Source organism: Lysinibacillus sp. NPDC056959 (assembly GCF_042674095.1).
Lineage (GTDB): Bacteria > Bacillota > Bacilli > Bacillales_A > Planococcaceae > Lysinibacillus > Lysinibacillus zambalensis.
Genome location: NZ_JBHURE010000012.1, coordinates 57,672 through 115,342 on the forward strand (window position 1 = coordinate 57,672; position 57,671 = coordinate 115,342).

Genomic DNA, 57,671 nt, shown 5'->3' on the forward strand with positions numbered 1-57,671 from the left:
TGGTTTGGTAAATAGGTATGCGGATTTAAAGGCCCTATATCTAGCGGCCAGCCAACTGTTATCATTTTTCCTTCGCTAGAAGTTTTACTTCCATTACTTTCATTCGAGCTTGAACAGCCTGTTAAAATGGTTAACATCAGTATTAGAATGAAAGGTAATAATTTTTTAAAAAATATCATTATGATTGCTCCTGTCTATTCTTGGGTGTTAGAAATATATATGTCTCTCCACTATACTTCAAACTTGAAACTCAAAGTTATCGTCATTACTATGCTCTCGCTTTATTTGCACCTTACTTTGATATAAATTTCTAAGATTAGAAAATTGCATAAAAAAAATCCTTATTCCACTTGAATAAGGATAGAAAAACTCATTATTAAAAGCCTTCCATCCATCTCCCTATCTTTCGTAGATCTACAATGAATCTTACTACAAGCAGGCATTCTGGCTTATGAATCTTCATTTTGCTTCACCTTCCCAAGTACTTACTCAGTGGTATTTGAAACAAAACTCCTCATTTACAGTTGCGGGACAGCATGGGATTTACACCCATTTTCCTTTAAATTATGTGAAAAAGTTTTTTCACTCAAACTTGTAATGATACATATTAAATTAGTATTAAACATAACACGCTGCAAAGACACACGTCAATTTTATTTTCTGAATATAATAAAGTTTTAAGATTTTTAAACATAGTTATTTATATTTATTCCGCCAAAAAAGCCATCATAGTGAGATGGCTACATTTCTATCGTTGATGTTTTTTTAACAATGATTCTGTAAAAGCTCTAGATTGTCCCTTGGGAATACTAACTGTTTGCCACTCAGAGCCCTTTATTTGCTTAGCGATGTAAACGATTTGACCGACATGTTGTGAATAATGAGACATTTGTCTTTCAATCGCATCTATCACGGAATGCCGTTCTCCTCTTATCGTTACACCCCCTTGTAAATCAGCTTCCGTTAAACCATGTAACGCATCTAAAAATACTTGCCAGCCCTTTTCCCATACTGTCATAACCTCTTCTTTTGTCTGAAGGCTATCCGTAAATTCATCATCACGATTTCTCGTTGCTTTCTCACCATCTGTCGTTAAGAAGTCCGTCCATCTCGATATCATATTTCCACTAATATGTTTTACAATCACTGCGATACTGTTTGAATCTTCATTATACGCCCAGTGCAATTGGGTCTCTTCTAGTTGGTTGAGTGTTTTATCGCCTAGCTCTTTGACACTTCTAAATCTTGTTTTGACAACATTTAAATACATTCGCGCTACCGTCATTGTTGAACCCCCCCCGTCCCTTTTCAACTATTTTAATATAAACAGAATACAATGTGCTATTTTGGTAACTAGTTGTTGCCTAAAATAAACCGATACTCACTAGGGGTTCTTCATCACTACTGATTGCTAGCCTTCACCAATCGAGCTTTCCCAGGCAGTTTTTCTTCCACCTTACTTCTTTGCATTCGCTGAATGTATGTGCGGGATAAATTCCCTTGCAAGAGCAACCATTTTTTCTTGTGCTTCCTGTTGATCACCATTTAATTGATAGCCTATTTGATATACATAGCCATTATAATACGTAAAAAACTCATTGGCTCTTGTACTCATTTGATAAATGCGCTTGCCTGCCGCATCAAAATTATAGTATACATACGCGAAACCTTGATCTGGTGTCATCGCTCGAAAATATAAAGGATTCATGAAATTCAAACCTATATTCGTGATTTCCCCTGAAAAATCCTGACTATCCGTAACTTTATAGTATACTAAAGGATTATGATCCACATTTATTACCGTAAAATTAATATATTGACGATCCACTCCAGTGAGAGACTTTTGTTTAAAACTAAATTGAAATTGCTTTTGCAGACTACCATCTTGCATATCTGATGTTACCGCATAGACCTCTTGTATATTTGATTTAAATGGAAGAGTTTCTGGGTCTATTAGATGGACAGCATCCCCCATAGTAGCCGCTACTGTTTGCATAGCCTCGAAGCCCTGAAGCGGCGCATAAAATTTGATATTTTCACGGTGATGTAATTGATCTGCTATTGGAAAATACTGACTGAACGTTGTCTCTGTTCCTTCAACTTCTGTTTGAAATAAATCGGTGAATGATTGTTTTTCTTCTTCATGAAGTATTTCTGTCGTTAAATGGTCAATCGGTTTCGAAGCTTGCCATGCAATAAATAGTAAGATAGAGCATGTCATCATGATGGCCAGTGCACGATACGGCCAAAGTTGCTTTGATGGATACGGATCTTCCTGAATTTGTTGTTGAACCTTTTGAATGATTGCTTCTTTATGTGCTGAGACATCCTTCAACACATGCATTGTATGCTTATCCATGGAAAAGTACCTCCCATTCAATATCATGAAGATCAATTTTTAATAATTCCTTCCCTTTTTTCAAACGTGATTTAACTGTACCTTCAGGGATTTCGAGTAGCTTAGCAATTTCTTTTATCGTCATATCCTCTAAATAAAAATACACAATAGGTTCTCGTAGCTTTAACGGTAATTTCAAAATTGCTTCATCTAAAATCGTTTGTTCATCCTGTTGAATAAGCGTATCTTGTAGAACGGATTTTTGCTTAGAGAAAAGCTTATGTTGCACTGAAATTTTCCGAAATGCCCAGCTCTTTAAATAATCCTTACATTTATTAATGGTCATGCGTGCTAAGTACGCCCTCATCTCTCCTCTTTCTTCATAATACTTTTGATGATGATAAAATTTAATAAACACATCTTGAACGATATCCTCAGCTATTTGTAGATCTTTCGTATAGTAGTATGCGATACGAAATAAATGCTCTGTATGTAGTTCCATTAGTTGCTCTAAATATTCTGTATCAGACAAAAGCTTTCCCTCCTTCTACACTATAAACGAGGCTACAGGTATAAAAGATTAAATATAAACCAAAAAAACCGTCTCTTCATTAATTGAGACGGTTTCCTTCGAGCTATTATAAATTTTCATCAATATATGTTTCTATATCTGATGCAATCGTGTCAATAGGGACATCCTCTGGATTCTCTGCAAACCCCGAATACATTTTTACGATTACGCCATCTTTATCAACTAAGAAAAATTGATTCCCATGGACGACTTGGTCGCTGTTAGGATCATTTTTGACGATTATTTTTGTTGATTTTACAGCGAACTGCTCGATATACTTTTGTGAATAACCAGTAAGTAGATTCCATTTTGATTGATCTGGAACATTATATTTTTTCAAATAATCAGCTAATACTTCTGGTTTATCAACGTCAGGATCAACTGAAAACGCAACAATATTATAATCTTCCACACCTTTTTTCTTCAGCTTTTCTTGAACTTGCGTCATATTAAATGACATTGGTGGACAAATTGAAGTACAATTCGTGAAAATATACATACCAATCCACGGTTTTCCTTTTAAACTCTCTAAAGAAACTTTTTCTCCGCGTTGATTGACATGTTCAAAATCTGGTAATTCCAAACTATAATCTGCTTTAAACTTTGAATTTCCACACGCACTCAGCAAAGTTGCAAATGCAAAAAGTAAAACAAGCACAATTATTTTATTTCTCATCTTTAACACGCTCCCCACTTACACTATCCTCATCCTATCGTACGATGTAAATATTGACAAGGACACTCAAGTGACAGCTTTCGTACATCTTTGTGAAATCGATTTCACTTTAACGAAACAAGCGCATCATGAATGGCATCTAATTTCACTTCTACTCGGTGCAGTAAATAAAACGACACTAAAATAGGAAAACCGATATCCGATATCATGTTTAACCACTGTTCCATGTTGCTCCCTCCTTCACTGCTGATAATTAAAACTAATATTGCTGAAAATGGTCCTTGCAGTACATGCTGCAAAGACCATTTCTTAGTTATTCGATTTCTAAATCAAATTCTGTTACTTGACGATCAACGATGCGAGCCCCAGTCATTGTAACCAGAGTGCCAGCTTGTCCTTCAAAAACATTTTTAGCGATGATCGATTGCATTACCTTTTGAATTTCTTCCGCTGTTATCTTTGGCTTCGGTGCATCAATCGCAAATTTTGCTGTTTTCCCTGCTGCTGTTTCAAATTGCAGTTCTAAAACTTGTGTCATAGCTTTCCCTCCTTAGGAAAAATCTGTTGTTTCTTGTTTTACAATGCTATCTAGTGAATGTGAAGATAGACTTGCAATGGCTTTTGCAACAGCTACTAAATCTTCTGCCGAATGCGAGCTGTTCAAATTTCTGTACGTTTTTGTTGTGAACATAGGCTCGTTTTGGGCATCGTGTCCAGCGACATACTTTAAGCGCAGTGTAGCACCTACGAAATTGACTTTTGCCATGGAGTTCACCTCCTTTCTTACACAATATATACTGACTTATTGCTAAAAAAGGGACATTTAGGATGAATTTTTTTATGTAAGCTTTTATAATAGAGTGAGAGAAGGCAAAGAGGTGAACGATTTGTTAAGTGGTTGGTTTTTATGGTTTATCCTATTTTGGGTAGTTGTACTTATTTCATTTATGGCGATAGGCGGATTTTTCATGTTCCGCAAATTTTTAAAGGCATTACCGAAGCAGGACGGTAAATCTGATTTAGATTGGCAGGAGTATTATTTAGATAAAACCATTCATTTATGGGGACAACCTGAGAAAGAGCTTTTATATGAACTTGTAAGCCCTGTACCTGAGCTTTTTAGACAAGTAGCAAAGGAAAAAATTGCAGGGAAAATTGGAGAACTTGCAATAGAAGAAAAGGCATCTGCTATTAACCATGATTTAATTATACGTGGCTATATTCAAGCAACGCCTAAGCGCGACCATAAATTTTTACGTAAGAAATTAGATGAAATGCAGATTGACATTTCTCCATATGAACATCTATTTGATTGAAGGTACGCTGCACAGAATCGTTGTGCAGCGTTTTCAATTCCCTTGCTAAGTTTAATTCACATCTTTTCCAACCCCCCCTTTCTGAATCTATCCGTCACCTTGGCTCTTTTATCCGTCGCTTGAACGACTCTTTCCGTCACTTCGGCATTTCTTTCCGTCGCTCTGCTTTCTTCCTTCACTTTGGCTCTTCTTTCCGTCGCTAGTACTACTCTATCCATCAGCCAAAATGCATAAAAAAACTACACTAGATAAAATCTCTAGTGTAGTTCTAACATTAATAATTCTTCAGCGGAATTGTTTTCTTGATTTTTATAAACTGAATAAGCATTGCGATTCGCCAAGGCAGTAACATCGCGAACGCTAGAATCCAAAACATTCCTGCTAATTCACCAACGTCAATGGAGTTACTTAATATTACTTTTGCAACTATACGGAACACTAACAGTCCGATTAGTATAAAAACGAATGCCTTTGAACGTTTTAAATAAATATCTTGGCCTTTTACTTCAAATTTAGAAGTGGCAATTAAGATTGTCGAGAATACCATGCCGACTGCTGCCGCTTCAAGAATTTGCATGGGTGGCACTCGAAATTGTTCGAATAAAAACATTAACGCACCTGTAGACATCGCTATAGGTGGAATGATAATTTTCTTCTCATTTGTCGGTTTCTTAGACGCTCGCATACGTATAACCATGACAAAGGTACCCATAAAAATGGCCATTATGGTCGAACCTATTACATAATAGTGAGAAGGGATATTGCTAAACATAAAAAATCCTCCTCTAATGTCATTAACAATTTTGTCCAAGTAATTGATCGACTACAGCTTTTAATCTTTCTGGCTCGAAAGGCTTTGTCATAAAATCCTTTGCTCCACTTTCAATTGCTTCCACAATTAACTTTTGTTGCCCTAAAGCTGTAATCATAATTATTTTTGCATCTGGAAATTCAGGAATGATTTCTTTTACCGCTGCAATACCTGTCATAACGGGCATTGTTACATCCATCGTTACAAGATCTGGTTGTAACTCACGATACATAGCCACAGCTTCCTTACCATTTGCTGCCTTACCGACCACCTCATAACCCCATTCAGTAAACATATTACTTATTGCAACACGCATAAAGAGCGTATCATCCACTACTAAAACTGTAGGCACATGTTCATCTCCCTCCACGTTAAGGTATGGTATGCCACTTTAGTTTAGCAGATTAGAAGCCTGTAAATCCACCGAAAATAGGCTCTAAAATGCGTGTTATATACGTTAATCCATCAAAGAATAACACGACACCAACGGCAATCATAATATAGCCACCGATTTTCACAATTTTTTGGCTGTGTGTACGAATCCAAGTCATCCGCGCTATAAAGAAAGATAACAAGAAGAACGGAATTGCAAAGCCTAAGAAATAAGCTAACATATAGCTAAAACCTGAACTTGGATTTGCACCAGCTAATGCAATTATCGATGCTAAAATTGGGCCAGTACACGGCGTCCAACCAGCCGCAAAGGCTATTCCGATAAATACTGATCCCAAATAACCAGATGGGCGGTTTTTAAATTGGAATTTTCGATCCTTCATTAAAAAGTCAATTTGTAGTAATCCCACAATCATTAAACCAAATACTACGATTAAGATAGCACCAACCTGACGTAATAATGTTTGATAATTAAGGAAGAACTCCGCCGCTAACGATGTCCCTAGTCCAATCATAATAAAGATAATTGAAAATCCTAGTAAAAAGAAGAGGGTATGCAAAATAGCACGTTTTTGCATCATACCTCGTTCCGCTTTTAGCTCATCTAATGTCATCCCCGTTATGTATGATAAAAATGCGGGATATAACGGTAGAGTACATGGTGAAATAAAGCTTAAAAAACCTGCACCTAAAGCTAAAAATAAGTTAATATCAGTTTCCATATTTTCTCACTCGCTCCTTACAGTTACTGCCTCCATCGTACCAAAAAACACTGTAAATTGCGCCCTTCCTGTTTGTGAACGTTTCATGGCAAAAAGGTGTTGAAAAAGTGAAGTTATATGAAGTTCTATTATACTAGTATACAAATTTATTATTCAAACTTTATTACATCAACGTGATGTAGTTCATATACTTTTGCATTATGCGCTCCCCTTATATTATCTGTCAACAATATTTATCATTTTTCCGATATTCCAAGTTATAACATTTTACGCCTATTCAAAAGGCACTAGTACAGTGCTTTCATACAGGTGCACAGCTTTATTGTAGACTGTACAAAGTCGTTACTGTTAAATAGTGAGAAAATTTCTTTTCTTCATGTATAATAAAAACAATAGAGCCATTGATAGAAATAAATGAGGTGTAGTCCTTGGAATTAAGAAAAATTAAACCGAAAAAAATATATGAGGAAGTAACCGAAATCCTCTATGAAAAAATTAGAGTTGGCGAACTAAAGCCTGGTGACCGACTTGATTCAGTAGAACAACTTGCAGAACAATTACAAGTAAGTAGATCTGCCATCCGAGAAGCTCTTTCCGCTTTAAAAGCAATGGGGCTTATTGAAATTAAACAAGGCTCAGGTACTTTTGTTAAAAGTAATCAATCCAATCAGCTCGATTTCCCATTATCAACTGCCATTTTAACAAATAAGCAAGATATCTCACATTTGTTAGAAGTACGCAAAATTATTGAAGTAGGCACAGCGGCTAGCGCAGCCATTCATCGAACAGACGAAGACCTACAGTCAATGATGCAAATTTTAGATGAAATGAAACATGCACAAGGTAATGATGAGCTAGGTGAAAAAGCAGATTTTCAATTTCACGCGGCCATTTCTGCAGCATCCCAAAATCCCCTACTTGCAACTTTATTAGACCAAGTTTCAGGTTTAATGATTGAAGCGATGAAAGAGACACGACGAATTTGGTTGTACTCAAAAAAAATAACAAGTGAAAAGTTATATGATGAACATATGCAAATTTTCCTCGCAATAAAACAGCAAAATGAAGAACATGCAAAACATGCTATGGCTTCACATTTAAGTAATGTAGAAAAAGTTTTATTGCAATATTTCGAAACAACAGAAACTAAAAAATAACCGAAGCTGCCTAGTCTTTATAATAGGCAGCTCTTTATTTTTCCGAAAATTTAAAATAAACACCTTTCATTCATCTGAAAAGTTGTAGTATTATAAAAACAACACATTTACTCATTAAGTCATCAGATGACCTGTTGATTAGTAGTTCAAGGGGTAAGAGAGACAAAAAGGAGCGGTTATTATGAAAGTTACACTTTTTGCGACTTGTTTAGTTGATATGTTTCAAGGTGATGTAGGAAAAGCTGTTGTCGAAGTTCTTGAAAGGCTTGGCTGTGATCTAGACTTCCCTGAAAATCAAATTTGCTGTGGGCAGCCTGCCTATAATAGTGGCTATGTAAAAGAATCTAAAAATGCTATGAGGAAGATGATCACAACATTTGAACATGCCGAATACGTCGTCTCCCCTTCTGGTTCTTGTGCTTATATGTTTAAGGAATACCCAGAAGTATTTAAGGGAGATCCTGTTTGGGAGCCTAAAGCGCAAGCATTGGCAAATAAAACATATGAATTTACAGAGTTTATCGTAGATGTATTAAAGGTCGAGGATGTAGGCGCACATTTAGAGGGCAAGGCTACTTATCATACTTCCTGTCATATGACACGTTTGCTCGGTGTTACAGAAGCACCGATTAAATTATTAAATCAAGTCAAAGGTTTACAGTATGTCGATCTCCCAGGTAAAGATCGATGCTGTGGATTTGGCGGTACATTTTCAGTGAAAATGGGCAATATTTCAGGAGCAATGGTCAATGAGAAAGTCCAGAATGTTGAAGAAACAGAGGCAGACATTTTAATCGGAGCTGATGCTGGTTGTTTAATCAATATCGGTGGACGAATTAATCGACAAAGTAAGCCTATTAAAGTTATGCATATTGCGGAAGTATTAAATTGCCGCTAGGAGGGGGTAAAAAAAATGTCCATGAAAACAAGTGATGACCACTTTAATCATCGAGTATCGAAAGAATTAGAAAATACTTTTATGCGCGGAGCAGTGTCAAGCGCACAGGAACGCTTTCAAACACGTCGGCTAAAACAAGCTGATGAGCTCGGACATTGGGAGGAATGGCGTTCTCACGGAGAAGAAATTCGAAAGAATGTACTTGCGAATTTAGATTACTACTTGTATCAGCTAAGTGAAAATGTCTCTAAAAGAGGTGGACATGTTTACTTTGCGCAAACAGCAAAAGAAGCGACGGACTATATTCAAAGTATCGCTAAAAAGAACAAGGCTGCTAAGATTGTGAAATCAAAATCTATGGTGACGGAGGAAATTGATTTAAACGCTGCATTAGAAGAGCTCGGTTGTGAAGTCATTGAAACAGATCTTGGAGAATACATTTTGCAAGTAGATGATCACGAGCCCCCCTCTCACATCGTTGCCCCAGCTTTGCATAAAAATAAGGAACAGATTCGTGATATTTTCAAAGAAAAACAAGGCTATGCGAAAAGTGAAAAGCCTGAAGAAATAGCTTTATATGTACGTAAAAAATTAAGGAATGAATACTTAACAGCAGATATAGGCATTACAGGTTGTAACTTTGCTATTGCAGAAAGCGGATCGATTACACTCGTGACGAATGAAGGGAATGCAGATCTAGTGACAGCCTTGCCCAAAACGCAAATTACGGTAATGGGGATGGAGAGAATTGTTCCTACATTTGAAGAGATGGAAGTGCTAGTAAGCTTATTAACAAGAAGTGCAGTTGGGCAAAAGTTAACAAGCTATATTACAACATTAACAGGGATCAAAGATAAAGGTGATACAGATGGACCAGAGGAATTCCATTTAGTCATCGTTGATAATGGGCGTTCTAATATTTTAGGCAGTGAGTTCCAGCCTATTTTACAATGTATTCGATGTGCAGCCTGTGTGAATGCTTGTCCTGTTTATCGTCATGTTGGTGGGCATTCTTATGGTTCTATCTATTCTGGGCCAGTAGGTGTCGTTCTTTCGCCATTATTAGGTGGCTATGAAGATTTTAAAGAGTTACCATATGCATCTACATTATGTGGCGCCTGCACGGATGCTTGTCCTGTTAAAATACCGTTACATCAGCTTATTCATAGACATCGTCAAGTAATTGTTGAAAACGAAGGTAAAGCTCCTGTATCAGAAAAGCTATTAATGAAGGCCTTTGGTTTAGGTGCTTCCTCCCCTACCTTATATAAAATGGCGACAAAAATGGCTTCACCAGCAATGGCCCCTTTTACTAAAGATCAAAAAATCTCAAATGGTCCAGGCCCACTAAAAGCATGGACGGAAGCAAGAGATTTTCCAGCACCAAATAAAGATAATTTCCGTGACTGGTTTAAACACCGCCAAAAAGGAGGCGATGAATGATGGCAGGTACTATTGAAAATAGAGATGTATTTTTATCAAAAATTGCAAAACAGCTTGGGCGTGTGCCAAAAATAGAAATGGAGCGACCGACATGGCAATATCAACCTCAAGATCGTGTCCTAAAAGAAGCGACAAAGGATGAGTTAGTAGAGGTTTTAGTTGAACAATGCAAAAATATTCATACGGATATTGTCCTTACAAATACAGCAAATCTTCCAGTAGACTTACAAAAAGTAGTTGAAAATTATGGAGGTCAATCTGTTATAACATGGAAAGACACGCGTTTTAAGAGCTTTGGCCTATCATCACTAATGACCGCGCAATGGCCTCAGGCAAATATTCAGCTGTACGAATGGGATTCGGAGCAACCAAAAGAAAATATTCGACAGGCTGAAAAAGCTAATATCGGCATTACGATTAGTGAAATAACATTAGCAGAATCAGGGACTGCTGTACTTTTTAGTAGTAAGGATAAAGGTAGATCTGTCAGCTTTTTACCCGAGAACTCTATTATTTTAATTCCGAAAAGTACGATTGTTCCACGGATGACACAAGCAGCCCGCTTAATTAGTGAAAAAGTCAGAACTGGCGAGCAAATTGCCTCCTGTATCAACTTTATAACAGGTCCAAGTAATTCAGCAGATATCGAAATGATTCTTATTGTTGGTGTACATGGACCCATGAAAGCTACTTATATTGTGATTGAGGATCAGTAAATCTTGTTAAATGAAGAAAACCAGGCATACTTCACATTGTGAAGAGATGCCTGGTTTTCTTCTAATGATATATGCAAAGCGATACATTAATTTGTTACACTCTCAGTTATTACCTTTTGTTCATAAAACTCTGGATGTGCTTCTTTTAAGACAGATGTTCGTAGCATAACTAGTGCTATCGTTACGATAATTGCACTTGTGACAAGTAAAATAACCGTTGCCGGGAAAGTATCGTACAAGATACCGTAAACAACCATACCGATCGGCATCATTGACATTGCCATTGTTTCCATTAATCCTAATACACGTCCGCGGTATTCTTCCGAAATTAGCTTTTGCATATAAACCATAATCGGCATGTTAATTCCCATCTCAAAAATAGCGAAAATAAAGTAGATTACAATATAAAAGATAACCATCGTTAAGTACGATAAATTCGTTATTAATGGAACAATCGCCAACCCTAAACTGCTAGCCAACAGTATTAGGCTGAATTTAGAAAAACGTAGTGGGGCCTTTACCTCTGCCCGTGTTGCAAAATAGACGGAAGCAATAAGCATACCAACTGCGCCTGAAGCTTGTATAAAACCAAAATGAGTTGCTTTTACTTTTAATAATTCAATAATAATGTAAGTCCCCCCTACAACGATGGCAGAGAAAAATAAATTAATCCATAACGAAACCCACATAATGGTTTTTACAACTCTTTGTTGCTTTATATAACGAAAGCCACTAGAAAGCCCAGCCCACACCTTTTCCTTCTCTGCCATTTTTTCTCTTGTACTATAAAGAGTAAAATTCATTGTGGCTTCTAAGCAAAACGTAATTACATAGGCCACCATATGTACAAGTAAAAATGCTTCCATGGAGAAAAATCCATACATCATTCCACCGATTACTGGTCCTCCAATTGCTGCGATGGACACTGACATTTGATTAAATGACATTGCTTTTTGTAGACGTTCTGGATCTACTAGTGTTGCGATTGAAGAAGTAAATGTTACACCCGAAAAGGCAGAGCAAATTGTATTAAAAACTGTTGCAATATAAATAGCATACACCGACAAACCGACCATTTCTGTATAAAGTAGTAACCCAGCAACGGTCAAAATTGTACCTGCTTGCGCTACTAAAATTGTGCGTTTCTTTGAATAATTATCAGCTACATAACCAGCCAGAGGCGCGACCAATGCACGAGGTAAAATGGAACAGATCATCGTTGTCGCAAAACTCATCGCCGACCCTGTAAGTGCCAAAATATATAAACCTATCCCAAATGATAAAACATGAGACCCTAACTGCGAAATCATTTTGCTGGCTGTAAATGTCCATAAATGATGCGTTGCCTTTTTATACTTTTGCGCTTCATTCATCTAAAATCCCTCCGTATTTTTAATTAGGTTAAAAAGTTTAATTTTATTAAACGAAATATAACATAGCTAGTACTTTTCACGCAAGTAAAAGTTTAATATAATTAAACAAAATGATATTACTCACTTTTAATGAAAAAGGAGGCGCGGCAATGGACTCTTTAGGCACGCGAATTCGTAAATTAAGGAAGGAACAAAAATTAACATTAGAGGCACTTGTCGGTGATCGTCTAACAAAGGGCATGTTAAGCCAAATTGAAAATGATAAGGCCAAGCCTTCGATGGAAAGTCTTGATTATATAGCGGAACGTTTAGGCGTCAAAGCAAGTGAATTACTTGAACAAGTAACCCCCTCTTCCATACGTCAACTTTTAGAGCAGGTGGAAATTTTATTTGCTGAATTAAAACTTGGTAATACAGATAATGTACAGCAAATCGTAGAGATGATTAAGCCTTATATAGAAGATCTTTCGCTTAGTTATGAGGCAGGGCGTTTACTGTATATATATGCAGCAGCACAACATCATGCGAGATTAACGACATGGGCATCACCGCTTCAACAAGCACGCATTATGTTTAAAGAAATTAATTTACTAAGCCATTGGTTTGAAACCTATATATTAGAGTTGGGCATATTATCGGAAGAAAGAAACTACAAAATGGGTTATTCTTGTATTTTGCAGGCAAAAGAAGAGGCTGAGCAGGAAAATTACCAATTAGATTCGCGAGATACTGTGAAAATGGCGTATTATATTAGCGTTTTTCAGTTAGCAATTGGTGAATATGAAGAAGGAAAACAGCTCATTTATGAGACCATTACCGATGCACATAAAAATCAATTTTACTCTTATATAGATGATATGTATCGTATTGGGGCGTTTTGTGCCATGATTGACCATGATTTCGAGCAAGTAGAGCATATGTTGAAGAAGCTTGAACAGTATCGGATTTTTGCCGAACAAGTGAGTGTCGACGCTTTTATCTTTGGATTACGTGCACATTACTATAACAGTTACACTCACGATTATAAGCAGGCACTAGAGGAAATAGAACGTTTTGGAATACTTATGCATGAGGGCTCAATAAAACTAGATAAAAACTTTTACTATTCAGAAAAAGGGAAATCCTTGTATTTGCTGGGGCAATATGAAGAAGCTAAGGAAGCATTTGAACATTTCACAAATGTTCCCCCATTCATCTTACATCCATTTGACATATTAAGCTTAAATGAGTGCTTTTCTTATAAAGCGCTTTGCTATGCACATTTCGGAGAATTAACAACTGCCTACGAAATCGCCAAAATGGCTTATACGGATTCTCAAGATTTAATCGATCTACCTTATAAACAAAAAATTGAAGAAACTTATTTTTCAATTAAAGCACAAATAAATTCGGTTCAATAAATATTTAGGGATTACACTTTTATATATGTGCAATCCCTATTTTTTAGCTCAATTTATCATTTCTAATTTCCTTCTGTATTTTGCGAAGGGCTTTTTTCGAACCGCGCTCTATATCATGCTGAAGCTTTCGATCTTTATAGTCCACAAACAATGTCTCTACATCGTATCCTTCTGGGTATAATTCTGTTGCTGGTAGTTCTAATGCCAAGCGTTTAACATTTACTTTTATGAATTCTCCTTCATAGAACACGGCAACATTAAAGAAATTATCCATTTCTTCATAAACGATTCCAACGTCATCATGATCTAACAGCTTTACTCGATCTCCCTTTTTAAATTCATACTTTCCTGTTGTCCTCACATTTTCAATCTTTGGCTTCCGTATTTTACTGTCACTTACGCGTTTTAAATGATAATCCTTACTGTCAATATAGCCTTTAGCTCTTTGTAATACTGTTTCACGTATATTCATTTTCTTAGAAATCCATAGAGCATTACTCTCTCCAGATGTTCCGATCATTAATTTATACAACGGTTCCAATGTTTCACTATTAAAACGCATAGCCGCATTCATAAAATCACTATGCATTTCAGAGAAACGCTTAATTTCTCCATAATGAGTAGTTGCCACTGTAATACAGCCCATATGATAGAACTCCTCCAAGATGGAAATGGCCAGCGCTGCTCCTTCATTTGGTTCCGTACCGCTACCTATTTCATCAAACAGCAAAAGAGTATTATTATTGGATGCCCTCATAAAATCCGAAAGGTTTTTCATATGGGATGAAAACGTACTAAGTGCATTTTCAATACTTTGATTATCACCAATGTCTACAAAAATATGATCGAATATAGCTATTTCAGTCCCTTTATCCGCAACAATATGGAAGCCTGACATTGTAGCCAATGTTAATAAGCCAATGGTTTTTAGGACAACTGTTTTTCCGCCAGCATTCGGCCCTGTAATGATTAGGCTACGATAGTCTTTACCAATTTCGAAATGAAGTGGCACCGCCTCACCTGTTAACAGTGGATGCTTACAATTGACAAGCTTTATATAGCCAACATCGTTTAAGCTCGGCTCTACACCTCCAATATGCTTGCTAAACTTGGCTTTAGCAAACACCATATCATATTGGCTAATTAACTCCATGTTGATGTTGATTTCACGGATATGTTCCATCAGGAGCCCCGATAATGTCGCCAAAATCTGATATTCCTCCACCGCTTCCTCTGCCTTCAAAGTGGCCAATTCCACATTTAATTTAGCGACAGCACTTGGCTCCATAAAGACCGTAGCACCTTTTGATGAAATCTCTACTACCGTCCCTTGCACATGGTTTTTATAAGAAGCCTTAATAGGAATCGTGTATCGATCATCCTTCTTACTTATAAAAAATTCCTGGATATATGTTTTATTTGCACTGCTATTCAAAAATTTAGTTAAACGGTCTTTAATTTTTTCCTCTGTTGTTTCGATATGATTTCGGATACGCTTTAATTCTCTACTAGCAGCTGAATCGACACGATTTGCTTTAATCGCAAAATTTATCTCCTCTTCCACACTTTTAAATTCAGACATCGAATTAGCATAGGATGCAAGTACGGGTGCAAAAAACTCCTTTTCCAGCATAAATTTTTTAATTTTTCTACAGCCTCTTAAAAAATCTGAGATGCTAACTAATTCACTTGGGTCTAAAATGATCCCCTTTTCAAGCATTTGAATAGTATTGTCAATATTGGATACCCCTAAAAACGGGACATGACCTTCCGCATCTAAAATTGCTCGTGCCTCAGTCGTTTCATTCAAACGATTTTTAACAACTGTCAAATTTGGGCTCGGCGTTAATTTATCTAATAATTGTTTACCTAATCCACTGACACAGTATGATTTAACGACATCCTTCAATTCATTGTATTGTAACTTCTCAAATGTAGTATGATTCATTGTTAATGTCTCCTCACTATGATTTTCTAGAATCATTCATGAAGATACCTACTCATTAGATAGCAATGATTTATATATTCAGTTAAAAAGACAAAAAAAGCTGCGGGAGAACCCACAGCTTTTACATTACAAGGCATGTGTAAAAAGCATCATGAAAAAGACTTCATCTACATGAAGTTTAGTCAGTGCATTACACGCTTTATAAAGTATTGTAGGTATCTTCATAGGTATCGAAATAAATCCACGACTAAATAAAGGGCGATATACTGACATAAATCCCCTGTCGTCATTAAATTTATTTCATTAAGTTATTCCTATTTGAAACCTACCGCACTCATCAAAAGCACCTCTCATTAATTATCATTGTTATCTAATTTGTCATCATCTTACTATATGCTGGTAAAAAAGTAAAGGTACTTATGTTTAATGTGATTTATTTTAAAAAGACAACCCTCTTTATCATTTTGTTTAACAGTAATTGGATATATATTGCAAACAACTCTTTTCCCTTTACAAGATATTAATTCTATAAGTATTACGATGATCGATCAACAATGAGACCATTGCTTAATATGCATCACGGTTTAAAGCTCTTTTGGAAAATTTCTTTTCATCTAAAATTATGATATTTTAGAATATAGTATATAAAAAACATTAATAAAATTAATATTACTTAAGTTTTTCATATGAGAAGGTGGTTTTTTCATATATGGATATTAGACAGCTGCGATATTTCATAGCAATTGTAGAAGAAAGAAAAATTTCTGCTGCCGCTGAAAGGCTTCATATCTCCCAGCCTCCCCTAAGCCAGCAACTGAAAACAATGGAAAATGAATTAGGAACGAAATCAATAGAGAGAACTGGGAAATTTTTAGAAATTACGGAAGCCGGAAGGGCCTTATATAAGTACGCGCTACAAATGACTCAGTTAATGGAAGAAGCCAGACTGGAGGTAAAAGAAGTCGGAAACGGGGAAAGTGGAAGACTAACGATAGGTATCAATACTTTTTCGGTAACCGGATTACAAGACTTACTTCACCAATTTCACAAAAAATATCCTAAGGTTACATATACAATTCAACAAAATGAGTCATCTCATCTTTGTCAATTAGTGAGAAACAGGATTGTAGAGCTGGCGATTATTCGATTACCCCTCGAGTTAGATGATTTTTCAGCAATTCATCTTTATACAGAACCTTTTTACTTTATTACTTCAAATAAAAAGCAGCCTTTTAATCATCAGATTATGCTTGCTGACATTCAAAACTACCCGCTGATATTACCGAGTACAGAAGGATTAGGAGTGCATTATATGATTTTGGAAGCATTTGCGAAAGCTCAACTACATCCGAATATTATTGCCGAGTGCTCTGATATCTCCCTATTATTAGATTTAGTTGCTTGTAACTTTGGGGAGGCTATTGTTCCGGAAACCGTCATTAAACAATACAAAAACTACAATATCAAAGCTTTCAAAATTACAGATACAGAGCTTTCTGCATCCACGGGCTTAATATGGCTGAAGGAACATCATCTATCAAAAACCGCTCAAAACTTTACAAAACTGTTAACGAGGCACCATCAGCAAAACACGGATTTACAGGGTCAATGATATTCTAACATTCAAAATCCCAATCTCTCATAAGTCATAATTGAGAAATTGGGATTTATTTATTCAACTATATAGCCCTTTCATGTGAAAGAACACAGATCCATCCTCTGAAAATGCGCCCGATTATAGTAGAATTAAAAGATTGACCTCAATCTTTAATACTGAATCACATTTTTCCGATGCTATATTTGTTACCAAAATCTCAATAAAAACAATCACACTATTTATCATTAAATAATAGCCCATTTGCATGCCATAAAACATTGCAAAAGCACGTAAAAGGGAGACCACTAACAAACTACACATTTAGCAGGTCCTCTAGAAGAAGTCCCAAAGATTTTCTTCCCTATATTTCTCCTGCAACTACATTACCTTTAAACATCGTAGCAGTTCTATTGGATCTTCTAGCAATAGCCTCTGCAGAGCAAGAGGCTTCAACAAAGACAATGTTTGCTTCGTCTCCGACTCTTGGCCAAATCTGATTGCCTTCATTGTTCAACGTAGTTTTCCCGTCTGTTATAAATCCAAGTGTTTGTGACAATGAACGTTCATCAGCCCACCCTAAAATTTCTGCTAAACGACTAACACGTTCCAAAATGTCTCCGTTTCCAAATGGGGACCAGACATCGAAAATATTATCGCATCCAACAGAAACATGGACTCCTTTCTTGTGCAATAAGCCTATAGGCTGGAATTTTCTTCCAATTAGTACACTAGTAATGATAGAAATACCTGCATCAGCCAAAATTTCTGCCATTTCTTCTGCATGTGCCTTTGAGATTTCCCCAAGTCCAAATGCATGACTGATTGCTACTTTACCTTGCAAACCTGCTCCTTTCGTTAATGCTGCCAATCTTTTCATAGTATAGACACCAAGGTGATCCGGATCATGTAAATGTAGGTCGATTCCCGCACCCCCTTCAATAGCAAGGTCAACCATATCATGTAATGATTTTTCGATATTACCATCAACTGTAGCTGGATCGACTCCTCCTACCAACGTTGCTCCCTGACGTAGACTTTCCCTTACTAAATCATGTGCCTTTGTACGTAACAAACCGTGTTGCGGAAAGGCAACAATTTCATATGATAATTTACCTTCAAATGTTTGTAATGCTTTTTGGACCTCTTCTAAATTTTTTAATCCAACCTCTGGATAAATGTCCACATGAGTGCGAACATGTGTTACCCCAGCGTTCAAGTATATATCCAGTAATTTTTCTGCCCGTTCTTGCGTGGTTGTTTTTAGAGAAGAGAGTATTTTTTTCTCGATTTCGAGTCGTTCATAAATATGATTAACTGGCGTTACTGCGCGCCATTCATCACCAAGCAATGTTTTATCTAAATGACAATGTTTTTCGGAAAAGGATGGTAGAAGTAACAACTGTTTTACATCCTTTTGTGGGAAATCGTCTGAAATTGTTTCACTAGCAGAGATAATTTTTGCGATTTTCCCATCCTGGATTAACAGGTGGCCGGCAATCTGTCTTAGTGCCAGTTACCATATCGCTTTCTATTTGGTATTTACTCTCTACTAGGGCGTTTGTTAGCCAAAATGTTTTATCCATATTATCTACCCTTTCTTATGTGAATCATGAAAGTTTGTCTGTAACAAAATTTCCTTTAAACACTACAGCCTTTCTGGTTGCTCTCCTTGCAACTGCTTCAGCTGAACAACTTGCATCAACTAAAACGAAATCAGCATTGTCACCGACTTTTGGCCAAGCACGTTCTCCTTCTTTATTTAACGGGGTTATGCCACCGGTAATATACCGAAGCGTTTGTCCTAGTGAACGTTCATCGCTTAAACCGAAGCGCTCTGCCAATGTTCCTGCCTTTTCCAAGCTGTCTCCTTTTCCAAAGGGAGACCAGTGATCCATAACGCTGTCAACGCCAAGAGACACATTGACACCTTTCTCTTGAAGTAATGGGATTGGTATTGTATGACCAATTGGAACGGAAGATGCAATTGAAATTCCTTGTTTGGCTAGTAGTTCAGCTACTTCGTTTACTTCCGCACGTGATATATCGGCAAATGCCAATGCATGACTAATTGTGACTCTACCTTGCCATCCAGCTTCTTGTGTTAGAGCTGCAAGCCGTTTAAAGGTAAAGATACCTAGATGACCACCATCATGTAAATGTAAATCAATATCTGCATTTGCTTCAACAGCAAGCTCCATTACAGTTTGCAACGATTTTTCAAGATCTTCGTCAATGGTTGCTGGGTCGACACCACCTACAAGAGAAGCCCCATTGCGCAGGGCTTCTCTAACAAGTTGAACGGAGTCACTACGCAATAATCCATGTTGTGGGAAAGCAACGATTTCAACTGTAGCTTTTTCTTTATAAGCTTCCACAGCTCGTACAGTTGCCTCAAGATTTTTTAAGCCAATGACTGGGTCGACATTACAATGTGCACGAATATGAGTTGAGCCTTTACTAGTTAGCAAGTTCAGTAACTTTTCAGCCCTTTCTGTGGCAACAGGAAGTAGTTTTGGAAGCAACAGTTCTTCCTCCTCCAGACGAGTGAAAATTCCCTTCGTCGGAATGGAGGGTGCTTTCCATGGTCCGCCATAGTAGGTTTTGTCAAGATGTACATGCATATCTCTAAAGGAAGGCAACATCAAATAGTTTTTTGCGTCCTTCACAGGGAAATTTGTTTCTAAGGGCTTGTCCACCGAAACAATATCTGTTATTTTTCCTGCTGTAACTTGAACGTGAAAGCTTTCCGTTTCAGTTCCTGTAACTGTACCATCTAGATAATGATAGTCGGTCTCCAATTGAACATTCTTTAGCCAATATGTTTTATCTGTCAATTACTTTTCCCCCTCGTTTGTTACTGTGCGTTTATTTATTTAATTCATTCCAGTGTTGGTATTCTTTGATGTCGTCTTTATGTTGATGCTGTTCCCTCTTTTGTTGATAATGTTATCATTGTATAAAATATATTAAAAATATTAAAAAAATTACTTTTCGTTAGGTTTTTGATATATCGGAAGATAAAAATCACAATCATATGCGTTTTGGTGAGACCTTTCGGCAGTTTTTGGGAAGTATTTTATACGATATTCATATCAATTTGTCTTATCTGTTCGGGGCATGCATGCTACATGTTAGCAGCTTCATATCGTTAAGAAGTAAAAATGGAGCAATTAATCCAAGAACATAAGGTTTTGGTTGTCACTAAGTGAGAGGTTATTATCTAATGGTTCCTTTTTTTGAAAAAGTTAAACGGTTCTAAGCTTAAAGTATTAAATTGAAAAATTAATACTTTGGTAATGTTTTTTTTGGGGGTTAAGTTCTGTCTGGTACACTCAATTTACATCGGCGAAATCAAAAATAATTATTGAATTAGAAGATGGAAAAATGATTTAGAAAGCAAAAATATCAACACCTTTACTCGGATTGACAGTAGCATTATCAGTGCAGTACAAGTGACAACGCAAATGAACCAAAGAAAGAAACAAAATAGTCATCTGTATCAAGATGACTATGAGGAAGTTCCATTAATCGATCCTGCCCTATAGTTGAAGATTTCAAAATATAAAAAGTGACGACGCATACATACGTTTAGACTGAAGTAAACTATATTATAAAAACACAAATGATTTTTTTGTGCTTTATTAAGTTTTATTTGACTCTTCAATTGGAGTTGGATAATTACAGGATAAGGTACGAATTAATAAAAAAAGAAGGAGAGATACGATGTTCGATCAAGTTGCGTATTTTATTTTTCAAGCCCTAGTAATTCTAACGGTTTTGGTTGTTATGATTGGACTCCCTCTTGGGGATACACTGTTAAGAAAAAAATAAGACTGCATCTAGTTAATTATTATAGGTAATATATTATCTGCATAATTTTATTCATTTAAGTCGATAGTGCAACAGTGTTCCAAATACCACTAAAGCACTGCTAGGCCTTACTTTTGAAGAAAGTGCATAAAGACATGTATAAATAAGGTTCACAAAGAAAGCCACGAAACGTTGATGGTACAACATTCGTGGCTTTTGTGGCGTGTCCAAACTTTCATTTCTTTTGCTACGAAATACAATTCTTTACTTTCATTGTTCATATTTAGCTCGCCCTCATAATTTTTGGTAAAGAGTATAATTTGTACACTGTATACTTGGTCTCCGTTAGGATAAAAGGCGAACCCTTTTTCGCCATGATCATTCGCAATAAACTCCTATAATTTGTAAGAAGATATGATACAATTAAATTTACAAAATTAAACAAACGGGCCATTTTGCGGAGCAAGAATTAGAAATTACAAAAAAGAGTTAGCATTGGTGAATACTTTGTATACCCTATTTTAAGAATTATGGAAATGATATTAGGAATGTTTTAGGATGTGTGAAAATAGCTTTTCATAGGAGAGGAGATAAAAAATGATTGAATTACGAAAAATAACCGGGGATAACATAGATGAAGTAATAGCACTTGAAGTGGGAGAAAACCAGAAAGATTTTATACAAACTACTAACCTCAGAAGCTTTGGAGACGCTCATATGTTGAACGCAGACGGGATACCAGCGACTCCCATTGCCATTTATGCCGATGGAGTTGCGGTTGGATTTTTGATGTATATTTATGATACGTTGGATCATGAATCATTTGAAAATGAAGTTTTTTACGGGAAGAAGAGCTATTTTATTTGGCATATTATGATTGATATGAGTTACCAAGGGAAAGGATATGGCAAACTTGCTTTTGAAAAAATGTTGATGGATATTGAAACTATGCCAAATGGAGAAGCAGAAAATGTAACCCTCTTTTATCGAACAAGTAATGTCATAGCTAAAACATTATACGCTTCATTTGGTTTCGTAGATACAGGAATCATTCAGGATAATTCGATGCTGGCGATTAAATATCTAGATGGGAAAATAACAGAATACTTAGTAGAATAGGATCTCTCGGAAAGAAATGTAAGCTATCAACGTCTCGACCCATAATAACACAAATATCCAGAAGAAAAAAACGATTTTGTTAACTCTGTCTTAGCACAAATATACTTTCTAATCGGGCTCGATTGTTTTAGAATTACAAGATCGTTGTAAATCCGCATAAATCTGACGCTCCCTCAACATAATGTCCAGTTTTATCTGTAGGCATCTCCTTTTAATAAAGATATAAAAACTTATGTGTAAGTTTTCGACAATTGAACAATTGATCTCCTTATTCTTCATAACTTTTTTGATCTGTTTCTTCCCAAAGTTCAAGATCTGCACCACGTTCAATTAAATCAATAGCATTGTTACATACTTGTTCTTGAAGACATTTTCTCTCTAGTTGTATTGCTGCTAAACCGATATATTACAAAAGACATAAAAATCCATATTATATAAGAGAATCGACTTAAGAAATCATTCAACTAATTACCCTTTCATGAAACAATATGTTTTGGCGTTGTCATACCTTAACCCCCATTCTTTAATAATCAGATTTAGCTATTTAAAAGCTATAATAGTAAATTCCCATGGTATATTTTCATTTTTCCAACCACGATGCTCGTCAAATTTCTTTAATTTGAAACCAGATGTGATTACAGAATTTATTATCTCACTAAGTGTATATAATCTTATAGACACATCAGGAAAGTCCTCTTGTTCATGCTCATCAAAGAAATGCTTATACGCTAAGTCTCCATTTTGTAATTCCTTGTTAAAATAACCTTGTTGGATTTGATATTGGATTTCAGCGTTAGGACCTTTAACTATACATCTTCTTAAAGGATGAAAATCACTTAGAATCATTTCCCCACCTTCTTTTAGTAATGCAAACAGAATAAACATGAAATTATCAATATCATTAAAATAGTGCAATATGCCACCTTCTAAATAAATCATGTCAAAATGACTTCCATACTTTTTTAAGTCAATATCATAAATATCAGTGACAATATAATTAATAGAGGTATTTGCATATTCTGCTAATTCTAAGGCATATTTTTGATTTTCTACTGAAATATCAAATACTGTTACTTCAGCACCTATTAATGCTAATGGCACTGCTTTTCTGCCATTTGAACCGCAAATATTTGCAATCTTCTTTCCTTCAATATGTTCAAAGTATTGTTTGTGCTTTTTAAGACATGCTCTAGGGTTTTCTAATATTTGCATAGCCAAATCCTTTGGAGTACCGTTACTTTTGTTCCAAAATTCATATGCTCGATATTCCCAAGCCTTTTTATTTTTTATGCTTTGTTCATTCATCTTCAGTAAGACTCCTCTCAATAGAACTTTAATAAGCTTTTACTATTCGTTATGGTATTAGAGTATCCTGCACCTAAAATAAAAATGACGCTTATCCTTGTTCCAGGATTGCGCCCTATTGCGGAAGACTGTAGTCAAACTGTACTGCAAATCTAAGGGAACTGTTCTTCGTATATCTACTCCCTTAAATTATGTAATTAATTTGCTGCTTCTGATCTCCCAGGAAAAATTTTTTCAAACAATGAAATCAGTGAAACAGTAACACAGACAACAAGCAATCCAGTTATTAACGATGATGTATTAATCCCGTAATGAGCGAATGCTGATGTTAAGATATAGCTTACAACGAAACCAAGTAGTAAAACAGACAAATAAATACCTATTTTATTATCCATAAATTTCACCTCCTGTATATATACGTTAATTAATAAACCAAAGTTTCAAAAACTTCATTTAGAAATGTCTTTCCGTCGTTCATCCCTCTATACACTATTCTAGAAAATGGCCCAATTATTGAACAAGTTAATCAACACTCTTAAACTAACCTGCGTCTTTATTTGAATAGCAACAATTTTTAAGAAAACAGCATTAATAAGTGAAAAACGGTCCCAAAGCGAACTGCCCCTTCGCTTCGTAGGAATTTTTCAAAGAATACAAAAAAGTAGTACAATCCAAAGGCAAGGTTTGTACTACTAACATTCGTGTATTTAATTATGCAGATTTATGATGAGCCCTTCTCACTTCAATGATTTTCGATCCTGAAAACAGTAGTAAGGCAGCCCAAATAATGCTAAATGCCAAAAGCTCTATTTGACTAAACGGTTCCTTATAAAGTACGATCCCTATAACTAACGTAATCGTTGGCGATACGTATTGAATAAAGCCTAATAAATAGAGTGGAATATTTTGTGCACCTTTCGCAAATAAAATTAACGGTACTGCTGTCACGATACCACTTACAATCATGAGGATGTCTGTTTTCACATCAACATGTAAAAACGAGGCATGATTCGTTGTAAAGAGGTAAACATAATAGCCTAATGCAAACGGTAGAATAAATAACGTTTCTATGGCTAGACCTCTTGTCGCATCAAGCTTAATTTTCTTTTTGAGAACACCATAAATTGCGAAGGATATAGCAATAAGAAGTGCTACCCATGGGATTGATCCATAATTTATCGTTAAAATAATTACAGCAATAAAGGCAATTCCGGTAGCCACCCATTGCGCACGATTAAGTGCTTCTTTAAAGAAAATAACCCCTAAAATAACTGACAGTAAAGGATTAATATAATAGCCTAAGCTCGTTTCAATTAAGTGATTATGGTTAACTGCCCAAATATATAAATACCAGTTCATCGAAATAACAAATGAAGCTCCAGCAAGCTGCCAAAAATGCTTTTGGTGTGACCACAAATATTTTAAGTCTGCGAGAAGATCCTTGCGCATTCCAAATACTATTACTGCTAGTACTGTAAAGACAAAGGACCAAATGACGCGCGATAATAAAATTTCCATACTCGGTACATGTTCAAGTAGTTTCCAATAAAGCGGAAATGCACCCCAAAAAGCATAGGCGAAAAATGCTGCTAGAACTCCTTTTTTCTCATTTGACATTGCCTATAACTCTCCTACTCCATATGAATCTATACGACTTTGCGTATTATACCATTAAAAGAATAGACTTATTATAGGACTTTGAGTGGAAACTGTAAATGCCCAATTTTAATAAATTGACATGTATATTGTTACTTTTTTATTTCAGATTCAAGCTCAGAAATATATTTGCGCACCGTACTATAACTAATATCAGGATTAATTTGACGTTTAATACGAATATGAATCTCTTTAATACCGACACCTTGCTCTCGCATATCGCGAATCATACATTTTAAAGGACCTGACAAGGATTCCTTTGACAGCGCAGTATATTTACTTAATTCAATTAGTAGCTCTGTATTTTGTCGGCGAATCTCCTTGAGCTCTTCTACGACGCAATTATATTCTGTTAACTTTTTTTGTAAGACGGCGTTTTGCTTCTTTATTTTTTGCATGTCTTCCACAAGCTCTAAATTTTGTTTCTTTAAAATTTTCCTCTCTTGCTCTAAGATTGTGTGCTTTTCATCTAAATCTATATGCAAGGCATTGAACAGTTCTTCTATATGCGTTAATTCATGGTAGCGACTTTTTAATACGAGCATTAGTTTTTCTGTCGTATTAATCGCAAGTGCTCCATCATTTAAAGACTCACAAGATAATAAAGTTGGATTCATTTTGCTCATCATCTTTTCTTTCTCCATGATTGATTGTTTTAAATAATCGAATTTCAGTGTTTAGCATCTTCCGCTTCCTTTTCTCTGATAATGATTCTCATTTACTTTATCATAATGAGGAATTTCAATTTTGTCAAAAAATAAAAAAACTTCTTGCAAGATTAGATTGCAAGAAGCTTTACATTTACATTTACATTTTTTTCAGTTTTTCATATTCAAGTTGTAAACGTTCAATACGTTTACGACCTTCCTCACGATTTCTTGCTGTTTCTGCTTGAATTTGCTTCGTTTCTTGAATACCTGACATAATTGTTTGCCATGTTGTTTCAATTGTTTCGATTTTAATGCTCGGGCTACCAGCCACACGTGCGATATTAACGCTATTTTTACTAATATTTTCTGCATTTTTGACAAGCATTTCATTTGTACGACGGTCTAATTCACTCATTGAATCAGAAATTAGTTTTTGGCGCTTTAACGTCACTGCATGAATAAGCCCTTGCTTGAATATAGGAATTGTCGTCACAAATGCAGAGTTAATTTTAGCAATTAAATGGTTATTACCTTGCTGCATTAATCGAATTTGTGGAGCAGACTGGAATGATACTTGTTGTGCCATTTCTAAATCATAACGACGTTGTTCTAGTAAATCAACAGCACGTACCATCGTTTCATATTCCATTGCTGCTAATTGATCGCCAGTTTGTGCTTTTTGCTCTAGTGCTGGTAATGATGAACGCACTTCATCTGTTTTCACTTCAATTGCTGCTATAAATTTACTTAGCGTTTGGAAATAGTTTAAGTTTTGATCATATAAATTCTCAAGATCAATAGTATTTCGCTTCATTTCACCTTCGTATTTTTGAACCTCACGGAAAATAACGTCAACTTCTTTATTCATGCTGTCATATTTGGATAGAAACTTTTCTAATTGTTCCTTTCCTTTACTGAACAGCTTTGTAAGGAAGCCTCCTTTTTGTTCCTCCGCAAAATCTTGAGGATCAAATTTATCCATAATTCTATTTAAATTATTTAATAATACACTTGATTCCTCAAGCTTACTTGTTTTCATCGTTGCTAGCATTTTATCTGAAAAGGTAGAAATACCATTCGCTGTTTCTTTTCCTAGTTCTAGCATAGCAATTTGATCTTTCACATCAATTTTTTGTGCTAATGCATGAACCTCAGGATCTTGCTTAAGCGCAAGTTGATTTTGAGCAATTTGTGATAGCTCTTGCTCAGAAACAAGTACTGGTTTTTGTGCTTGCTCCGCCTGTAATAATGGATTAGGTTGTAATAATGGATTTTCTGATGCGAATGGATCCTTTGATTTTAATAGGTCGTTGTCAAATTCTGACATAAAGTTTTACCCCCTGCGATTTATCTCTTTTACTTACATACGATTCCAAGCTGAAAAAGTTTCATTTTAGTAAAGCCTCTGCAAAATAAGAGTCACTAAATGTAGGAAAACCCTCGTGATGTTCTATTTGATTTTCTTATGTTAAATAGGTGATTTTTTTACCTCTACTATAAATTATAGCTTGTTTTATTAGGAAATTCGACTGATCTACGAAATATTTTACATTGTTTTCTAGTATTGGTATATTCACTCTAAAAAAGCAGCTACTAAATGTAGCTGCTTTCACCATCATGTTGTCACTTTTAGTACGGTCTTAATTTTTTGAATAACGCCACCTGTACTATAAGTTAGCACACTGCGTTTATAGAATGATATGCTGAATAAGTAAGCTACAATAATTGTTGCGATTAAAATACCTAACGATAAAAGTGGTACCGTTACGCCTATATCAGTAGCCCCGATACGCATCGGCATGATCATTCCAGACGTAAATGGAATATAAGAGAATATCTTAATGATAAGTGTATCCGGATTCCCCATTCCCGATAACATAACATAGAAACCAATTAATGTAATCATCATGGCTGGCATTAATACTTGACCTGCCTCTTCAACTTTAGACACTAAAGAACCGAATAGTGCGCCAACAATTAAATAAAGAATAATTGTTAATAGTAAGAATAGCACGGCATATATGACATAACCAATCGATAATTCACTAACGATACTAGCTGCCATATCCCAAATAACACCGTTCTTCGCAAATTTCGCATAGATTAGGAAGACAACTATAATAATACCCATCTGTGTTAATGCGAGTAATAATACACCAGCAATTTTTGCTTTAAAATGGGTAGCTGGTTTAACACTTACTAGTAGCATTTCCATTGCACGTGAACCTTTTTCAGTCGCAATTTCCGTTGTAATCATAGATAGGAATGTAGAAATAAAGAAATAAATTAAAATACCTACTGCATAAGATACAAATTGTCCCGATTGTTTTTCTTCTTCGCTTTTACCACCTGTAGACTCTGTATTTAAGTTTTTATCAGTAATAATCGTTTTGGCATCCATAATTTGTGCTGCTTGGTCTGGTGTTAATGATAACTGTTGTACAGCATAATTTTGGCCAGCAAGTTGCAATATCGAATTTATCGCACCTTGATCATTTAATTTCAACGGTGTGAAAGTGGTAATTTCAGCATGGAGCTGTCCATCTTGATCTGTTATTTTAACGATTGCATCTAGCTTTTCGTCTTTGACCTTTTTCTCTAACTTCGATATATTCGATTCATTTTGTATAAATTCCATATCACCATTCGATACAAAGAGACTACTTAAATCAGCTGTTGTTTCATTGACGATTGCAATTTGTTGCGCTTGATCATCACCTGTAAAAAGCTCTTTAATATCTGACCAGAATACTGCAACGGACATCCCAAGTATATAAATGACGGTCATTACAACAAAGGATTTTGATTTTATTTTTGATGTGTAAAGCTGTTTCATTAATAAATTAAACTTCGACAACGTTGCCACCTACCTTATCTTTAAAAATCTCATCTAACGATAAATAATCTAAGCTGAATTTTTCTATATATTTACCATTGGAAAGCTTCTCGAAAATACTTTGTGCATAGCCCTCATCCTCCAGAGTAAGCACAGTTTGCTCTTTCTCCACTCGGACATCTTTGACTCCTTCTAGTGTCAACAATTGAGTTGTCGACCACTCTGTACGCACTGCTAATCTCGTTTTTCCGTATTGTTTCTTTAAATCTAGTAAACTACCTGAAAATAGAGAGACTCCACGTTTTAATAGACAAAGATGATCGCATAGCTCTTCTACATTATCCATCTGGTGACTAGAGAACAAAATCGTTGTGCCCTGTTCTTTTAAATGTAATATTGCATCTTTCAGTAAATCTTTATTCACAGGATCCAGTCCACTGAATGGTTCGTCTAGTATTAAGAACTGCGGTTTATGAATAAAGCTAGCAATCAGTTGTACTTTTTGCTGATTCCCTTTTGACAACGTTTCAGCCTTATCTTTTCGTCTTTCTTCAAGCTCAAATCGATTAATCCAATAATCAATCTCCTTCTTTAACTCCGACTTCTTCATGCCTCGTAGCTCGCCGAAAAAGTAAAGTTGATCCTCTACCTTCATCGTCGGAAAAATGCCTCGTTCCTCTGGTAAATAGCCAAGTACATCACGGTTAATGGCATTAACGGGTTTGCCATCCCATGTGATCGTACCAGCCGTTGTCTCTTGTAAATCTAATATCATTCGGAACGTCGTTGTTTTACCAGCACCGTTTTGTCCAATCAGGCCAAAAATCTCCCCTTTTTCAATCGTAAAGTTTAGATTATCGACTGCTGTGAAATCTTTGTATTTCTTAGTGACACGCTCTAATTGTAATGTCATTCTTTTTCCTCCTACGCTTCAAATATATGTAACTCTCTTTGCAGTCCTTTTTTACGTCTTTCAACCTTCAAAATTTGTGTACACATTATTATTACGACTACAAAATTTATAGATGATACTCCCGTGGTTAAGATTATTTCTGTTGATTCACCAAGTAAAATATAAAGATTGATAAATCCAATTAATAAATTAAGAAATGTTACGGCAATAAAAAGGCGGCTTATTAATGTTAAATATTTTATTTTCGAAGAACTATCTGAAAATAATTCAAATGGACCTTCTGATTTCTTTTTTCGGTAATAAGCCCATACTCCAAATTTTGAAACAAACTCAATATTCATCGTCTCTAAAAAATCAAAGTAGTCCTGCTTTTTACCTTTGACTAGTTCATTGCGATATATGTATTGACCAGGTTCCCCTTTTTCAAAAATAAAGTATCCCACCATTGTACGCTTTAGATGCCAACCTTGTGCCGCCATATCATTAACCCATGCTTCTTCCTTTTCATAATCAAGAAAAAAACGATACACTCTTTTTTTCATAAAGTTCCACCTCCCATCCAAGTCATATAAAATTGATGTGAACTCTTGGTTAAATTTGCGCCTTAATAATAGTCGTTATAACTCTACGCCCTTTTTGAATTACCCAACTTTTCTGATTTCCCGGAAAATAATTTTGAATATTCATCTCATCTAAAGCTTTTTATCAGACTTGGTATTATTAACATGAAGCTAGCTTGTTGGGAATCTCCTATACTAATCTGTAAACAGATCCGAGTCCTTCTTCAATTTACTACGCACACGTACAAGTTTTAATAATAGTATAGAAAATAACACAACTACAAAAATATTAGTGATATTTATTGTTAATCTAATCCAATCTATCGCTTGTTCTGAAAAAATCCCACTCAAGCCAATTAAACCTATTATCAAATTAAGCATGATGAGTGATAGTAGCACTGAAATTTTTTGAGACAGCTTACTAATTTTATTTTTCTTATCAGAGTAAAGTTCAAAAGGACCATCATTTGCTGACTTTCTAAAGAATACGAAATGACCAGAACGATCTACCTGTTGAATTCCCGAGGAATTTAGAAATTCTAAGTATTCGTCTTCATATGAGGTACCAAATCGCTCCAATTCATCATGCCGATAAATATAGCTACCTGGTTCCCCACGCTCGAACGTAAAACGTATCCAAGTAAACTTTTTCAAATGCCAACCTTGGTTTGCCATATCGTTAACCCATCTCTCAATATCATAAGGGTTAACAACCAATCGATATTTATCCATTCGTTCCATCATCCTTTGTTATACGGATACCATTGTCAAAAAGTTCCCTTAATCTCAAAATTTCATATTCAATGACTTTTTTTCCACTTTTAGTAATGATGTATTCCTTTTTTCGACCGTCACCACCTAGCGCTTCAATCCATCCTCGTTCGAGTAATGTTTTGATTGCTCCATAAATCGTACCCGCTCCAAGGCGGACTCGACCATTACTCATTTCCTCTACCAGTTGCATGATGCCGTAACCATGCCTAGCATCAAATAACGCTAATAAAATATAATAAACGCCCTCTGTTAAAGGCGGATGCTCTTGCGTCATACGAATCCCCCTTTTATATCGCCTAACAATATATCGTCAGCTGATACATTTAGAATATATCAGCTGACGATATAGTTGTCAATGTTATTTTTTCCATAAAAAGTTATTAACACACTTAGTGTAGTACTATTAGGTTGTTTTGAGTCACTTTTAGTAATATTCCTGGATACCCGAATATTTAAGTAGTTATTGATTACTGTAACATTGGCCATTTCTACTATCGTCATAGCTTTAAAAAGATCAAAAGTAAAAAGCAAAAGTGAGCAAATTTCCTCCGCTACTGTAATAATATTGTTAAAAAAGCGATGTACTAATGATGAGTTAGTACATCGCTTTTTTAATAAAATCATAAAACAGTGAAGATACCTTTGCTAAGATGCGGTACTTTAAATAAAGGTGCTTTCCGTTCCAGGCAATCTCTTTCCTGTGGGTGAGAGTCGAGCCACCACCTCCTCTTATATTGTTGCTGACAGTCGGAACGGAAATCACCCCTTCGCTTTGCCGATGAGTCCTTTAATACTTTTCACCAATCCGCAAAATAGCAGCAAGTTGTTTATTTAAGGTACCTACGCTGTCCTCAAAATCTTGGCGATACCATTGAATGATTAGGCCGATGATTGCATTTGCTTGATACGCACTATAATATTCAATGGATATCTCGTCATGTATTTCATTATGGATTGTGATATCCTTTTTTAGCAAAGAGAAAATTCCATCAAATAACATATAATAGTAGGTCAGCGGTACATTTTTAGAAAAAACAATGCGATAAAACATTTTAAAGCGCTCAATATGATGAAAAATACGAATAGTATTTGGATCTATTTGATTTTTATCCATTGTTGTTACTGCACGGTACGGTTCCTCGTAGGAATTATTCAAATCCTCCATAATTTCCTGAAAGTATTCCTCAAATAGCCCTTCCTTTTGCTCATAGTGCAAGTAGAAGGTACCTCTATTCACCTTTGCCATCCGACAAATTTCTGCGATGGTAATGTTCTCTAAAGGCTTCTCACTCAGTAATGTTAGTAAAGCATTATGTAATGCTTGCTTCGTTTTGACAACTCGTAAATCGTTAGCGCTCAAATATTTTATCCCCTTATTAAACAGATTTTTTATATGTGTTGATTACTGAACAGTTTATAGTATTTTGCATATTGAAATCGCTTACAAAGCTATTATATTATTTTAATGAACACATGTTCAATATCTAACATAATATATCCTAGAAATCACTGGGACAAACGCTGGTGAAAGAACATAATTTATAGGAGGTTTTTGTGATGAGATTAGAAGGTAAAGTAGCAATCGTAACAGGTGCTGCGTCAGGTATGGGTAAAGCTATTGCAGAGGGTTATGCGAAAGAGGGAGCAAAGGTCGTAGTTTCTGATTTAAATATAGAAGGTGCACAAGCTGTTGTCGAAGGAATCAAAGCTGCAGGTGGCTCAGCATTCGCCATTCAAACAAATGTTGCATCAACAGAAGATTTACAACGCTTATTTGATGAAACAAAAAATGCTTATGGCAAATTAGATATTTTAGTGAATAATGCGGGTATTATGGATGGAATGGAGCCAATTGGTGAAGTTTCTGATGAGCGTTGGGACAAAGTATTCGCGGTAAATACAACTGCTGTTATGCGTTCAATGCGTATGGCGACAGAGATTTTCCTTGCTCAAGGACACGGTGTATTTGTCAATAATATTTCTGCCGGTGGTCTTTATGGCGCTCGTGCTGGGGCAGCCTACACTGCGTCTAAACATGCTGTTGTTGGACTGACAAAAAATACAGCATTTATGTATGCAGATAAAAATATTCGCTGTAATGGGATCGCTCCAGGTGCAGTGATAACAAACATTGCTTCTTCCATGACAAACGTGAGCCAAACAGGTGCAGCACGCCAATCATTAGGTATGGCCATCAACCCACGAGCTGGACAACCTGAGGAAATCGCTCAGCTTGCTATTTTCCTGGGCTCAGATGAAGCAAGTTTTGTCAACGGACAAGTAATTGCTGTTGATGGTGGCTGGACAGCTTACTAAGTTTCAACATATGATAAAGCACGCACAAAGTAATACATTGTGCGTGCTTTTAAAATTAAAACTTTTAAACTCTTTTTACTGGGAATAAGTATCCAATAAATGCCCCAATTAACGCTGGTAATATCCACCCTAAGCCTATGTCGTAAAATGGTAAAAGGTTCGAATAAGCTTTATCAATTGCATCAAAAATAGTTAGCTTCGCCGACGGAATGCTATCTACTAATGCTTTATAGCCATCAATGACACTAATAAAAATTGTGAAAATCATAGCAACCGCATATACCGGTTGTTTATTTTTAAATAGTGATGAGCATAATGCAAGGACAATTAAGACAATTGCTATCGGATATAGGAACATCAGCACTGGAATGGCAAACTTAATAATATTGGTTAATCCGAAGTTGGCAATTGTAAATGACATAACACACAAGATTAATACAAACCATTTATAGCTAATTTTCGGAAATACTTCATGGAAAAATTCACTACAAGATGTGATTAAGCCAATACTTGTCTTTAAACAAGCAAGAACAATAATAACTGCCAATAAAATAGCCCCGAATGATCCAAAATAGTGATCTGCCACTGCGGCAAATATTAAACCACCGTTATCAAATGTACCAACAGCTTCCACACTCGATGCTCCCATATACGTGATTAAACCGTATATTAACATCATTAAAGCCATGGCAAAAATACCAGATTTCCACGTTGCTTTAGCAATTTCTTTTCGTTCCGTTATTCCTGCGCTTTTAATTGCATTAATGACGACAATACCAAAAGCTAATGAAGCTAACGCATCCATTGTGTTATAGCCTTCTTTAAAGCCTGTCATAAATGCTGTATCAATATAATCCCCCATAGGCTGTTGGAAATGCCCCATCGGTTTTACAATACTAATTATTATTAAAATAAATAACACAATTAGAAATGCTGGTGTTAAATATTTTCCGATATAATCCATAATTTTCGCTGGATTCAATGAGAAATAATAAACGATGGCAAAAAATACAAAGCTAAATAAAGCGAGTAAAAGTGTTGTATGTTCAGCTTGTATATATGGTTCAAAGCCAACTACAAAAGGAACTGTCGCTGTACGAGGAATCGCAAAAAAAGGACCAATCGTTAAATAGAGAGCTAATGAAAAGATGATACCGAATAATGGATGAACGCGGCTCGCTAAGTCACGCAAACCGTTACTACCTGACAAACCAATAGCTAAAATACCTAGAAAAGGTAAACCGATAGCTGTTACTAAAAATCCAATTAAGCCAAGCCAAAAGTTAGTCCCAGCTAATTGTCCAAGCTGAATTGGAAAGATAAGATTCCCTGCTCCAAAATACAGTCCGAAAAGCATCGTACCGATGACTGCATATGTTGAAAAAGGTATTTTCTGTTGCATTTTGATGAACTCCTTAGATGTATTTAACTATTGCGAACAATTTAAATGAAGAGATTTTTCACTATAATTCCACTATATTAACATAGTTTTTATTTGAAAAACAATAGTTGTTTTTTCTTTTAGAATTGTTAATTCTACAGTTCCTAGCATTAAACAGGCAAAACTAAAAGAGCTGTCTGCTGACAGCCCCTTAGTTTGCTACAGACCACTCTATATGATCTAAAAACTTATATACGTCCTCATACACTTTTTCGCGCTCTTTATCTAATGTAATAATATGACCAGAATTTTCATACCAAATAATCTCTTTATCGTCTGTTTCCACGGTATTTAAAATAAATGGTGCACTTTCTTGATAAAGTTCATCATCTAATGAACCTTGTAATACTAATGTAGGTGCTTTGATTGTAGATAAATCATCGCGTGTTTCTGTCGTTAAACGTGTCACACCATCTAATGAATCCTTAGGTGTAATTCGTAATTCATGTAATTCTGAAATGATTTGATCTTTTGATTTATTTTCAAAATGTTTATATAAACGAGCGTAATGATATAAACGTGTAAATAATCCTTTTGAGTTATCGCGTGTGATTGGTGCACACATGGCAACACATGCTTTCACAGGGAATGTCTCTGCTACTTTTAACGAAAATACGCCGCCAAGCGAAATTCCTACTACCGCGATTTCTTCATAGCCATTACTCTTTAGGAAGTTATAACCTTCCACAACATCATTCCACCAGTCTTCTGGTTTTGTTTCAAGTAATGCTTCTGGTTCTACACCATGCCCACTATAAATCGGTGCATGAACCGTATAACCACGTTTTGATAAAAATTCTCCTAGCTTTTTCACATCTTTTGTGCTACCTGTGAATCCATGCAGTAATAGTACGGCTTTTTTGCCTCCCTCAATTGTTAGAGGTTGTGGCTTAGATAAATTCATTTTATAATATCCCCTTCACGGAAATTTGTAATTGTGTAATTTATGTGTCTATCTTAACACCCTTTATTCATAATGTACAATTTATAGTTTTTATCATATTAATGTGTTTCGTGCATTAATGATGTGAGGTTAACGGCTGTACTATCACACTTTCAGCTACTTTCATTTTTCATTTCTCTTTTTAAGTGCTCCATCCTTTTTAAATTTTTTTGGCGCCTATACTTCCTAGTCTTTTACCGTTATAATGCAGTTAACTCAAAAATAACGAGAATAGAGGTGAAAAAATGGAGTGGCAGCAATTGGAGTATTTCGTAACGGTAGCTAAACTTGAGCATATGACTCGTGCAGCTGAAGCATTAGCGATTTCTCAGCCAGCATTAAGTCGCTCTATTTCAAAGCTTGAAGAGGAATTAGGAGTACCCTTATTCGACCGTCAAGGACGCTCGATTATGCTCAACCGATATGGCGAGCTTTTTTTGTATCGGGTCCAACGCATGCGTAAAGAGTACGAAAAAGCAGTGATTGAATTACAGGAGCTGAATAACCCAGAGCTAGGAGATGTATCACTCGGATTTTTACATACTCTAGGGACTAGCATTGTACCTGACTTGATCCGTTCCTTCCGTCAGAAGCATCCGCATATACGCTTTCACTTTACACAAAATTACTCACACTCCCAGTTGAAGCAATTACTTGCGGGAGAGTTAGATCTTTGCTTACTCGCAGCGATTGACACGGAGCCACCTGTTTGTTGGAAAGAGCTATGGCGAGACGAGCTTTTTATTATGGTGCCGATTGACCATCCACTCGCCAACCGTAAAAGCATCAAAATGAAGGAACTTGAACATGAAAATTTTGTTCTGTTGAAAAAGGGTTACGCATTACGCCGCACAGCGGATAAATTATTAAATGCTGCAGGTATCAAACCGAAAATTACGTTTGAAGGTGATGAGGTATCTACAGTTGCTGGTTTTGTAAGTGCTGGGCTTGGCGTGTCGTTGCTACCTGTTGATGAAGACTTGAATCCAAATAAATTGGTGAAAATTCGTGTTGAGGATATGGTTTGTGAACGGACCATAGGTATGGCTTGGATTGAAAATCGATACCTTTCACCATCAGCACGACAATTTCAGCAATTTGTATTCGATTTTTACGAAAAGAAGTAATCTTTTATTCATATAAAATGGTCTAAAGCATTAAAGTGAGTAACAATTGTTACTCGCTTTTCTTTATATTCAATTGCGGAAAAGTTAATCCTTTACATGACTTTTCACACTAAGCCAATTTTCTTGAACTAAAAAAAACCACCTTCTCCGAATGAAAGGTGGTTACTGGAAGCAGTTTTATTATTTTTCCCCTACATATTTTACTTGATACGAATACATATCTGTTGTATCTCCATCAACCTCAAAAAGTCCCTGCTTTGCAAGTGTCATTAGTCGTTTTTCCACAAACTCTTCACCTAAATACTCATCAATTGAACCAATTGCTTCACCGATGATACGCATCGGTTTAAGCCATTCCTCATTTAGTTCTGCATGAGCTCTTTCGGCGCATTCTATAATGATAGGATCCAATGCATCTTCCGCTACATGGACAATTCCATCTTGCCAAACTCGCAATGTACTAGGGTTTTGTATTAGCTCTTCCCATTCATTAGCAAGTTGCTGACACTCATCAATTGAAAAACGCTTTGCCTCAGAACGTAGCTTCATAAGCAAGTCTGGCGAAAGCTCACCTGTTTGACGAATCGTCATGTTTGGTTGTACACGTTTCAAGCCATCCGTGGCATCAATCCCATATACCATACTACATTTATTGATCAACTCTCTCATGACATAACGTAACCCAATCTCTTCATGAGTGCTTTGGCTGTACCATACCCAGACATCAACATCGCACGGTAAACCCGCAATTTTTTTCTTCCATTCTTTATGAAGATCCTCGTTCAATTCACGTTCTTCACTGTCCCTAAAAATATTGGCTCGTAACCAGCTTTTGCGTACTTCTGAGCTACTTAGCGGACCAATCGAGAAAATCTCATTGACACTAAGCACTGACTCCTCTCGTAGTAAATGATGTTGTCTTATTGCATGTTTAATTGAACCTTGCGTAGATAAGCTAAACGTTATATGTAAAATTGCCATGAAAATCCCCCAATTTACTGTTTACTTAGCGCTATTTGTATTCCAATAAAAGTGAAAAGTACACCTTGAATCATATTTAATCGTTTAGCAATTGCAGGCTTCCCAATAATTACTTTTCTTACTTTACCGGCAAAAATACTAAATAATGAAAATAGAATAAGCGCTTGTACTAAAAATACAATACCCAAAACTAGCATCTGTAAACCTACATGGCCATTAGAAGGATTTACAAACTGTGGCAATAGTGCTAAGAAAAATAAAGAAACTTTTGGATTTAAAATATTCATTAAAATACCTTTTCGATATAACGTCACATAGGCTTGTACATTTTGCTGTTCCATTGTGAATGGATCACCTTTCGCACGAAACGACTGCCATGCTAAATACAATAAATACGCCGCTCCTGCAAATTTAACAATAGAGAAAATAACTGTTGATTGATAAATAATAGCCGAGATACCGAGAACCGCCGCACCTATATGAACGAGCAAACCTGTACATAAGCCAAGTGATGTTGCTATACCAGCCTTTTTATCCTGCGCAATACTTTGTGCAAGAACAAATAAATTATCTGGCCCTGGCATTACAGTTAAAATAATTGACGCTCCTAAAAATGCCATTAAGGTTGAAAATGCCAATACTATCCCTTCTTTCTATTACTTTTTACAAAAATATTCATCATAAGTGAGATTAATTTCTATTCCGACTAACTCTACTTTTAGTAGAACAATTACTTTTTAAAAATAATAACCATAAAATGTATTTCTTAACATTATACTATATACATATATATTTTTTCTAAATTTTTACAAAAAACCTCTAACCAATTCTGCTCGTTTCAGCAATACTTTTCTACCTTAATCCATTATAATAAATATTATCATAACTTAAAAGTCGGATTATTTGGGAGAAAGAGGTGTTTGTTGATGGCAGTAAGCGATATTGTAAAGCAATATGAAGACGAGCAAGGAAATGTCTATTATAAAATGAAAACACATGATATCAGGGTACAGGCTACGCAAACTTCAGGGTTAGCGCCAGTTATTACTTATTGGATGGGTGAAAAAGAGATTACAGACGATATTCGAAGTTTACGCTTTAGCCCTCGCCCTCCCTCAAGTTATATTCAAGATTACGATGAATTTCAAACTATGCTTTATGCGAAAGAACAACGTTCCATCAACGAACTATATGAACAAATGAGTATTAAACCGAAAAATATGTCTTCAGGAAAACAAATAGTATGGAGTTCTTTCGTGATTGTTTTAGCGATGCTCCCACTATTAATCGCAATCTGGTGGTTTAAGTAAACAAGGTTATGTTGCTCCTACACGTTACTCTCGATTGTTCAGTAATACCTACTTTTTTTCAAAACTTTCTATTAACATTCCTAATCAGCTTGACAGACATGCTAAAGTAGTGCATTCTTTATAGAAATCGGACTCCAAACAAAAGAATTGATGAAGGTCCATTCAAAAAAGATATTGAATTATACAATATAAGCGAGCGAAGATTAGTACCTAGAAACTGCTTGATCAGAGAGCGATGCCCACCGGCTGTAAGGCATTGTACAAGAAAGACTAAAGAACCTACTTCGTAAATCGTCCTAGCAAACTAGGCGCAGTCTCAAGCGTTATGAGCAAAGTGGAATGTCAATGATGTTCAATCTAGGTGGTACCACGGAAAGTAAACCTTTTCGTCCTAATTTTTTAGGATGAAAAGGTTTTTTTATTTTTAAATTTAGCGAAATCTTTGTGGCTGCTAAAGTTTAAATCATAGTACAAGTGTAATGGCGAATTGGAGGTATTGCTATGGAAAGAAAAAGAATTGTCGTCAAAATTGGGAGTAGCTCCTTAACAAATGCAAAAGGTGAAATTGATAAAATACGTTTAATGGACCATGTCCAAGCGATCGCTGAATTAAAAAAATACGGTCATGAAGTATTGCTTGTTTCATCAGGCGCAGTAGCAGCGGGCTTTAAACAGCTAGGCTACCCTTCTCGTCCCGTCACATTAAAAGGTAAACAGGCTGCAGCAGCAGTTGGGCAAAGTTTACTAATTCAAACCTACAATGCTTTATTTAGCATTTATGATATTGTGCCTGCTCAAATTTTACTTACTCGCACTGATTTTTCAAAAAAAGAGCGTTATAAAAATGCCTGTGCCACATTTGAGGAATTATTAGAACGCTCCATTTTACCTATCATTAACGAAAACGATTCGGTATCTGTCAGCGAATTAACCTTTGGAGATAACGACATGTTATCAGCACTTGTAAGTGGTCTTATACATGCCGATCAGCTCATTATCTTAACTGATATCAATGGCTTGTATAATGCCAATCCATCTAAAAATCCTGATGCACAACGTATTGATCGTTTAACAGAGGTATCTGATGAGATGCTTGGCTTTGCAGATGGTTCAGGGTCAAAGGTCGGTACAGGTGGTATGGAATCCAAATTACTGGCAGCTCGAGCAGCCTTAAATGCAGGTGTCAAGGTGTTTATTGGAACTGGTCACGGTGCTAATAAGCTTGTCGATATAGTAGAAGGACGTGGTGATGGTACGTATGTTGAGCATGACGCACTTGCTGTTTTAACGAATAATAAACAGTGGATTGCACTAACGGAAGTATCTGGTAAAATTTTTATAGATAGCGGTGCAGAACATGCATTATTGGCAAATGGGAAAAGTTTGTTGCCTGCTGGTGTAAATCGTGTCGAAGGCGACTTCGCAAATGGCGACGTTGTCGAAGTCTATAGTGACAAGGGACTACTTGGCCGTGGTGAGGTCTTATATTCTTCCCTAGAGTTAGCACATGCGATGGGAAAACGTACAGATGAGTTAGCGAACTATCCCATTGAGGTCATTCATCGAGATAAATGGCTAAAAATTTAAACAAATTAAGGAGGAATTCACATGACGAGTGAAGTTCAACAAAAAGGAAAGCTGGCTAAGGCCGCAAGCTATATTTTAAATATTAAAACAACTTGCGAGAAAAATGAGGCTCTCACAAAAATTGCTGAGCAATTACTAATCGACCAAGATACGATCATTGCTGAAAATGCAAAGGATTTAGCAAATGGCGAAAAACAAGGAATGCCCGCTTCTACCCTCGATCGCATTATGCTAAACAAAGAACGAGTAGAGGCAATGTCAAGTGCTATTCACTTGTTAGTTGAATTAAATGATCCAGTTGGTAGTCTCTTAGAACGAATAGAAAAAGAAAATGGATTACTAATTGAAAAGCGTTTAGTACCAATTGGCGTTATCGGGATGATTTACGAGGCACGCCCTAATGTAACAGTAGATGCGGCAACATTATCATTAAAAACAGGCAATGCAGTCATTTTACGTGGTAGCTCTTCTGCTAAATTTTCGAATGTAGCGCTAGTGGCAAGTATTCATCGTGCACTTAGCAAAACGTCTATCCCTGCGGACGCTGTGCAATTAATCGAGGATACAAATCGTGAAACTGTCAAAGAATTATTCCATTTAAAAGAATACTTAGATGTTTTAATTCCTCGTGGCGGAAAGGCACTTATTGACTTAGTAGTAAATGAAGCCACTGTACCAGTACTAGAAACAGGTGCTGGCAACTGTCATATTTATGTAGACCAAACGGCCGATTACTTAAAAACAGAAAAGATTTGCATCAATGCAAAAACACAGCGCCCTTCTGTTTGCAATGCCGCAGAAAGCTTACTTATTCATCCTGAATGGTTTCATGAGCACGGCAAACAGCTACTAAGTGCTATACATCAAGCTGGTGTGACAATTATCGGCGATGATACTGTTTGCCAAGCTCTTGATTTCGCGCAACTAGCAACTGTAGAAGACTATGCAACTGAATATTTAGATTTAAAGATTAGCGTTAAAATTGTGGAAAACGTTTATGAAGCAATTGAGCACATTAATAAATATGGCACGAACCACTCTGAAGCCATCATGACAGAGAATCAGTTAGCAGCAGATACTTTCTTACATAGCGTGGATGCTGCTGCTGTTTATCACAATGCATCCACTCGCTTCACAGATGGCTTTGAATTTGGCTACGGTGCAGAAATCGGCATTAGTACGCAAAAATTACATGCTCGAGGACCAATGGGTTTACCTGCGTTAACATCTACAAAGTATTTCATTCACGGTAACGGCCAAATCCGAGAATAATTGTAGAACAATGAAAAGTCGACAGTTGACGTACGTACACTGTCGGCTTTCTTTGCTTATTTTATGAAGCTTTAGGATTGAAAGATTTATAGAGGGACATGGCGGATTCTACTCCTAACCGAGTAGTTCTACCCTCTACATGAGTGAAGAACTTTAATAATGGAGCGAAATAAACGTTAATATTTTCACAAGCGTCAAAAATTTTAATAGAAAGAAGGTTTTATATGAACATTTCAGCGATTATCAAACTAACTGTTTCAATGGCCCTTTTTGGCTCTATTGGATTTTTCACCGTTCATACGGGTGTACCTGCAATCGAGCTAGTATTTATTAGATGTATTTGCGCTACCCTCTTCCTTGGCGGAATGTGGCTTATCACTGGTGGTCATAAGACGGAAAAATGGGATAAAAAAGAAATTTTACGTACACTTCTATGTGGTGTCTTTATTGTCTTAAACTGGGTATTTTTATTTAAAGCCTTTGAAGAAATGTCGATTTCCATTGCCATTTCTATTTATAATTTAGCACCAATATTCGTATTAATTTTTGGCGCATTGTTTTTAAAAGAAAAAATGACTATTCAAGCGTTACTAGCAACACTAACTTGTTTTATCGGCAGTATGTTTATTATTGGTTTAAATAATTTTATGTCCCTCTCTGAATTTATGAAATCAGGCTTTATATGGGCATTACTGTCTGCATTATTTTACGCATTTACGATGCTAACAAGTAAAACGATCACAAAGCTTAGCTCCTACGCATTAACATATATCCAAACAACGGTCGGAATTATCATACTATTGCCATTTGTTAATTTTTCGTTATTTGGAGATTTAACGACTACAAACTGGCTATATATTTTAGGAACAGGTTTTATTCATACAGGATTTGTTTACTATTTATTTTTTGATAGTATTCGTAGCCTCTCTACCATACTAGTTTCAGTATTAGTATTTGTTGACCCTGTTGTGGCAATATTGCTTGATATGCTGTTGCTTGATTTTATGCCGAGCTTTATGCAAACAGCTGGTATTGTATTAATTTTCGGCGGTATTTTCTACACTATTTACGTACCAAAGAAAAAGCGAATGCCTCGTAGCAAAAGCGAAGCGTCTGCTACGGAATCCCCCCACCTTTAAAGGTGAATGCGGTTTGGTTCGGATATCTAAACAATGCTGAAATAAGGAATTCAGTCTAAGTATGTGAGGGCAAGGTGATGGAAGTGTCTTGCTGAGCGACGGATTCAAATGAAGGCGACGGAACCAACTGGCTTAACGACGGATTCAAAGCGCTTAATGACGGAATCGGTGCTGAACGACGGATACAATGCGCTTAGTGACGGAATGACGGTGCTGAACGACGGATACAATGCGCTTAGTGACGGAATGACGGTGCTGAACGACGGATACAATGCGCATAACGGCGGATAGCCACTCCTTATGGCAATTTTTCTGTGCGACAGCACCACTTATCTAGGACGAAATTGAAATAAAGGAGGTTTTTCCATGAGTAAACTTTATGCAATTGGTGAATTATTAATTGATTTTACACCTACTGAACAAAATGCCTCCCTTGCTGCAGTTGAGCAATTTACTAAAAATGCTGGTGGGGCCCCTGCCAATGTTGCAGCTGTTTGTGCAAGGCTTGAGCAACAAGCGGCCCTCATTACACAGGTAGGTCAGGATGCTTTTGGAGATTTTCTAGTAGAAACATTAAAGAAAGCCGATGTCGATACGAACTATATTGTTCAAACTGTTGAGGGTGAAACAAGTCTAGCCTTTGTTTCATTGACTGGTGATGGAGCCCGTGATTTCTTATTTTATCGCCGCTACGCAGCTGATTTACTTTACAACAAAGAGCAACTGCCACCTAATCTTTTAACAGATAAAGATATTCTTCATTTTTGTTCAGTTAATTTAGTGGAAAGCCCAATGAAACATGCACATGTGGCCCTGATAGAACAGGCTCAACAGGCAGGGAGTCTTGTTTCTTTTGATCCAAATGTTCGCTTGCCACTGTGGAATGATGTGAAGGCATGTCGTCAAACCATTTTAGAATTTTTACCAAAGGCCCATATCGTTAAATTGTCTGAGGAGGAGCTTTTATTTTTAACAGCGATTGAGGATGAAGGAACAGCCGTCCATTCATTATTTCAAGGGAAAGTACAAGTACTTATCATTACTCGTGGAGCAGAAGGTGCAAGTCTTTATACGAAAAACCTTCACGTTAAAGTACCAGTTGACAAGGTTCATGCGATTGATACAACCGGAGCGGGTGATGCCTTTATTGGTGCATTGTTAGCCATTTTCCTTAGCAAGCAGATTACAGCGAACAATCTAGTCGACTTTTGTCAGCAGCATGCTACCTCCCTCCTTACATTCGCGAATAGCTATGCGGGAGCTTCGACAGAAAAACATGGGGCCATGCCCTCTTACCTTACTAAGCAAGAGTTGCCATTTAAAGACAATATATTCAATTGAAACTTATGAGGAGGTACTCCGATGAAATCTATTACTAAAAAACGAACAAAAGCATTTCTAATTGATTTGGCAATTTCAACCGCTGTCACAGCTGGAGTGGAATATGTCCTGCGGAAAAAAGTAAAAAACGAGGCTATTCATGCCATTGTCACACCAACAGCCGTTATGTGGTCACTTGAATTTGCACAATTACGTAAAAATGGGCAAACCGTTGGCTATAAAAAAATGGGGATAGCACTTGAGAATAAAAGTGGGACTAAGCTCACTTCTGCTCAAATTCTGAAACGAATGGCATACCGTGACTCAATCAGCCTTTTCGACTACTTGAAAAATCCAACAGCGTTCGAACAACAAAACGGACAACTTCTACCTCACGATCACTTCTCAGACACCGTTGTAAAAGAAGTCTAACAAAATAAGGCTACTCAAAATATTATTGGGTAGCCTGTTTTAATAGAAGGAGAGGATACACTTGAATTTGGATCATGTTGTTGAGGTTTTACTTGAAAGTTTAAAAAGTGATCAATATATTGAAGCTGTATTTTTTAAGAGAATCCATGGCTAGAGAGGAGCATGATAAATTTTCAGATATCGATATGTCCCCAATCGCAAGAAGCATATCGAAACTTATAAGGATACATTATTTACTGATGACATTTATATTATTGCCCCTCAGCTACTAGTCGTATATGAAGATTTGATTCATGTCGATTTATTTACCGTAGCTCCCTCTGAAATAAGTAATAAAGATGCAAATCAATTATGCCTCGGCATAATTGCGTCCGGAATCGGCTTTGTGCTTAGGCCTGCACGATGCAGGTCAGTTAGCCGTTATCGCATGGATGCGATGGTTTTAGGCTAACACCCCCAAAGCACTCCTTTCCGATTCCGTGACATCCGCCGGAGGCTTTAACTTCTTTCAGCGGGTGTTTGGACACCTGTTGAAAGAAGTTAAAATATTATATGATCCGAATGAAATTCTTACAGCTAAACTGGAAAGTACAACTATGGCATTAACTCCACTCGAATTTCAAGATGCTGTAGATGATACTATCTGGTATTTGTATCAATATTATTGGAATGCTCAACGCGGAAATGAGATTTGGTGTATTCATTTATTGCGGAATAGTTTAGAACACTTCGCTAAAGTACTCCTACATAAATATTGCCCTGAGCGAGCTTTACTTGGGCTTAAAGCGATATATAATTCGCTTCCCTCTGCCCTTAAATGAGATAGTCGATATTATGAATTGTATGAGCCTTGTTACACATGAAATGGCCATTAAGAAATTAGTGAACGCCTTCAATAATGAATCAGATTGGATATTTGAAAATGTGCCGACTAAAGAAGAAATTATGCCATTATGGGAAAAATAAAAGAGTTATTGCACTAAAATAAAATAGCAAACTAACATAAAACTTAGTTTGCTATTTTTAATATATTGAGTATCCTACGCCTAATTAAATTGTTTTTTCATTAAAATATGCGGGATGCCACAATCCATAAATTCTTCACCTTCACGTTTATAGCCTAATTTTTCATAAAAGCCTTCTGCATAAGATTGCGCGTTTAATTTTGATTTTGTTAAACCTTTTTCTACTGCTATTTCCTCTAAACGTTGGATAATTACTTTACCTAAACCAAATTTGCGGAATTCTATTAATATACATATACGCTCTAATTTGCCATAGCCATCAACAACTCGCAGTCTACCAGTACCAACAGGTTGATCGTTATAATATACAAGGATATGATCACATGCTGCATCTAGCGTGTCGAATTCATCATATTCTTCTTCCTCTGGCACCTTTTGCTCCTCAATAAAAACTTTTTGACGAATGGAAAACGCTGTTTGTAAGTCTTTTTCATCTGTAATTTTTTTTGTGTTCAATTTTATATTCCTCCTCATTTTTTCTGTTTTAGGAGTGTACTCTCCCCTGCTTGGAAAAGAAAACCACCTGTAGATATGAAGTGAAATTTCCCTTCATGGATGATAATATATAGTATAGAGTATTTTTTATTGCAAATACAATATTTTTCGGAGGCAATCAATGAAGGAAATTTTACGAGATATTGGTGCGATTGCTCGGGCACTTGATTCCATTAGTAATATTGAGTTTAAAGAACTTGATTTAACAAAGGGACAGTATTTGTATGTCACTCGCATCTGTGAAAACCCTGGTATTATTCAAGAAAAGGTTGCTGAACTATTGAAGGTAGATCGCACAACTGCCTCTCGAGCTATTCAAAAGTTGGAGACTAAAGGTTTTGTAGAAAAGCGTAGTGAAGTTGGTAACAAGAAAAACAAACAGCTTTTCCCAACAGAAAAAAGTTTAAAGATTTATCCATTTTTAAAGCGTGAAGGAGACTATTCGAATGCTAGAGCATTAGATGGTTTTTCTCATGAAGAAATGGACAGTGTTCAAGACTTTTTAATTCGTATTCGTCAAAACATTGAAACTGATTGGGAATACGTAAAAAAAGGGCATAAACGAAATTATTAAAGGTGATTCCTCGTGCTTTTTGAGCATTTGGAACCGCCTTCCTTTGCGAAGAATACCTATTTTAGTATAACGTTAACAGCCCTTGAATTACATCCTTTTGGCACTCTAAGCATTAGTTAGCGAGCGAATAGTATGATAAAATGAAAGTTATTATAGGATTTAAGCGAGGTCTACTATATGTTGCCTGATTATGTTGAGATAGCCCATGAGATAGCTAGAAAGGCTCATGCTGGACAAGTTGATAAAGCAGGCGTTGATTACATTAAACACCCTGAAACAGTCGCCAGCTTTGTGAAATCAGCGGAAGAAAAAGCTACTGCTTATTTGCATGATGTTCTTGAAGATACAAAGATAACAGCAAATGACTTTAAGAACGCTGGAATACCTGATAATGTGATTGAAGCGGTGCAAGTCTTAACCAAAGATAGAAATACACCTTATTTTGATTACCTGAGGCAAGTTAAAGCCTCCCCTATTGCTAGAATAGTAAAACTAGCGGACTTAAAACATAATTCAGACCGCTCCCGGCTTCTAAGCATAACCGATAAGGATTTAGAGCGACTTGAAAAATATAAAAAAGCTACTGAGTTTTTAGAGCAGTAACAAATTAGCAAAAGGTAGAAAAAGAATTGTTAAGTAAAATTTATATTACTTTCATAGCTATTTCAGGTTACCTTAATTGTTCAGTTTATCCGCCTTGCCTTAGCTACAAAAGCAAAGAAAACAGCTCACAAAGCACTTGATTAGATTGTCAAATTTGACAGTCTTTTTCTTTTGGGTACATACTGACGACTAAGCGGAGTAAGAGGGTTCGGATGATATAAGAAAAAAGCACCTTGCATAATGCAAAATGCTTTCTTAATTTCGCGGAAGACAATACGGAAAATATCAAACACTACAATTATTAATTGTCCGTCAAACACTCTATAAACGTTTGAACGACTAAAAATTATTTTATTTTTTTACACCCCCTCGTCGTCAATAGCGATGAAGGCCTATGATTTATTGAAAAAAACAGCACCTGATATTTTACGCTTTTGAACGCGGATCCATAAAATCGCGTAACGCATTGCTAAGCATATACAAACCTAATACAAGTACTGTAATAGCTCCACCTGGCGCATAAGTGTACCAAGGGGCTCCAACTAAATAGGCTTGTGAATCTTTTAACATTCGTCCCCAACTAGGGTTTGGTGGCTGCACACCAAGCCCTAAATAACTAAGTGCCGCCTCCGCAAGCATCGCAGTCGCAAAGGTCACAGTGGCAGCGACGATAATTTGCGATGAAATATTAGGTAATATATGACGAAACATAATGCTATAAGGTTTTACACCGATTAACTTTGCTGCTAAAACATATTCAGTGTCACGATGTTGAACGAAACCACTACGTGTAATTCTGGCAATGGCCGGTATGGCAATAATGCCTAATGCAATAGCCGTATTAACAATCCCCGGCCCAAATACTGCCACGAGCATTAAAGCTAGTATAATTCCTGGAAAGGCCATTAATGCATCCATCATGCGCATAAAAATTTCATCGATCCAGCCACCTACATACCCCGCTACACCACCAATTAAAATACCAAAAATTATTCCAATAAATACTGTCATTAGTCCGACTGCAAAGGCCGTTTGTGTTCCTTTCATAATACGGCTAAAAATATCACGACCAAATTCATCCGTTCCAAATAGATAATCACTACTTGGGCTACGTAATTTTTGAGGTATATTCATCGAATTCACATCATGAGGTGTATAAAAAAAGCTGATTATCATGATGATTAGAAAACCGACAATGACTAGTAGACCAATGATTAAATTAATATTTTTCATGTATCTTTGTATATGTTTCATCGTATCCACCTCGCTCATCGTAATCGGATTCTAGGATCTAACACTGAATATAAAATATCGACCATAAAATTAATCATGACCACCGCAACCGTAATATACATAACGATTCCTTGTACTAATGGAAAATCACGATTACTAATAGCTGTGATAAGAAGTTGACCAACGCCTGGCAGTGAAAATACTTGCTCCACAATAATCGTCCCAGCAACAACTTCAGCCATAATTAATCCAAATACCGTTAATATTGGAATCATCGAATTTTTTAAGACATGCTTATACATAACATTTTGCTCAGACATCCCTTTACTACGAATCGTACGCACATAATCGAGCTGAACTTGCTCTAAAATTGACGTACGAACATAGCGAAAATTGACCGCAATTTGTGGAATCGCAATTGTTAACGCAGGGAGAATAAGTGTACTTAACGCTCCTGCTACACTTTGCGTCCACGGAATATAACCACTTATTTTAAAGAAGCTGAACTGTAGTCCAATATATAAAATGAGAATCATTCCAAGCCAGAAAGAAGGAATGGCCATACCAACTTGTGTCACTGTTGACAACGACATATCACTGAACTTATTTTGTCTTCTCGCCGCAAACATCCCCAACGGTAATGAAACGAGTAACACAATTACGAGGGCGAGCCCAGCTAATGACATCGTTACAGGTAGTCTGTCAAACAGTAAGTCTTTTACCGGCATTGAAAAACGAATAGAATTTCCTAGTTCCCCTGTTAATAATCCCTTCATCCAATCTGTATATTGTTCATAAAGGGGGCGATTCAAGCCAAGCTCTGATCGCAAATTTTCAATTTGTGTGGGATCCGCTTCAGTACCTAACATTGTCCGAACCGGATCTCCAGGTAAAATTTGAAAAACACCGAATGTAATGATCGACACTAGAAGGATAGTTGTTATTAACAGGATGAAACGACGTATAATATACATCATCAAGCACTCATCCCTTTCTAGTTGGAAATTTTAACCTCAGACATATCATGGAACCAGAACGGATAGTTCTTTAATCCAGTAACTTGCTTCTTAGAGCCCCAAACAATTTGATAATCTGCGATATAAACCGCTGCTGCCTGCTCAGCTAAAATTTCCTGTGCACGATGATAGTAGTCAATTTGCTTCGCCTGATCTCTTTCCTTTAAAACGTCTGCCATAATTTTATCGTATTCCTCATTTTTAAATTTGAAGAAGTTTTCACTATCATTTGTTGAAATGTAATCATTAATAATTTCATAAGCAGAAGCACGACCAGTTAAATCGATTGTTGTCATTTGATAGTCCCGACCAAAGTAAACTCGGTCTAGCCAAATTCCCCATTCGACAACTTCAATTTCTACATCAATACCAATCTCCTTTAAATTATCGGCAACGATTTGCGCGATATTTGAATAAATGTCATTATGTGAAGATACAGTAATTTTCGTTTTAAAGCCTTTAGGATAGCCCGCTTCTGTTAATAATGCTTTGGCTTTTTCCACATCACGCTTATACATATCTTCTAAGCCTTTCTTTTGATAGTCCCCCATCGCTGGACTCATGTTAGAACCAAGTGGTACAGCATAGCCCGCAAACACTGAGTCAATAATATCGGACTTACTAATCGCGTAGTTAATTGCTTGACGGACCTTTACATTATCAAAAGGTGCTTTCGTTTCATTAAATGTAACGATTAATGATGAGTTATTATTTTGATGAGATAAGTTATAGTTATCTCCTACTTCACTTACGCGCTGCCAAGGTACACTCGTTAAATCGACTTCATTGGCCATTAAACTCATAATCGCTGCTTGATCATCCGATTGAAAGGTAAACGTCACTTTATTCAAATAAGGTAAACCTTCCTTCCAGTATTTTTCATTTTTCTTCAGTTCTAAATTTGTGCCCGGAGAGTATTTTACATATGCAAATGGTCCAGTACCTATCGGGTTTTCATTATGCTTTCCATCATTGCTTTTTGGTAAGATAGCTGATTGTCGAGCCGTTAATGAATATAAGAAGTTAGAGTTCGGCTCTTTTAGCTTGATCACAAATGTATTGGCATCTGGCGCTTCTGTTGACGCAACATTATCAAAGCTGTTTGACATCTTTTCGCCACCGTTTTTCCCCATTAAACGATCAAATGAATACTGAATATCCTCAACAGTTAAATCCTCTCCATTATGAAATTTCACACCCGGACGAATATTGAATGTATATGTTAAACCATCTTCAGATATTGCATAGCTTTCGGCTAACCCTTCTATTAAAGTTCCATCTGTTTGCGGTGCCATTAGTCCTTCAAAAATATTAAGAATCATTTGGTAAGAAATAGACGCTGTCGCTTTATGTGGATCTAAAAAATCTGGGTCGTCATTTATACGTACTACGATTTCTTGAGGTAAATCCGCCACTGTCTTTCCACTAGTACTTGCATCCTTTTTGTCATCACTTGAACAGGCACTCATTAATAAAACGACTATCATTGTCAATAACAGCAACGACCAATTGTTCTTTAGTCTCATGTTATTTCCCCCTATTCTCTATGTGCTCATTATTTGAATGCTTTTATAACTTTCTACTTCAGCTAATTTATCTGCAGCTTTAATGCCAGTAATGATCGCTTCTTCCATAGCTCTTGTAGCTAGATGACCCAAATAGTCCACTGGAAATCTTTTATTCCCTGTACCAAGCACGAAAATCGTATCTCCATCCAGCATTGTGTGTACTGGATAAATTGTCCGTGCAAGAGCATTTTGTGTAAGCTGGGCTATTTTTTTGGCCTCTGCTTTTGTCAGCTTGGCATTCACTGCAACGACACCGATTGTCGTATTCGTACCAGACAATGCTTCCGATTGCACATGTTCCTCTAAATACGTACAGCAATCCATCCATTCCCCTGTTTTCGGATTCCTTGCTCCTGCTAGCGTTTCTCTTGTAATAGGATCTTTCACATCTCCAACGGCATTAACAGCAACAATGGCACCCACTACAACATCCTCTTTGCCAGCTATAGAGGCGCTACCTAGTCCCCCTTTCATACAAAATTGAGGACCCGCCAATTTTCCTACAGTCGCACCATAACCAGCCCCTGTATTACCATTTGCAAATGGACCAACAACCGCACTTTTAGCGGCTTCATAGCCCATTGGAGCAGTAGGTCTTGTCTTTGGATCACCGATAAATAAATCGAACAGCACCGCACTAGGAACAATTGGAATTGTGGCAACACCTGCCTGTACGCCAACACCTCGCTCCTCTAGAAATTGCATGACTCCTGTCGCAGCATCCAATCCAAATGCGCTCCCCCCTGACAGGCAAATCCCATGCACATGCTCAATTTCGTTAATAGGATCAAGTGCATCTGTCTCTCGAGTGCCCGGCGCTGAGCCTCTTACATCGACACCGCACACCGCACCATTTTCCACTAAAATCGCTGTACAGCCTGTAATTCCTTCACTATTTTCTGCATGCCCTACTTTAACTCCAGGCACATCTGTAATGTTTCCAAACACCATACACACCCCACTTAATAAAGACTGATTTTTCAGTCTATTCATCATATAAAAAGCACGCTACCCGTTGATGGTTATTTTCTTCTTGAAGCTCTGGCCGTTCCTGATGACATCTTTCCATCACATAGGGACAACGTGTATGAAACACACAGCCTACAGGAGGATTCATCGGGCTCGGCAATTCACCCTGTAACGGTATTTCTTGTTTCGGCTCATCAAAATTGATCACTGGAATGGCGGATAGCAATGCCTGCGTATATGGGTGCAGAGGATTTGCATATAATTCTTTCTTCGTACCAATTTCCACTACCCTCCCCAAATACAACACAGCTACTCGATCGCTAATATGTTTTACAACACTTAAATCATGTGAAATAAATAAATAGGTCAAATGAAATTCATCCTGTAAATCCATCATTAAATTCAATACCTGTGACTGCACCGAAACATCTAATGCAGATACAGGCTCGTCCGCAATAATGAACTCTGGATGAATAGCAAGAGCCCGCGCAATACCGATTCGTTGTCTTTGGCCCCCGGAAAATTCATGTGAGAACTTTTGCATAGCATCCTCTGGTAAACCTACCTTGTGTAAAAGCTCCTTTACACGTTCTTTGCGCTGCTCTTTCGTTAATGTTAATTGCAGCTTCATCGGCTCTTCGATAATGGCACCTATTCGCATACGAGGATTGAGTGATGCAAACGGATCCTGAAAAATCATTTGCATTTGATTGCGATAAGTTTGTAGTTTACTTCCCTTTAACTGCTGAATAGGCTGTCCTTTATATAAAATTTCTCCGTCGGTCGGTTCAACGAGTTTTAAAATAGTTCGGCCAAACGTCGATTTTCCTGAGCCGGATTCGCCAACGATCCCAAGCGTCTCACCTCGGAAAATTTCTAGAGAAATATCATCGACTGCTTTAATGACCTTTTTCTCATCCCTCATCGACTTACGTTTTACAGGAAAGTACGCTTTTAAATGTTTTATTTCAAGCAAGGCTTCTTTCTTCGTCATGATCATGCGCCCCTTTCTCTGAAAATAAATGACAGCGTACTTTATGCTCGTCTTGAATATGGATTGCCTCAGGTTGCACGTTACGGCATTGTGCCATTACAAATGGACAGCGTGATGCAAAACGGCAGCCTTCTGGTAACGCATAAGCCGGTGGAACAGTTCCTGGGATTGACGGCAATCGTTTAACATCTGACTCTAGATTAGGCATTGTTTTCAAAAGAGCCGTTGTATATGGATGCTTTGGATTCATAAAAAGCTCTCGCACTGGCGCTTCTTCTACAATTTGGCCTGCATACATAACTAGAACGCGATCTGCCGTTTCTGCTACAACGCTCATATCATGTGTAATAAATAATATAGCGGATTGATGTTCTTCCTTCATCTTCATCATAAGCTTTAAAATTTGAGCCTGTACTGTTACATCAAGTGCCGTTGTTGGCTCATCAGCAATTAACAGTTGAGGGTTATTGGACATTGCAATCGCAATCATGACACGTTGGCGCATACCACCTGATAATTGGTGTGGATATTCAGCAACCACCTTTTCTGCATTGGCAATACCCACTTCTTTTAAAAGATGCAGAGATTTCTCCCGCGCCTCCTTTTTTGATATCCTTTGATGTCTGCGAATGCCTTCCATCATTTGATTACCGACTGTAAAGACAGGATCTAATGATGTCATCGGCTCTTGAAAAACCATACTAATTTCATTACCTCTTATAGTGCTCATCTCTTTATTTTTAAAGTCTAAGAGATTTTTACCATTCAGTTTAATGGTACCAGCAGTAATTTCTCCTGGTGGAATAGGCAGTAATCGCATAATTGATAACGATGTAATACTTTTACCGCTTCCAGACTCACCTACAAGCGCAACCGTTTCTCCCTTACGAATCGTAAAGCTCACATCATCGACCACTTTTGCCTGCTTACCATTTTTTAAATGGAATTTTATTTTTAAATGTTTTACCTCTAGGAGCACCTGATTTTCTTTTGGCTGATCCATATGCATCCCTCCATCTCACATTTCATTACATTTGATTAGGTGGTGCATAGCGTATTGCGATATTTTTCATTTGCGTATAATTTCTCAACGCGACAAAACCTTTTTCTCGTCCAATGCCACTCTTTTTATAGCCGCCAAACGGCATTTGAATTCCGCCTGCTGCTCCATAGTTATTAACAAACACTTGTCCAGCATTTACACGACTTGAAACATAATGTGCAGTATCCAAATCCTTCGACCAAACGCCTGCAACTAATCCGTAATCTGTACTATTCGCTAAGGTAATTGCTTCATCAACCGTCGTAAACGCAAATACAGTTAACACCGGTCCGAAAATTTCCTCCTGCGCGAGTGGATCGTTAGCTTTTACTCCAGCAAGTATTGTTGGCTCAACATAATAGCCCTGTTCAAAGCCTTTAATCGTAAGAGTTTCACCACCAGTAACTACGTAGCCATCCCCTTTCGCCTTTTGCAGCAGTGTTGAAATCTTCGTATATTGTCGTTCATTTAGAAGCGGGCCCATATCAACGTCCGCTTCACCAGGGCCAACTTTTAATGCTTGGAATTTTTGTACTAATTGTGCCATGAATTTTTCTTTAGCACGCTCTTCAATTAGGAGTCTGGCCCCAGCCGAGCATGTTTGTCCAGCATTTTGAATAATGGCGCGTACAACTCCTTCAAGCGCTTGCTCCATGTTGGCATCCGCAAAAACAATATTTGGGGATTTTCCACCAAGCTCTAATGTTACTGGTACAACATTTTCAGCGGCTGACTTCATCACCTCAATGCCCGTCGGAACAGAGCCTGTAAACGTAATATGATTGATATCAGGATGGGAAGTTAAATACGGTCCAACATCACGACCTAAACCTGTAATATGCTGAAAAATACCTTTTGGTACTTTATCCGCAAACCATTCCGTTATAGCGTGTGTAGTTAATGGCGTATCCTCCGCACTTTTAACAATTACAGCATTGCCAGTAGCAATTGCAGCTGCTACACTTCTTGCCGTAATTTGAATAGGATAATTCCAAGGCACGATATGTACGGTAATTCCTACAGGCTCTAACACTACCGCATTTAAAATGCCGTCTTCAACGGGGATCGTATCCCCCATAACTTTATCGGCTGCTCCTCCATAAAACTCAAAATAGCGCGCCGCCGCTTCAATATCCGCTCTTGCTTGAGTTAATGGCTTTCCAACATCACGACATTCTAACAAACTCCATTCCTCTGCATGCAGACGTATATAGCGTGCAAGTTCAATGAGTAGCTGCCCACGTTCATAAGCCTTTATTTGCCGCCACTCTTCACTTTCAAACGCTACTCGCGCAGCGCGTACAGCCTCGTCAACATGGATTTTATTCGCATTCGTAATTTGGGCAATGACTTCACCAGTAGAGGGGTTCATGACATCCAATAATGCTTCCATATCACCATGTATCCACTCACCATTTATCAACATCGGAATTTTCTTCACGCGTATCCCTCCTATAGTCCACGACCACCGTCTACATGCAATGTCGTTCCTGTAACCATATTCGCTGCATCAGAGAGTAAATAACTTACTGCTCCGGCAATGTCTGATGGATTCACTAATCGCCCAAGTGGGACCGATTGAACAAAGACACTCTGCTTAGTTTGCTCGACGTCCGCTCCTTGTGCCGTAAATTGAGAAAGCATCTGCGTATCGGCTGGCCCTGGGTGAATCGTATTCACACGTATTTGGAACGAAGCTAGCTCAATAGCCAAACCACGTGTAAAGCTCTCCGCCGCCCCTTTAGATGCAATATAAGACTGTAAACCTGGGCGTGGTCGTACTGCAGAAATGGAAGCGATTGTGACAATTGAGCCCTTTAGCCGCTCCTTCATATAAGGAACGACTGCCTTTGTTGTAATAAATAAGCTTTTAACATTGACATCCATTAACCGGTTCCACTCGTCTATCGTTACTTGCTCAATCGGTTTTGCTGCCTGCGCTATACCAAGCGCGTTGACAAGTCCATCAATCCGTCCATACTCATCAAAAATCTGCTTGAATACTTCGTTCACACGCTCCTCTTGCAAGACATTGACCTCAAAGCATCGCAAGGCATCGTGCGCTAAATCGTTTAAAGAAGCTACTGATAAATCAAGCCCTACAGCAATATTGCCCTTTGCAAGTTGTTCCTGAATAATGGCTTTTCCCATACCACCACCAGCACCTGTTACAATGATGACCTTTTGCTCTACTGCCATGCTATACACCCCTTGCCGCTAAATTCATTTTGATAATCTCCTGACAAATCGCATCACCCATTTGTGCGGTTGTCGCCTGTCCACCAATATCTGCGGTTTTCACAGCCCCTTCTCGAAGTACCGTCTCAATCGCACTTACTATTAGCACCTCTAGATCAAGTCTTCCGATATGTCCAAGTAACAAAGCAAGTGACCAAATTTGTGCAATTGGGTTTGCTATGCCCTTTCCTGCAATATTTGGTGCTGACCCATGTACAGGCTCAAACATAGAGGGGAATTCCTTTTCTGGATTTAAATTAGCTGACGGTGACAGCCCAAGACCACCAACGATGGCTGATCCTAAATCTGATAAAATATCTCCGAATAAATTGGAAGCCACAACAACCTGAAAATCTTGCGGTTGTTCCACGAAATAAGCTACTAAAGCGTCGATATAGATAGATTCTAACTCTAGTGCTGGTGAGCTTCGTGCAACAATTCTTCTAGCATGCTCATCCCAAAACTTCATTGAATGAATAATAGCATTCGATTTTGTCGCGCTCGTAATCTTTGTTTTGCCATTTTTATAGGCATAATCACAGGCGGCTTGGACAATTTTTTCAATACCGATACGTGTCATAATCGTATTTTGAATCGTCATTTCCTGTGGTTGACGATGATAAATTCGCCCACCACTATCGGAATATTCCCCCTCTGCATTTTCACGGAAGATCACAAAATCAATATCCCTTCCATTAGCAAGTGGCGAGGCTATGCCAGGTAGTGATTTAATCGGACGAAAATTAACATATTGCTGAAAGCTTTTTCGTATCGGCATAATTAATTCCCATACTGTCACGTCATCAGGAACACGAGCATCTCCAATAGCCCCGAATAATATCGCATCAAACTCTTTTAATTTGTCTAATGCGTTACTTGGCATCATTCGACCGTGATTGAGATAATAATCTGAGCTCCAAGGAAAAATAGTTGTATCTATTTGTAATGTAGAATCATGTTCCTGAAGAGAATTTAGTACCTTTAATGCTTCCTCCATAACTTCCTTCCCAATACCATCTCCTGGAATAACTGCGATTTTTGTGTGAGTCATTGTGCATCACCTG

At 37.0% G+C, this 57,671-nt stretch carries 60 protein-coding genes, 2 pseudogenes and 1 riboswitch (2 of these 63 cut by a window edge); of the genes and pseudogenes, 20 read left to right on the forward strand and 42 right to left on the reverse strand.

Features of this window, described 5'->3' with window-relative positions; genetic code table 11:
* From nikA to ACFTQ7_RS14715, 8 genes are all read right to left on the reverse strand, one after another.
* A protein-coding gene (gene nikA, locus ACFTQ7_RS14680; RefSeq protein ID WP_386829639.1) for a nickel ABC transporter substrate-binding protein crosses the window boundary here: on the reverse strand, window positions 1–179 show its start. 1,429 nt of this gene lie to the left of the window's left edge; 179 of the gene's 1,608 nt are visible here — the first part of the coding sequence; it begins with the start codon at window positions 177–179; its stop codon lies off the left edge, out of view.
* Window positions 180–417: 238 nt separating this feature from the next.
* Window positions 418–611: riboswitch (cobalamin riboswitch) on the reverse strand.
* A gap of 137 nt (window positions 612–748) precedes the next feature.
* On the reverse strand, window positions 749–1,285 hold the full coding sequence (locus tag ACFTQ7_RS14685) for a DUF1572 family protein (protein WP_386829640.1): 537 nt from the start codon (window positions 1,283–1,285) through the stop codon (window positions 749–751).
* 171 nt (window positions 1,286–1,456) lie between these two features.
* On the reverse strand, window positions 1,457–2,359 hold the full coding sequence (locus tag ACFTQ7_RS14690; RefSeq protein WP_386829641.1) for a hypothetical protein: 903 nt from the start codon (window positions 2,357–2,359) through the stop codon (window positions 1,457–1,459).
* The gene (locus ACFTQ7_RS14695; RefSeq protein ID WP_386829643.1) at window positions 2,352–2,870 is read right to left on the reverse strand and encodes an RNA polymerase sigma factor; all 519 of its coding nucleotides are present in this window, start codon (window positions 2,868–2,870) and stop codon (window positions 2,352–2,354) included. The genes ACFTQ7_RS14690 and ACFTQ7_RS14695 overlap by 8 nt, the downstream gene beginning before the upstream one ends.
* A gap of 106 nt (window positions 2,871–2,976) precedes the next feature.
* The gene (locus ACFTQ7_RS14700) at window positions 2,977–3,585 is read right to left on the reverse strand and encodes an SCO family protein (RefSeq protein WP_386829645.1); all 609 of its coding nucleotides are present in this window, start codon (window positions 3,583–3,585) and stop codon (window positions 2,977–2,979) included.
* Between the two features lie 104 nt (window positions 3,586–3,689).
* Complete coding sequence (locus tag ACFTQ7_RS14705) at window positions 3,690–3,812, reverse strand: YvrJ family protein (protein ID WP_082337366.1); 123 nt, start codon at window positions 3,810–3,812, stop codon at window positions 3,690–3,692.
* A gap of 86 nt (window positions 3,813–3,898) precedes the next feature.
* On the reverse strand, window positions 3,899–4,123 hold the full coding sequence (locus ACFTQ7_RS14710; protein WP_386829647.1) for a DUF2922 domain-containing protein: 225 nt from the start codon (window positions 4,121–4,123) through the stop codon (window positions 3,899–3,901).
* Between the two features lie 12 nt (window positions 4,124–4,135).
* On the reverse strand, window positions 4,136–4,351 hold the full coding sequence (locus tag ACFTQ7_RS14715; RefSeq protein ID WP_386829649.1) for a DUF1659 domain-containing protein: 216 nt from the start codon (window positions 4,349–4,351) through the stop codon (window positions 4,136–4,138).
* A gap of 121 nt (window positions 4,352–4,472) precedes the next feature.
* Between ACFTQ7_RS14715 and ACFTQ7_RS14720 the strand changes: the two genes are divergently transcribed.
* On the forward strand, window positions 4,473–4,901 hold the full coding sequence (locus tag ACFTQ7_RS14720) for a DUF2621 domain-containing protein (protein WP_197144166.1): 429 nt from the start codon (window positions 4,473–4,475) through the stop codon (window positions 4,899–4,901).
* A 274-nt stretch (window positions 4,902–5,175) separates the two neighbouring features.
* Here ACFTQ7_RS14720 and ACFTQ7_RS14725 read toward each other — a convergent pair whose 3' ends face one another.
* From ACFTQ7_RS14725 to ACFTQ7_RS14735, 3 genes are read right to left on the reverse strand one after another with little or no spacing between them, the layout of a single operon-like run.
* The gene (locus ACFTQ7_RS14725) at window positions 5,176–5,673 is read right to left on the reverse strand and encodes a CcdC family protein (RefSeq protein ID WP_349658731.1); all 498 of its coding nucleotides are present in this window, start codon (window positions 5,671–5,673) and stop codon (window positions 5,176–5,178) included.
* Window positions 5,674–5,695: 22 nt separating this feature from the next.
* Window positions 5,696–6,082: a response regulator gene (locus tag ACFTQ7_RS14730; protein ID WP_079560127.1), complete on the reverse strand. Its 387-nt coding sequence runs from the start codon at window positions 6,080–6,082 to the stop codon at window positions 5,696–5,698.
* Between the two features lie 34 nt (window positions 6,083–6,116).
* A complete protein-coding gene (locus ACFTQ7_RS14735) occupies window positions 6,117–6,827 on the reverse strand; it encodes a cytochrome c biogenesis CcdA family protein (protein WP_349658732.1) in 711 nt (236 codons plus the stop codon).
* 428 nt (window positions 6,828–7,255) lie between these two features.
* Between ACFTQ7_RS14735 and ACFTQ7_RS14740 the strand changes: the two genes are divergently transcribed.
* From ACFTQ7_RS14740 to ACFTQ7_RS14755, 4 genes are all read left to right on the forward strand, one after another.
* Window positions 7,256–7,984, forward strand: coding sequence for a FadR/GntR family transcriptional regulator (locus ACFTQ7_RS14740; RefSeq protein WP_386829651.1), 729 nt, complete (start codon window positions 7,256–7,258; stop codon window positions 7,982–7,984).
* A 181-nt stretch (window positions 7,985–8,165) separates the two neighbouring features.
* Window positions 8,166–8,882 carry a (Fe-S)-binding protein gene (locus tag ACFTQ7_RS14745; protein WP_386829653.1) on the forward strand — a complete coding sequence of 239 codons (717 nt, stop codon included), beginning with the start codon at window positions 8,166–8,168 and terminating at the stop codon, window positions 8,880–8,882.
* A gap of 15 nt (window positions 8,883–8,897) precedes the next feature.
* On the forward strand, window positions 8,898–10,325 hold the full coding sequence (locus ACFTQ7_RS14750) for a LutB/LldF family L-lactate oxidation iron-sulfur protein (protein WP_386829654.1): 1,428 nt from the start codon (window positions 8,898–8,900) through the stop codon (window positions 10,323–10,325).
* Window positions 10,325–11,041, forward strand: coding sequence for a LutC/YkgG family protein (locus ACFTQ7_RS14755; protein ID WP_386829738.1), 717 nt, complete (start codon window positions 10,325–10,327; stop codon window positions 11,039–11,041). Before ACFTQ7_RS14750 ends, ACFTQ7_RS14755 begins: the two co-directional genes overlap by 1 nt.
* Window positions 11,042–11,127: 86 nt before the next feature.
* Here ACFTQ7_RS14755 and ACFTQ7_RS14760 read toward each other — a convergent pair whose 3' ends face one another.
* Window positions 11,128–12,414 carry an MFS transporter gene (locus ACFTQ7_RS14760; protein ID WP_386829655.1) on the reverse strand — a complete coding sequence of 429 codons (1,287 nt, stop codon included), beginning with the start codon at window positions 12,412–12,414 and terminating at the stop codon, window positions 11,128–11,130.
* Window positions 12,415–12,563: 149 nt separating this feature from the next.
* Between ACFTQ7_RS14760 and ACFTQ7_RS14765 the strand changes: the two genes are divergently transcribed.
* Window positions 12,564–13,814: a helix-turn-helix domain-containing protein gene (locus tag ACFTQ7_RS14765; RefSeq protein WP_386829657.1), complete on the forward strand. Its 1,251-nt coding sequence runs from the start codon at window positions 12,564–12,566 to the stop codon at window positions 13,812–13,814.
* 43 nt (window positions 13,815–13,857) lie between these two features.
* Here ACFTQ7_RS14765 and ACFTQ7_RS14770 read toward each other — a convergent pair whose 3' ends face one another.
* Window positions 13,858–15,762, reverse strand: a complete 1,905-nt coding sequence (locus ACFTQ7_RS14770; RefSeq protein WP_386829659.1) for an endonuclease MutS2 — start codon at window positions 15,760–15,762, stop codon at window positions 13,858–13,860.
* 709 nt (window positions 15,763–16,471) lie between these two features.
* Between ACFTQ7_RS14770 and ACFTQ7_RS14775 the strand changes: the two genes are divergently transcribed.
* A complete protein-coding gene (locus ACFTQ7_RS14775; protein ID WP_386829660.1) occupies window positions 16,472–17,374 on the forward strand; it encodes a LysR family transcriptional regulator in 903 nt (300 codons plus the stop codon).
* Between the two features lie 346 nt (window positions 17,375–17,720).
* Here ACFTQ7_RS14775 and ACFTQ7_RS14780 read toward each other — a convergent pair.
* Window positions 17,721–18,942, reverse strand: a pseudogene (locus tag ACFTQ7_RS14780) (amidohydrolase).
* Between the two features lie 24 nt (window positions 18,943–18,966).
* Entirely contained in the window at window positions 18,967–20,193 is a 1,227-nt protein-coding gene (locus ACFTQ7_RS14785; RefSeq protein ID WP_386829661.1) for an amidohydrolase family protein, read from the reverse strand.
* Between the two features lie 1,573 nt (window positions 20,194–21,766).
* On the opposite strand from ACFTQ7_RS14785, the gene ACFTQ7_RS14790 reads away from it, so the two are divergent.
* On the forward strand, window positions 21,767–22,288 hold the full coding sequence (locus tag ACFTQ7_RS14790; RefSeq protein WP_386829663.1) for a GNAT family N-acetyltransferase: 522 nt from the start codon (window positions 21,767–21,769) through the stop codon (window positions 22,286–22,288).
* A gap of 268 nt (window positions 22,289–22,556) precedes the next feature.
* Here the strand turns inward: ACFTQ7_RS14790 and ACFTQ7_RS14795 are convergent.
* The 12 genes and pseudogenes from ACFTQ7_RS14795 to ACFTQ7_RS14850 form a co-directional block, all read right to left on the reverse strand.
* Window positions 22,557–22,694, reverse strand: a pseudogene (locus tag ACFTQ7_RS14795) (MarR family transcriptional regulator); the annotation flags it as partial.
* A gap of 134 nt (window positions 22,695–22,828) precedes the next feature.
* The gene (locus tag ACFTQ7_RS14800; protein WP_386829665.1) at window positions 22,829–23,593 is read right to left on the reverse strand and encodes a class I SAM-dependent methyltransferase; all 765 of its coding nucleotides are present in this window, start codon (window positions 23,591–23,593) and stop codon (window positions 22,829–22,831) included.
* A gap of 197 nt (window positions 23,594–23,790) precedes the next feature.
* Entirely contained in the window at window positions 23,791–23,988 is a 198-nt protein-coding gene (locus ACFTQ7_RS14805) for a hypothetical protein (RefSeq protein ID WP_386829667.1), read from the reverse strand.
* A gap of 316 nt (window positions 23,989–24,304) precedes the next feature.
* A complete protein-coding gene (gene rarD, locus ACFTQ7_RS14810; protein ID WP_386829669.1) occupies window positions 24,305–25,210 on the reverse strand; it encodes an EamA family transporter RarD in 906 nt (301 codons plus the stop codon).
* Between the two features lie 131 nt (window positions 25,211–25,341).
* A complete protein-coding gene (locus ACFTQ7_RS14815) occupies window positions 25,342–25,878 on the reverse strand; it encodes a hypothetical protein (protein ID WP_386829671.1) in 537 nt (178 codons plus the stop codon).
* A 178-nt stretch (window positions 25,879–26,056) separates the two neighbouring features.
* Entirely contained in the window at window positions 26,057–27,226 is a 1,170-nt protein-coding gene (locus ACFTQ7_RS14820; RefSeq protein WP_386829673.1) for a toxic anion resistance protein, read from the reverse strand.
* Window positions 27,227–27,514: 288 nt separating this feature from the next.
* Window positions 27,515–28,756, reverse strand: coding sequence for an ABC transporter permease (locus tag ACFTQ7_RS14825; protein WP_386829675.1), 1,242 nt, complete (start codon window positions 28,754–28,756; stop codon window positions 27,515–27,517).
* On the reverse strand, window positions 28,743–29,648 hold the full coding sequence (locus ACFTQ7_RS14830; protein ID WP_386829677.1) for an ABC transporter ATP-binding protein: 906 nt from the start codon (window positions 29,646–29,648) through the stop codon (window positions 28,743–28,745). The genes ACFTQ7_RS14825 and ACFTQ7_RS14830 overlap by 14 nt, the downstream gene beginning before the upstream one ends.
* Before the next feature lie 11 nt (window positions 29,649–29,659).
* Window positions 29,660–30,190, reverse strand: a complete 531-nt coding sequence (locus tag ACFTQ7_RS14835; RefSeq protein WP_386829679.1) for a DUF2812 domain-containing protein — start codon at window positions 30,188–30,190, stop codon at window positions 29,660–29,662.
* A gap of 213 nt (window positions 30,191–30,403) precedes the next feature.
* Window positions 30,404–30,940, reverse strand: a complete 537-nt coding sequence (locus tag ACFTQ7_RS14840; protein WP_386829681.1) for a DUF2812 domain-containing protein — start codon at window positions 30,938–30,940, stop codon at window positions 30,404–30,406.
* A complete protein-coding gene (locus tag ACFTQ7_RS14845; RefSeq protein WP_349658751.1) occupies window positions 30,933–31,256 on the reverse strand; it encodes a PadR family transcriptional regulator in 324 nt (107 codons plus the stop codon). Before ACFTQ7_RS14845 ends, ACFTQ7_RS14840 begins: the two co-directional genes overlap by 8 nt.
* A gap of 513 nt (window positions 31,257–31,769) precedes the next feature.
* The gene (locus ACFTQ7_RS14850) at window positions 31,770–32,342 is read right to left on the reverse strand and encodes a TetR/AcrR family transcriptional regulator (RefSeq protein WP_386829684.1); all 573 of its coding nucleotides are present in this window, start codon (window positions 32,340–32,342) and stop codon (window positions 31,770–31,772) included.
* A 197-nt stretch (window positions 32,343–32,539) separates the two neighbouring features.
* Between ACFTQ7_RS14850 and ACFTQ7_RS14855 the strand changes: the two genes are divergently transcribed.
* Window positions 32,540–33,298: an SDR family oxidoreductase gene (locus ACFTQ7_RS14855; protein WP_197144078.1), complete on the forward strand. Its 759-nt coding sequence runs from the start codon at window positions 32,540–32,542 to the stop codon at window positions 33,296–33,298.
* A 64-nt stretch (window positions 33,299–33,362) separates the two neighbouring features.
* On the opposite strand, the gene brnQ is transcribed toward ACFTQ7_RS14855, so the two are convergent.
* A complete protein-coding gene (gene brnQ, locus ACFTQ7_RS14860) occupies window positions 33,363–34,700 on the reverse strand; it encodes a branched-chain amino acid transport system II carrier protein (RefSeq protein WP_386829686.1) in 1,338 nt (445 codons plus the stop codon).
* A 190-nt stretch (window positions 34,701–34,890) separates the two neighbouring features.
* A complete protein-coding gene (locus tag ACFTQ7_RS14865; protein ID WP_349658755.1) occupies window positions 34,891–35,643 on the reverse strand; it encodes an alpha/beta hydrolase in 753 nt (250 codons plus the stop codon).
* Between the two features lie 284 nt (window positions 35,644–35,927).
* Between ACFTQ7_RS14865 and ACFTQ7_RS14870 the strand changes: the two genes are divergently transcribed.
* A complete protein-coding gene (locus ACFTQ7_RS14870) occupies window positions 35,928–36,809 on the forward strand; it encodes a LysR family transcriptional regulator (RefSeq protein WP_386829689.1) in 882 nt (293 codons plus the stop codon).
* Window positions 36,810–36,989: 180 nt separating this feature from the next.
* Here ACFTQ7_RS14870 and ACFTQ7_RS14875 read toward each other — a convergent pair whose 3' ends face one another.
* Together ACFTQ7_RS14875 and ACFTQ7_RS14880 are read right to left on the reverse strand one after the other, a co-directional pair.
* Entirely contained in the window at window positions 36,990–37,790 is an 801-nt protein-coding gene (locus tag ACFTQ7_RS14875) for a DUF1835 domain-containing protein (protein ID WP_386829691.1), read from the reverse strand.
* A 14-nt stretch (window positions 37,791–37,804) separates the two neighbouring features.
* Entirely contained in the window at window positions 37,805–38,428 is a 624-nt protein-coding gene (locus ACFTQ7_RS14880) for a LysE family translocator (RefSeq protein WP_386829693.1), read from the reverse strand.
* Window positions 38,429–38,716: 288 nt separating this feature from the next.
* Here ACFTQ7_RS14880 and ACFTQ7_RS14885 point away from each other — a divergent pair, with 288 nt between their 5' ends.
* The 8 genes from ACFTQ7_RS14885 to ACFTQ7_RS14920 all read left to right on the forward strand — a co-directional run bounded on the left by ACFTQ7_RS14885 (window position 38,717) and on the right by ACFTQ7_RS14920 (window position 45,816).
* Window positions 38,717–39,100: a sodium:proton antiporter gene (locus ACFTQ7_RS14885; protein WP_079560106.1), complete on the forward strand. Its 384-nt coding sequence runs from the start codon at window positions 38,717–38,719 to the stop codon at window positions 39,098–39,100.
* A gap of 501 nt (window positions 39,101–39,601) precedes the next feature.
* Window positions 39,602–40,687 carry a glutamate 5-kinase gene (proB, locus tag ACFTQ7_RS14890; RefSeq protein WP_386829695.1) on the forward strand — a complete coding sequence of 362 codons (1,086 nt, stop codon included), beginning with the start codon at window positions 39,602–39,604 and terminating at the stop codon, window positions 40,685–40,687.
* A gap of 21 nt (window positions 40,688–40,708) precedes the next feature.
* Window positions 40,709–41,959, forward strand: a complete 1,251-nt coding sequence (locus ACFTQ7_RS14895; RefSeq protein ID WP_386829697.1) for a glutamate-5-semialdehyde dehydrogenase — start codon at window positions 40,709–40,711, stop codon at window positions 41,957–41,959.
* 224 nt (window positions 41,960–42,183) lie between these two features.
* Window positions 42,184–43,098 carry a DMT family transporter gene (locus tag ACFTQ7_RS14900; protein ID WP_386829699.1) on the forward strand — a complete coding sequence of 305 codons (915 nt, stop codon included), beginning with the start codon at window positions 42,184–42,186 and terminating at the stop codon, window positions 43,096–43,098.
* A gap of 366 nt (window positions 43,099–43,464) precedes the next feature.
* Window positions 43,465–44,439 carry a carbohydrate kinase family protein gene (locus ACFTQ7_RS14905; protein ID WP_386829701.1) on the forward strand — a complete coding sequence of 325 codons (975 nt, stop codon included), beginning with the start codon at window positions 43,465–43,467 and terminating at the stop codon, window positions 44,437–44,439.
* Window positions 44,440–44,460: 21 nt separating this feature from the next.
* On the forward strand, window positions 44,461–44,850 hold the full coding sequence (locus ACFTQ7_RS14910; RefSeq protein WP_386829703.1) for an RDD family protein: 390 nt from the start codon (window positions 44,461–44,463) through the stop codon (window positions 44,848–44,850).
* Between the two features lie 530 nt (window positions 44,851–45,380).
* Complete coding sequence (locus ACFTQ7_RS14915; protein WP_386829705.1) at window positions 45,381–45,671, forward strand: hypothetical protein; 291 nt, start codon at window positions 45,381–45,383, stop codon at window positions 45,669–45,671.
* A gap of 13 nt (window positions 45,672–45,684) precedes the next feature.
* Window positions 45,685–45,816 carry a hypothetical protein gene (locus tag ACFTQ7_RS14920; RefSeq protein ID WP_386829706.1) on the forward strand — a complete coding sequence of 44 codons (132 nt, stop codon included), beginning with the start codon at window positions 45,685–45,687 and terminating at the stop codon, window positions 45,814–45,816.
* Between the two features lie 80 nt (window positions 45,817–45,896).
* Here the strand turns inward: ACFTQ7_RS14920 and ACFTQ7_RS14925 are convergent, their stop codons facing one another.
* A complete protein-coding gene (locus tag ACFTQ7_RS14925) occupies window positions 45,897–46,331 on the reverse strand; it encodes a GNAT family N-acetyltransferase (RefSeq protein WP_386829708.1) in 435 nt (144 codons plus the stop codon).
* A 160-nt stretch (window positions 46,332–46,491) separates the two neighbouring features.
* Here ACFTQ7_RS14925 and ACFTQ7_RS14930 point away from each other — a divergent pair, with 160 nt between their 5' ends.
* Entirely contained in the window at window positions 46,492–46,944 is a 453-nt protein-coding gene (locus tag ACFTQ7_RS14930; protein ID WP_386829709.1) for a MarR family winged helix-turn-helix transcriptional regulator, read from the forward strand.
* Between the two features lie 177 nt (window positions 46,945–47,121).
* A complete protein-coding gene (locus tag ACFTQ7_RS14935; protein ID WP_386829710.1) occupies window positions 47,122–47,547 on the forward strand; it encodes a GTP pyrophosphokinase in 426 nt (141 codons plus the stop codon).
* 426 nt (window positions 47,548–47,973) lie between these two features.
* On the opposite strand, the gene ACFTQ7_RS14940 is transcribed toward ACFTQ7_RS14935, so the two are convergent.
* The 10 genes in view from ACFTQ7_RS14940 to ACFTQ7_RS14985 are tightly spaced (at most 37 nt apart) and all read right to left on the reverse strand, a layout consistent with a single transcriptional unit that may run on beyond the window.
* Complete coding sequence (locus ACFTQ7_RS14940; protein WP_386829711.1) at window positions 47,974–48,801, reverse strand: ABC transporter permease; 828 nt, start codon at window positions 48,799–48,801, stop codon at window positions 47,974–47,976.
* Between the two features lie 14 nt (window positions 48,802–48,815).
* Window positions 48,816–49,757, reverse strand: coding sequence for an ABC transporter permease (locus ACFTQ7_RS14945; RefSeq protein WP_349658770.1), 942 nt, complete (start codon window positions 49,755–49,757; stop codon window positions 48,816–48,818).
* A 17-nt stretch (window positions 49,758–49,774) separates the two neighbouring features.
* Window positions 49,775–51,322, reverse strand: coding sequence for an ABC transporter substrate-binding protein (locus ACFTQ7_RS14950; protein WP_386829713.1), 1,548 nt, complete (start codon window positions 51,320–51,322; stop codon window positions 49,775–49,777).
* An 18-nt stretch (window positions 51,323–51,340) separates the two neighbouring features.
* The gene (locus ACFTQ7_RS14955) at window positions 51,341–52,312 is read right to left on the reverse strand and encodes a P1 family peptidase (RefSeq protein WP_386829740.1); all 972 of its coding nucleotides are present in this window, start codon (window positions 52,310–52,312) and stop codon (window positions 51,341–51,343) included.
* A 37-nt stretch (window positions 52,313–52,349) separates the two neighbouring features.
* Entirely contained in the window at window positions 52,350–53,327 is a 978-nt protein-coding gene (locus tag ACFTQ7_RS14960; protein ID WP_386829715.1) for an ABC transporter ATP-binding protein, read from the reverse strand.
* Window positions 53,302–54,330: an ABC transporter ATP-binding protein gene (locus tag ACFTQ7_RS14965; RefSeq protein WP_386829716.1), complete on the reverse strand. Its 1,029-nt coding sequence runs from the start codon at window positions 54,328–54,330 to the stop codon at window positions 53,302–53,304. Before ACFTQ7_RS14965 ends, ACFTQ7_RS14960 begins: the two co-directional genes overlap by 26 nt.
* 25 nt (window positions 54,331–54,355) lie before the next feature.
* Window positions 54,356–55,810, reverse strand: coding sequence for an aldehyde dehydrogenase family protein (locus ACFTQ7_RS14970; RefSeq protein ID WP_386829718.1), 1,455 nt, complete (start codon window positions 55,808–55,810; stop codon window positions 54,356–54,358).
* A gap of 11 nt (window positions 55,811–55,821) precedes the next feature.
* Window positions 55,822–56,568, reverse strand: coding sequence for an SDR family NAD(P)-dependent oxidoreductase (locus ACFTQ7_RS14975; RefSeq protein ID WP_386829720.1), 747 nt, complete (start codon window positions 56,566–56,568; stop codon window positions 55,822–55,824).
* Window position 56,569: 1 nt separating this feature from the next.
* The gene (locus ACFTQ7_RS14980) at window positions 56,570–57,658 is read right to left on the reverse strand and encodes a tartrate dehydrogenase (RefSeq protein ID WP_386829721.1); all 1,089 of its coding nucleotides are present in this window, start codon (window positions 57,656–57,658) and stop codon (window positions 56,570–56,572) included.
* A protein-coding gene (locus tag ACFTQ7_RS14985) for a M20 family metallopeptidase (protein ID WP_386829723.1) crosses the window boundary here: on the reverse strand, window positions 57,655–57,671 show its end. The gene runs 1,216 nt beyond the window's last position; 17 of the gene's 1,233 nt are visible here — the last part of the coding sequence; its start codon lies off the right edge, out of view — the gene reads right to left on this strand; it ends in the stop codon at window positions 57,655–57,657. The genes ACFTQ7_RS14980 and ACFTQ7_RS14985 overlap by 4 nt, the downstream gene beginning before the upstream one ends.

Excerpts from the sequence above, each read along its gene's own strand:
- ACFTQ7_RS14685 (WP_386829640.1), bottom strand. The coding sequence starts at position 1,285 with ATGACGGTAGCGCGAATGTATTTAAATGTTGTCAAAACAAGATTTAGA.
- ACFTQ7_RS14690 (WP_386829641.1), bottom strand. The coding sequence starts at position 2,359 with ATGGATAAGCATACAATGCATGTGTTGAAGGATGTCTCAGCACATAAA.
- ACFTQ7_RS14700 (WP_386829645.1), bottom strand. The coding sequence starts at position 3,585 with ATGAGAAATAAAATAATTGTGCTTGTTTTACTTTTTGCATTTGCAACT.
- ACFTQ7_RS14705 (WP_082337366.1), bottom strand. The coding sequence starts at position 3,812 with ATGGAACAGTGGTTAAACATGATATCGGATATCGGTTTTCCTATTTTA.
- ACFTQ7_RS14710 (WP_386829647.1), bottom strand. The coding sequence starts at position 4,123 with ATGACACAAGTTTTAGAACTGCAATTTGAAACAGCAGCAGGGAAAACA.
- ACFTQ7_RS14715 (WP_386829649.1), bottom strand. The coding sequence starts at position 4,351 with ATGGCAAAAGTCAATTTCGTAGGTGCTACACTGCGCTTAAAGTATGTC.
- ACFTQ7_RS14725 (WP_349658731.1), bottom strand. The coding sequence starts at position 5,673 with ATGTTTAGCAATATCCCTTCTCACTATTATGTAATAGGTTCGACCATA.
- ACFTQ7_RS14735 (WP_349658732.1), bottom strand. The coding sequence starts at position 6,827 with ATGGAAACTGATATTAACTTATTTTTAGCTTTAGGTGCAGGTTTTTTA.
- ACFTQ7_RS14745 (WP_386829653.1), top strand. The coding sequence starts at position 8,166 with ATGAAAGTTACACTTTTTGCGACTTGTTTAGTTGATATGTTTCAAGGT.
- ACFTQ7_RS14750 (WP_386829654.1), top strand. The coding sequence starts at position 8,898 with ATGTCCATGAAAACAAGTGATGACCACTTTAATCATCGAGTATCGAAA.
- ACFTQ7_RS14755 (WP_386829738.1), top strand. The coding sequence starts at position 10,325 with ATGGCAGGTACTATTGAAAATAGAGATGTATTTTTATCAAAAATTGCA.
- ACFTQ7_RS14760 (WP_386829655.1), bottom strand. The coding sequence starts at position 12,414 with ATGAATGAAGCGCAAAAGTATAAAAAGGCAACGCATCATTTATGGACA.
- ACFTQ7_RS14765 (WP_386829657.1), top strand. The coding sequence starts at position 12,564 with ATGGACTCTTTAGGCACGCGAATTCGTAAATTAAGGAAGGAACAAAAA.
- ACFTQ7_RS14770 (WP_386829659.1), bottom strand. The coding sequence starts at position 15,762 with ATGAATCATACTACATTTGAGAAGTTACAATACAATGAATTGAAGGAT.
- ACFTQ7_RS14775 (WP_386829660.1), top strand. The coding sequence starts at position 16,472 with ATGGATATTAGACAGCTGCGATATTTCATAGCAATTGTAGAAGAAAGA.
- ACFTQ7_RS14790 (WP_386829663.1), top strand. The coding sequence starts at position 21,767 with ATGATTGAATTACGAAAAATAACCGGGGATAACATAGATGAAGTAATA.
- ACFTQ7_RS14800 (WP_386829665.1), bottom strand. The coding sequence starts at position 23,593 with ATGAATGAACAAAGCATAAAAAATAAAAAGGCTTGGGAATATCGAGCA.
- ACFTQ7_RS14805 (WP_386829667.1), bottom strand. The coding sequence starts at position 23,988 with ATGGATAATAAAATAGGTATTTATTTGTCTGTTTTACTACTTGGTTTC.
- rarD (WP_386829669.1), bottom strand. The coding sequence starts at position 25,210 with ATGTCAAATGAGAAAAAAGGAGTTCTAGCAGCATTTTTCGCCTATGCT.
- ACFTQ7_RS14815 (WP_386829671.1), bottom strand. The coding sequence starts at position 25,878 with ATGATGAGCAAAATGAATCCAACTTTATTATCTTGTGAGTCTTTAAAT.
- ACFTQ7_RS14820 (WP_386829673.1), bottom strand. The coding sequence starts at position 27,226 with ATGTCAGAATTTGACAACGACCTATTAAAATCAAAGGATCCATTCGCA.
- ACFTQ7_RS14830 (WP_386829677.1), bottom strand. The coding sequence starts at position 29,648 with ATGACATTACAATTAGAGCGTGTCACTAAGAAATACAAAGATTTCACA.
- ACFTQ7_RS14835 (WP_386829679.1), bottom strand. The coding sequence starts at position 30,190 with ATGAAAAAAAGAGTGTATCGTTTTTTTCTTGATTATGAAAAGGAAGAA.
- ACFTQ7_RS14840 (WP_386829681.1), bottom strand. The coding sequence starts at position 30,940 with ATGGATAAATATCGATTGGTTGTTAACCCTTATGATATTGAGAGATGG.
- ACFTQ7_RS14845 (WP_349658751.1), bottom strand. The coding sequence starts at position 31,256 with ATGACGCAAGAGCATCCGCCTTTAACAGAGGGCGTTTATTATATTTTA.
- ACFTQ7_RS14855 (WP_197144078.1), top strand. The coding sequence starts at position 32,540 with ATGAGATTAGAAGGTAAAGTAGCAATCGTAACAGGTGCTGCGTCAGGT.
- brnQ (WP_386829686.1), bottom strand. The coding sequence starts at position 34,700 with ATGCAACAGAAAATACCTTTTTCAACATATGCAGTCATCGGTACGATG.
- ACFTQ7_RS14865 (WP_349658755.1), bottom strand. The coding sequence starts at position 35,643 with ATGAATTTATCTAAGCCACAACCTCTAACAATTGAGGGAGGCAAAAAA.
- ACFTQ7_RS14870 (WP_386829689.1), top strand. The coding sequence starts at position 35,928 with ATGGAGTGGCAGCAATTGGAGTATTTCGTAACGGTAGCTAAACTTGAG.
- ACFTQ7_RS14875 (WP_386829691.1), bottom strand. The coding sequence starts at position 37,790 with ATGGCAATTTTACATATAACGTTTAGCTTATCTACGCAAGGTTCAATT.
- ACFTQ7_RS14885 (WP_079560106.1), top strand. The coding sequence starts at position 38,717 with ATGGCAGTAAGCGATATTGTAAAGCAATATGAAGACGAGCAAGGAAAT.
- proB (WP_386829695.1), top strand. The coding sequence starts at position 39,602 with ATGGAAAGAAAAAGAATTGTCGTCAAAATTGGGAGTAGCTCCTTAACA.
- ACFTQ7_RS14895 (WP_386829697.1), top strand. The coding sequence starts at position 40,709 with ATGACGAGTGAAGTTCAACAAAAAGGAAAGCTGGCTAAGGCCGCAAGC.
- ACFTQ7_RS14900 (WP_386829699.1), top strand. The coding sequence starts at position 42,184 with ATGAACATTTCAGCGATTATCAAACTAACTGTTTCAATGGCCCTTTTT.
- ACFTQ7_RS14905 (WP_386829701.1), top strand. The coding sequence starts at position 43,465 with ATGAGTAAACTTTATGCAATTGGTGAATTATTAATTGATTTTACACCT.
- ACFTQ7_RS14910 (WP_386829703.1), top strand. The coding sequence starts at position 44,461 with ATGAAATCTATTACTAAAAAACGAACAAAAGCATTTCTAATTGATTTG.
- ACFTQ7_RS14920 (WP_386829706.1), top strand. The coding sequence starts at position 45,685 with ATGAATTGTATGAGCCTTGTTACACATGAAATGGCCATTAAGAAATTA.
- ACFTQ7_RS14930 (WP_386829709.1), top strand. The coding sequence starts at position 46,492 with ATGAAGGAAATTTTACGAGATATTGGTGCGATTGCTCGGGCACTTGAT.
- ACFTQ7_RS14935 (WP_386829710.1), top strand. The coding sequence starts at position 47,122 with ATGTTGCCTGATTATGTTGAGATAGCCCATGAGATAGCTAGAAAGGCT.
- ACFTQ7_RS14940 (WP_386829711.1), bottom strand. The coding sequence starts at position 48,801 with ATGAAACATATACAAAGATACATGAAAAATATTAATTTAATCATTGGT.
- ACFTQ7_RS14945 (WP_349658770.1), bottom strand. The coding sequence starts at position 49,757 with ATGATGTATATTATACGTCGTTTCATCCTGTTAATAACAACTATCCTT.
- ACFTQ7_RS14950 (WP_386829713.1), bottom strand. The coding sequence starts at position 51,322 with ATGAGACTAAAGAACAATTGGTCGTTGCTGTTATTGACAATGATAGTC.
- ACFTQ7_RS14960 (WP_386829715.1), bottom strand. The coding sequence starts at position 53,327 with ATGACGAAGAAAGAAGCCTTGCTTGAAATAAAACATTTAAAAGCGTAC.
- ACFTQ7_RS14965 (WP_386829716.1), bottom strand. The coding sequence starts at position 54,330 with ATGGATCAGCCAAAAGAAAATCAGGTGCTCCTAGAGGTAAAACATTTA.
- ACFTQ7_RS14975 (WP_386829720.1), bottom strand. The coding sequence starts at position 56,568 with ATGGCAGTAGAGCAAAAGGTCATCATTGTAACAGGTGCTGGTGGTGGT.
- ACFTQ7_RS14980 (WP_386829721.1), bottom strand. The coding sequence starts at position 57,658 with ATGACTCACACAAAAATCGCAGTTATTCCAGGAGATGGTATTGGGAAG.